The sequence below is a fragment of the Ramlibacter sp. genome, assembly GCF_035548915.1.
In the GTDB taxonomy this organism is placed as follows: Bacteria; Pseudomonadota; Gammaproteobacteria; order Burkholderiales; family Burkholderiaceae_C; genus Ramlibacter.
On the sequence record NZ_DASZSE010000029.1, the window covers coordinates 1 to 57671 of the forward strand.

At 64.8% G+C, this 57671-nt stretch carries 52 protein-coding genes, 2 tRNA genes and 1 pseudogene (1 of these 55 running past the window's edge); 37 read left to right on the plus strand and 18 right to left on the minus strand.

The window, feature by feature from the left end:
- The 17 genes and pseudogenes from tuf to dgt all read left to right on the plus strand — a co-directional run.
- A pseudogene (gene tuf, locus VHA82_RS10115) lies at nt 1–141 on the plus strand (elongation factor Tu); the annotation flags it as partial.
- 12 nt (nt 142–153) lie between these two features.
- Nucleotides 154–229 (plus strand) — tRNA-Trp (locus VHA82_RS10120).
- A gap of 93 nt (nt 230–322) precedes the next feature.
- Nucleotides 323–706, plus strand: a complete 384-nt coding sequence (gene secE / locus VHA82_RS10125) for a preprotein translocase subunit SecE (protein WP_325543117.1) — start codon at nt 323–325, stop codon at nt 704–706.
- Nucleotides 707–782: 76 nt separating this feature from the next.
- Complete coding sequence (gene nusG / locus VHA82_RS10130) at nt 783–1310, plus strand: transcription termination/antitermination protein NusG (protein WP_414708643.1); 528 nt, start codon at nt 783–785, stop codon at nt 1308–1310.
- A 144-nt stretch (nt 1311–1454) separates the two neighbouring features.
- Nucleotides 1455–1886, plus strand: a complete 432-nt coding sequence (gene rplK, locus VHA82_RS10135) for a 50S ribosomal protein L11 (protein WP_325543122.1) — start codon at nt 1455–1457, stop codon at nt 1884–1886.
- Nucleotides 1887–2597: a 50S ribosomal protein L1 gene (gene rplA / locus VHA82_RS10140; protein WP_325543125.1), complete on the plus strand. Its 711-nt coding sequence runs from the start codon at nt 1887–1889 to the stop codon at nt 2595–2597. It begins immediately after the preceding gene.
- Nucleotides 2598–2808: 211 nt separating this feature from the next.
- Complete coding sequence (gene rplJ / locus VHA82_RS10145) at nt 2809–3318, plus strand: 50S ribosomal protein L10 (protein ID WP_325543127.1); 510 nt, start codon at nt 2809–2811, stop codon at nt 3316–3318.
- Between the two features lie 64 nt (nt 3319–3382).
- Nucleotides 3383–3763: a 50S ribosomal protein L7/L12 gene (gene rplL, locus VHA82_RS10150; RefSeq protein ID WP_325543129.1), complete on the plus strand. Its 381-nt coding sequence runs from the start codon at nt 3383–3385 to the stop codon at nt 3761–3763.
- A 280-nt stretch (nt 3764–4043) separates the two neighbouring features.
- Nucleotides 4044–8156: a DNA-directed RNA polymerase subunit beta gene (gene rpoB, locus VHA82_RS10155; protein WP_325543131.1), complete on the plus strand. Its 4113-nt coding sequence runs from the start codon at nt 4044–4046 to the stop codon at nt 8154–8156.
- Between the two features lie 78 nt (nt 8157–8234).
- The gene (gene rpoC, locus VHA82_RS10160; RefSeq protein ID WP_325543133.1) at nt 8235–12473 is read left to right on the plus strand and encodes a DNA-directed RNA polymerase subunit beta'; all 4239 of its coding nucleotides are present in this window, start codon (nt 8235–8237) and stop codon (nt 12471–12473) included.
- Between the two features lie 69 nt (nt 12474–12542).
- On the plus strand, nt 12543–13115 hold the full coding sequence (locus VHA82_RS10165; protein ID WP_325543135.1) for a LemA family protein: 573 nt from the start codon (nt 12543–12545) through the stop codon (nt 13113–13115).
- Nucleotides 13112–14428, plus strand: a complete 1317-nt coding sequence (rsmB, locus tag VHA82_RS10170) for a 16S rRNA (cytosine(967)-C(5))-methyltransferase RsmB (protein WP_325543137.1) — start codon at nt 13112–13114, stop codon at nt 14426–14428. Before VHA82_RS10165 ends, rsmB begins: the two co-directional genes overlap by 4 nt.
- A gap of 34 nt (nt 14429–14462) precedes the next feature.
- Complete coding sequence (locus VHA82_RS10175) at nt 14463–15011, plus strand: DUF4390 domain-containing protein (RefSeq protein ID WP_325543139.1); 549 nt, start codon at nt 14463–14465, stop codon at nt 15009–15011.
- Entirely contained in the window at nt 15008–17281 is a 2274-nt protein-coding gene (locus VHA82_RS10180) for a sensor histidine kinase (protein ID WP_414708640.1), read from the plus strand. Before VHA82_RS10175 ends, VHA82_RS10180 begins: the two co-directional genes overlap by 4 nt.
- A 65-nt stretch (nt 17282–17346) precedes the next feature.
- Nucleotides 17347–18060: a response regulator gene (locus tag VHA82_RS10185; RefSeq protein ID WP_325543428.1), complete on the plus strand. Its 714-nt coding sequence runs from the start codon at nt 17347–17349 to the stop codon at nt 18058–18060.
- 92 nt (nt 18061–18152) lie between these two features.
- Nucleotides 18153–18228, plus strand: a tRNA-Phe gene (locus VHA82_RS10190).
- Between the two features lie 359 nt (nt 18229–18587).
- Complete coding sequence (dgt, locus tag VHA82_RS10195) at nt 18588–19955, plus strand: dGTP triphosphohydrolase (protein WP_325543144.1); 1368 nt, start codon at nt 18588–18590, stop codon at nt 19953–19955.
- 347 nt (nt 19956–20302) lie between these two features.
- On the opposite strand, the gene VHA82_RS10200 is transcribed toward dgt, so the two are convergent.
- From VHA82_RS10200 to VHA82_RS10215, 4 genes are all read right to left on the minus strand, one after another.
- Nucleotides 20303–21154: a PGN_0703 family putative restriction endonuclease gene (locus tag VHA82_RS10200; protein WP_325543146.1), complete on the minus strand. Its 852-nt coding sequence runs from the start codon at nt 21152–21154 to the stop codon at nt 20303–20305.
- 170 nt (nt 21155–21324) lie between these two features.
- Nucleotides 21325–21714: a hypothetical protein gene (locus tag VHA82_RS10205; RefSeq protein WP_325543148.1), complete on the minus strand. Its 390-nt coding sequence runs from the start codon at nt 21712–21714 to the stop codon at nt 21325–21327.
- Nucleotides 21715–21844: 130 nt separating this feature from the next.
- Nucleotides 21845–22405: a hypothetical protein gene (locus tag VHA82_RS10210; protein ID WP_325543150.1), complete on the minus strand. Its 561-nt coding sequence runs from the start codon at nt 22403–22405 to the stop codon at nt 21845–21847.
- Between the two features lie 136 nt (nt 22406–22541).
- A complete protein-coding gene (locus VHA82_RS10215) occupies nt 22542–22916 on the minus strand; it encodes a helix-turn-helix transcriptional regulator (protein WP_325543152.1) in 375 nt (124 codons plus the stop codon).
- A gap of 63 nt (nt 22917–22979) precedes the next feature.
- Here VHA82_RS10215 and istA point away from each other — a divergent pair, with 63 nt between their 5' ends.
- A complete protein-coding gene (gene istA / locus VHA82_RS10220; RefSeq protein WP_325543154.1) occupies nt 22980–24899 on the plus strand; it encodes an IS21 family transposase in 1920 nt (639 codons plus the stop codon).
- Between the two features lie 50 nt (nt 24900–24949).
- Nucleotides 24950–25750 carry an IS21-like element helper ATPase IstB gene (gene istB / locus VHA82_RS10225; RefSeq protein WP_325543429.1) on the plus strand — a complete coding sequence of 267 codons (801 nt, stop codon included), beginning with the start codon at nt 24950–24952 and terminating at the stop codon, nt 25748–25750.
- Nucleotides 25751–25995: 245 nt separating this feature from the next.
- Here istB and VHA82_RS10230 read toward each other — a convergent pair whose 3' ends face one another.
- From VHA82_RS10230 to VHA82_RS10255, 6 genes are all read right to left on the minus strand, one after another.
- Complete coding sequence (locus VHA82_RS10230) at nt 25996–27123, minus strand: porin (protein WP_325543156.1); 1128 nt, start codon at nt 27121–27123, stop codon at nt 25996–25998.
- A gap of 73 nt (nt 27124–27196) precedes the next feature.
- Nucleotides 27197–28807 (minus strand): hypothetical protein, encoded by a 1611-nt coding sequence (locus VHA82_RS10235; RefSeq protein WP_325543158.1) that lies wholly within the window; start codon nt 28805–28807, stop codon nt 27197–27199.
- A gap of 227 nt (nt 28808–29034) precedes the next feature.
- A complete protein-coding gene (locus VHA82_RS10240) occupies nt 29035–29346 on the minus strand; it encodes a UxaA family hydrolase (protein ID WP_325543160.1) in 312 nt (103 codons plus the stop codon).
- Nucleotides 29343–30506 carry a UxaA family hydrolase gene (locus tag VHA82_RS10245; protein WP_325543162.1) on the minus strand — a complete coding sequence of 388 codons (1164 nt, stop codon included), beginning with the start codon at nt 30504–30506 and terminating at the stop codon, nt 29343–29345. The genes VHA82_RS10240 and VHA82_RS10245 overlap by 4 nt, the downstream gene beginning before the upstream one ends.
- An 11-nt stretch (nt 30507–30517) precedes the next feature.
- Nucleotides 30518–31492 carry a tripartite tricarboxylate transporter substrate binding protein gene (locus tag VHA82_RS10250; RefSeq protein WP_325543165.1) on the minus strand — a complete coding sequence of 325 codons (975 nt, stop codon included), beginning with the start codon at nt 31490–31492 and terminating at the stop codon, nt 30518–30520.
- Between the two features lie 11 nt (nt 31493–31503).
- A complete protein-coding gene (locus VHA82_RS10255) occupies nt 31504–32160 on the minus strand; it encodes an RraA family protein (protein WP_325543167.1) in 657 nt (218 codons plus the stop codon).
- 48 nt (nt 32161–32208) lie between these two features.
- On the opposite strand from VHA82_RS10255, the gene VHA82_RS10260 reads away from it, so the two are divergent.
- Nucleotides 32209–33306 carry a LysR family transcriptional regulator gene (locus tag VHA82_RS10260; protein ID WP_325543169.1) on the plus strand — a complete coding sequence of 366 codons (1098 nt, stop codon included), beginning with the start codon at nt 32209–32211 and terminating at the stop codon, nt 33304–33306.
- 903 nt (nt 33307–34209) lie between these two features.
- Here the strand turns inward: VHA82_RS10260 and VHA82_RS10265 are convergent.
- The 4 genes from VHA82_RS10265 to VHA82_RS10280 all read right to left on the minus strand — a co-directional run bounded on the left by VHA82_RS10265 (nt 34210) and on the right by VHA82_RS10280 (nt 38084).
- Complete coding sequence (locus VHA82_RS10265) at nt 34210–34692, minus strand: rod shape-determining protein (RefSeq protein WP_325543171.1); 483 nt, start codon at nt 34690–34692, stop codon at nt 34210–34212.
- Nucleotides 34693–35349: 657 nt separating this feature from the next.
- Nucleotides 35350–36600 (minus strand): peptide antibiotic transporter SbmA, encoded by a 1251-nt coding sequence (sbmA, locus tag VHA82_RS10270; protein WP_325543173.1) that lies wholly within the window; start codon nt 36598–36600, stop codon nt 35350–35352.
- A 285-nt stretch (nt 36601–36885) separates the two neighbouring features.
- The gene (locus VHA82_RS10275; RefSeq protein ID WP_325543175.1) at nt 36886–37683 is read right to left on the minus strand and encodes a hypothetical protein; all 798 of its coding nucleotides are present in this window, start codon (nt 37681–37683) and stop codon (nt 36886–36888) included.
- Nucleotides 37680–38084 carry a transcriptional repressor gene (locus VHA82_RS10280; protein ID WP_325543178.1) on the minus strand — a complete coding sequence of 135 codons (405 nt, stop codon included), beginning with the start codon at nt 38082–38084 and terminating at the stop codon, nt 37680–37682. Before VHA82_RS10280 ends, VHA82_RS10275 begins: the two co-directional genes overlap by 4 nt.
- Nucleotides 38085–38227: 143 nt before the next feature.
- Between VHA82_RS10280 and VHA82_RS10285 the strand changes: the two genes are divergently transcribed.
- A complete protein-coding gene (locus VHA82_RS10285; RefSeq protein ID WP_325543180.1) occupies nt 38228–38434 on the plus strand; it encodes a hypothetical protein in 207 nt (68 codons plus the stop codon).
- 47 nt (nt 38435–38481) lie between these two features.
- Here the strand turns inward: VHA82_RS10285 and VHA82_RS10290 are convergent, their stop codons facing one another.
- From VHA82_RS10290 to VHA82_RS10300, 3 genes are read right to left on the minus strand one after another with little or no spacing between them, the layout of a single operon-like run.
- Nucleotides 38482–39507 (minus strand): TRAP transporter substrate-binding protein, encoded by a 1026-nt coding sequence (locus VHA82_RS10290; RefSeq protein ID WP_325543182.1) that lies wholly within the window; start codon nt 39505–39507, stop codon nt 38482–38484.
- A complete protein-coding gene (locus VHA82_RS10295) occupies nt 39504–40202 on the minus strand; it encodes a TetR/AcrR family transcriptional regulator (RefSeq protein ID WP_325543184.1) in 699 nt (232 codons plus the stop codon). Before VHA82_RS10295 ends, VHA82_RS10290 begins: the two co-directional genes overlap by 4 nt.
- Nucleotides 40203–40213: 11 nt before the next feature.
- Nucleotides 40214–41782, minus strand: coding sequence for a class I adenylate-forming enzyme family protein (locus VHA82_RS10300; RefSeq protein ID WP_325543186.1), 1569 nt, complete (start codon nt 41780–41782; stop codon nt 40214–40216).
- 70 nt (nt 41783–41852) lie between these two features.
- On the opposite strand from VHA82_RS10300, the gene VHA82_RS10305 reads away from it, so the two are divergent.
- The 5 genes from VHA82_RS10305 to VHA82_RS10325 all read left to right on the plus strand — a co-directional run bounded on the left by VHA82_RS10305 (nt 41853) and on the right by VHA82_RS10325 (nt 46273).
- Nucleotides 41853–42299 carry a nuclear transport factor 2 family protein gene (locus VHA82_RS10305; RefSeq protein ID WP_325543188.1) on the plus strand — a complete coding sequence of 149 codons (447 nt, stop codon included), beginning with the start codon at nt 41853–41855 and terminating at the stop codon, nt 42297–42299.
- Nucleotides 42284–43450 (plus strand): hypothetical protein, encoded by a 1167-nt coding sequence (locus tag VHA82_RS10310; RefSeq protein ID WP_325543190.1) that lies wholly within the window; start codon nt 42284–42286, stop codon nt 43448–43450. Before VHA82_RS10305 ends, VHA82_RS10310 begins: the two co-directional genes overlap by 16 nt.
- 13 nt (nt 43451–43463) lie before the next feature.
- A complete protein-coding gene (locus VHA82_RS10315) occupies nt 43464–44516 on the plus strand; it encodes an MBL fold metallo-hydrolase (protein ID WP_325543192.1) in 1053 nt (350 codons plus the stop codon).
- A gap of 127 nt (nt 44517–44643) precedes the next feature.
- Nucleotides 44644–45384: an NAD(P)H-dependent oxidoreductase gene (locus VHA82_RS10320; protein ID WP_325543194.1), complete on the plus strand. Its 741-nt coding sequence runs from the start codon at nt 44644–44646 to the stop codon at nt 45382–45384.
- 10 nt (nt 45385–45394) lie between these two features.
- The gene (locus VHA82_RS10325; protein WP_325543196.1) at nt 45395–46273 is read left to right on the plus strand and encodes an acyl-CoA thioesterase; all 879 of its coding nucleotides are present in this window, start codon (nt 45395–45397) and stop codon (nt 46271–46273) included.
- Nucleotides 46274–46285: 12 nt separating this feature from the next.
- Here VHA82_RS10325 and VHA82_RS10330 read toward each other — a convergent pair whose 3' ends face one another.
- Nucleotides 46286–46606 carry a 2Fe-2S iron-sulfur cluster-binding protein gene (locus VHA82_RS10330; protein WP_325543198.1) on the minus strand — a complete coding sequence of 107 codons (321 nt, stop codon included), beginning with the start codon at nt 46604–46606 and terminating at the stop codon, nt 46286–46288.
- A gap of 114 nt (nt 46607–46720) precedes the next feature.
- Between VHA82_RS10330 and VHA82_RS10335 the strand changes: the two genes are divergently transcribed.
- The 11 genes from VHA82_RS10335 to VHA82_RS10385 form a co-directional block, all read left to right on the plus strand.
- Nucleotides 46721–48013 (plus strand): aromatic ring-hydroxylating dioxygenase subunit alpha, encoded by a 1293-nt coding sequence (locus tag VHA82_RS10335; protein WP_325543201.1) that lies wholly within the window; start codon nt 46721–46723, stop codon nt 48011–48013.
- Nucleotides 48013–48504 (plus strand): aromatic-ring-hydroxylating dioxygenase subunit beta, encoded by a 492-nt coding sequence (locus VHA82_RS10340; protein WP_325543203.1) that lies wholly within the window; start codon nt 48013–48015, stop codon nt 48502–48504. The genes VHA82_RS10335 and VHA82_RS10340 overlap by 1 nt, the downstream gene beginning before the upstream one ends.
- A gap of 8 nt (nt 48505–48512) precedes the next feature.
- Nucleotides 48513–49334: an enoyl-CoA hydratase/isomerase family protein gene (locus tag VHA82_RS10345; protein WP_325543205.1), complete on the plus strand. Its 822-nt coding sequence runs from the start codon at nt 48513–48515 to the stop codon at nt 49332–49334.
- Nucleotides 49334–50062 carry an SDR family NAD(P)-dependent oxidoreductase gene (locus VHA82_RS10350; RefSeq protein WP_325543207.1) on the plus strand — a complete coding sequence of 243 codons (729 nt, stop codon included), beginning with the start codon at nt 49334–49336 and terminating at the stop codon, nt 50060–50062. Before VHA82_RS10345 ends, VHA82_RS10350 begins: the two co-directional genes overlap by 1 nt.
- Nucleotides 50059–50991, plus strand: coding sequence for an alpha/beta hydrolase (locus VHA82_RS10355; RefSeq protein WP_325543209.1), 933 nt, complete (start codon nt 50059–50061; stop codon nt 50989–50991). Before VHA82_RS10350 ends, VHA82_RS10355 begins: the two co-directional genes overlap by 4 nt.
- Complete coding sequence (locus tag VHA82_RS10360) at nt 50988–52448, plus strand: hydroxymethylglutaryl-CoA synthase family protein (RefSeq protein ID WP_325543211.1); 1461 nt, start codon at nt 50988–50990, stop codon at nt 52446–52448. The genes VHA82_RS10355 and VHA82_RS10360 overlap by 4 nt, the downstream gene beginning before the upstream one ends.
- A gap of 12 nt (nt 52449–52460) precedes the next feature.
- A complete protein-coding gene (locus VHA82_RS10365; protein ID WP_325543213.1) occupies nt 52461–53663 on the plus strand; it encodes an acetyl-CoA acetyltransferase in 1203 nt (400 codons plus the stop codon).
- A 1-nt stretch (nt 53664) separates the two neighbouring features.
- Entirely contained in the window at nt 53665–54459 is a 795-nt protein-coding gene (locus VHA82_RS10370) for an enoyl-CoA hydratase/isomerase family protein (protein ID WP_325543215.1), read from the plus strand.
- A 108-nt stretch (nt 54460–54567) separates the two neighbouring features.
- Entirely contained in the window at nt 54568–56079 is a 1512-nt protein-coding gene (locus VHA82_RS10375; RefSeq protein WP_325543217.1) for a 3-hydroxyacyl-CoA dehydrogenase, read from the plus strand.
- 102 nt (nt 56080–56181) lie between these two features.
- Nucleotides 56182–57501: a phytoene desaturase family protein gene (locus VHA82_RS10380; RefSeq protein ID WP_325543219.1), complete on the plus strand. Its 1320-nt coding sequence runs from the start codon at nt 56182–56184 to the stop codon at nt 57499–57501.
- Nucleotides 57498–57671, plus strand: the start of a protein-coding gene (locus VHA82_RS10385) for an acyl-CoA dehydrogenase family protein (RefSeq protein WP_325543222.1). It continues 1503 nt past the right edge of the window; 174 of the gene's 1677 nt are visible here — the first part of the coding sequence; the start codon lies at nt 57498–57500; the stop codon falls past the right edge of the window. The genes VHA82_RS10380 and VHA82_RS10385 overlap by 4 nt, the downstream gene beginning before the upstream one ends.

Consider the following 57671-nt stretch of genomic DNA (forward strand, 5'->3'; position numbering starts at 1 on the left):
GAAATGGTGATGCCGGGCGACAACGTGACGATCACGGTGAAGCTGATCGCCCCGATCGCCATGGAAGAGGGCCTGCGGTTTGCCATCCGCGAGGGCGGCAAGACGGTGGGCGCGGGCGTCGTCGCCAAGATCATGGAGTAAGGAGTTCGGCGAAGGGGTATAGCTCAATTGGCAGAGCGTCGGTCTCCAAAACCGAAGGTTGTAGGTTCGATTCCTACTGCCCCTGCCACGTGAGTGGCGCCCACCGAAAACGAGCCCGGCCGCGTGTCGGGCTTCAGCGTCTCAGGAGACGCATAGATATTTGCAGGAATTGACGCCAAAGATGGCCGCTTCTCAAGTTGAAACCGTCAGTACCGGCGCCGACAAGGCGAAGCTGGGCGGCTCGATCGCCCTGGTGATCGCCGCCGTCGCGGGCTTCTACCTGCTCGGCAAGCAGGGCCCCATCGCCCAGTGGGGCGCGCTGGTGGCGGGCCTGGTGGCTGCCGTGGTGGTGTTCTTCACGTCCGAGCCGGGCAAGGAGTTCGTCGCCTTCGCGCGCGATGCGTGGAAAGAAGTGAAGAAGGTCGTCTGGCCGAGCCGCAAGGAGGCGATCCAGATGACCGCGTACGTGTTCGGCTTCGTCGCGGTCATGGCCCTGTTCCTCTGGACGACCGACAAGACCCTGGAATGGGTGTTCTACGACCTGATCCTCGGGTGGAAGAAATAAAGCGATGAGCGAAACCGAGAACCAGAATAGCGAAGCGCCGGAAGGCGGCGTGCCGGCCAAGCCGAAGCACCCCGACATGCGCTGGTATGTCGTGCACGCCTATTCCGGCATGGAAAAGGCGGTGGAGCGCAACATCCGCGAGCGCATCGTCCGCTCGGGCATGCAGGACATGTTCGGCGAGATCCTGGTGCCGACGGAAGAAGTGGTCGAGATCAAGAACGGCCAGAAGCGCACGTCCGAACGCCGGTTCTACCCGGGCTACGTGCTCGTGCAGATGATCATGAACGACGACACCTGGCACCTGGTGAAGCACACCAACAAGGTGACGGGCTTCGTGGGCGGTGCCAAGAACCGTCCGGCGCCGATCAGCGACGAAGAGGTCGCGAAGATCATGGGCCAGATCGAAGAGGGCGTGGAGAAGCCGCGCCACAAGGTCGAATTCACGGTGGGCGAGTACGTTCGCGTGAAGGACGGCCCGTTCACGGACTTCAACGGCACAGTCGAGGAAGTCAACTACGAGAAGAGCAAGGTGCGCGTGTCCGTCACGATCTTCGGCCGCGCGACGCCGGTGGAACTGGAATTTGCCCAGGTCGAAAAGACCTGAGCGCCCCAGATGCGCGCCTTCGCGGCTCGGCGCGCATCGCAGGGTGGGGTGACCGAAGGGTGCCCCGCCGAATGAGTGAGCTGATAACCCCCGGGGAGCCCGGTGCGAGACACCTGGCGCTACGACCCGCAAGGAAAGTGAACCATGGCGAAGAAAATCGTCGGCTTCATCAAGCTGCAAGTGCCGGCCGGCAAGGCCAACCCGTCGCCGCCGATCGGGCCCGCGCTCGGTCAGCGCGGCCTGAACATCATGGAGTTCTGCAAGGCGTTCAACGCCCAGACCCAGGGCGTCGAGCCCGGGTTGCCGCTGCCGGTGGTGATCACCGCGTTCGCGGACAAGAGCTTCACCTTCATCATCAAGACGCCGCCTGCGACGACGCTGATCAAGAAGGCGATCAAGCTGGACAAGGGCTCGCAGCGGCCGCACACCGACAAGGTCGGCAAGATCACCCGCGCGCAGCTCGAGGAGATCGCCAAGACCAAGATGAAGGACATGACGGCCGCCGATCTCGACGCGGCCGTGAGGACCATCGCGGGCTCGGCCCGCTCGATGGGCGTGACCGTGGAGGGCGTGTAAATGGCCAAGCTCACGAAAAAGCAGAAGTCCCTGCAGGGCAAGGTGGACAGCACGAAGCTCTATCCGCTGCCCGACGCGCTCGGGATGGTGAAGGACGCCGCGACGGCCAAGTTCGATGAATCCATCGACGTGGCGGTGCAGCTCGGCATCGACCCGAAGAAGTCGGACCAGGTGGTGCGCGGCGCGGTCGTCATGCCCAACGGCACCGGCAAGACCAAGCGCGTGGCGGTGTTCGCACAGGGTCCGAAGGCGGATGAAGCCAAGGCGGCCGGCGCGGACGTGGTCGGCATGGACGACCTCGCGGCGCAGGTGAAGTCGGGCACCATCAACTTCGACGTGGTGATTGCCGCGCCGGATGCGATGCGCGTCGTCGGCCAGCTCGGCCAGATCCTGGGTCCGCGCGGCCTGATGCCGAACCCGAAGGTGGGCACGGTCACGCCGGACGTCGCCACCGCGGTGAAGAACGCGAAGGCGGGCCAGGTTCAGTTTCGGGCTGACAAGGCGGGGATCATCCACGCCACGATCGGCCGGCGCTCGTTCGAATCCGACAAGCTGCAAGGCAACCTCACGGCGCTCATCGATGCGCTGAACAAGGCCAAGCCGGCAACGAGCAAGGGTGTGTACCTGAGGAAAGTCGCGGTTTCGTCGACGATGGGTGTGGGCGTTCGCGTGGATACGCAGACGATCGCCACGACGCCTGTCGCGGCGTAACCGCAGCTGTGGTGGGCCGCCGTCGCGAGACGGCGGGCCATCCAAGACCGTTGGCGGGGGGTGACCCTCTTAATCGGCGAAGAAAGCCGGCCAACGCAGATGGCGATCCCGCCGCGAAAGAGATTGAGAGATTTCTGGAAACGGTTGGTCGCTGGATCAAAGGGCGCGTGGAGGGGGAAAGACCCCGAAACGCATTTTGAAGGAGTAGACCTTGAGTCTGAATCGCAGTGAGAAGCAAGCCGTCATCGACGAGGTGACGGCTCTCGCCGCAAAAGCTCAAACGCTGGTGATGGCGGAATACCGCGGCATCGCGGTCGCCGACATGACGAAGCTGCGCGCCAGTGCCCGCAGCCAGGGCGTGGACCTGAGTGTTCTGAAGAACACGCTGGCCCGCCGGGCTGTGACCGGTTCGAGCTTCGAAGTGGCGAGCGGCCAGATGACCGGCCCGCTGATCTATGGCTTTTCCGTGGACGCCGTGGCCGCCGCGAAGGTGGTGGCCGATTTCGCGAAGACGAACGACAAGCTCGTCATCCGCGGCGGTGTGTACGGGGGCAAGGCCCTGGACGTCAACGGCGTGAAGACGCTTGCGAACATCCCGACGAAGGAAGTTCTGCTGGCGCAGCTTTGCGGCCTGCTGCAGTCGCCCATCTCCCGCACCGCGGGCGTGCTGGCGGCTCTGGCGAAGAAGAAGGAAGAAGGCGCTGCTGCCGCCGCCGCCTGACCTCGAGTCGGCCGCGGCGCGAAAGCAGCCCTACCGGTAACCAACTTATTTCGGAAAGTTCAAAATGGCATTCGACAAAGACGCATTCCTGACGGCGCTGGACAGCATGACCGTCATGGAACTCAATGACCTCGTGAAGGCGATCGAAGAGAAGTTCGGCGTGTCCGCCGCGTCGATGGCCGCTCCGGCTGCCGGTGGCGCCGGCGCCGCCGCCGCCGCTCCGGTCGAAGAGAAGACCGAATTCACCGTGCAGCTGCTGGAAGCCGGCGCGAACAAGGTGTCGGTCATCAAGGCGGTTCGCGAAATCACGGGCCTGGGGCTGAAGGAAGCCAAGGATCTGGTGGACGGCGCGCCGAAGCCCGTCAAGGAAGGCATCGCCAAGGCCGACGCCGAGGCCGCGAAGAAGAAGCTGGAAGACGCCGGCGCCAAGGTCGAACTCAAGTAATTCGATCCAGGCCCGGGGCTGGAGCGTCCTTCGGAAAGGGCCTCCAGCCTTTGGCGCTTCAGGAGAGGTGCGAAGAAAGCACCCGTAAACATCGCCCAGGCGTGGCCCGGCGCGGTTTTTACGAGTGACTTCTGACCCGACTGCAGAAGACTGCTTGGTTCGGGCCCCGTGCAACGCAGGGCCGTCCGCCAAGGTTGGTAGTGGCCAACCCGCCAAGAGCGTCCCGAAAACCGCCCGTTTCGGGAACCGACAGTTGCGAGCTGACTAGCCCGGAGATCTCATGGCCTATTCCTACACCGAACGCAAGCGCATCCGCAAGAGTTTCGGCAAGCGCGACAGCGTGCTCGACGTGCCGTACCTGCTGCAGATGCAGAAGGACGCGTACACCGCGTTCCTGCAAGCCGACCTTCCGCCGCAAAAACGAACCATCGAAGGCTTGCAGGCCGCTTTCGACTCCGCATTCCCGATCGTCTCCCACAACGGCTTCGTGGAGATGAAGTTCATCGAGTACAACCTCGCGAAGCCGGCGTTCGACGTGCGCGAGTGCCAGACGCGCGGCCTCACCTTCGCGTCGGCCGTGCGCGCGCGCGTGCAGCTCATCATCTACGACCGCGAGTCGTCCACGCCGCAGTCGAAGGTGGTGAAGGAGGTGAAGGAGCAGGAGGTCTACATGGGCGAAGTGCCGCTCATGACGGACAAAGGCTCGTTCATCATCAACGGCACCGAGCGCGTGATCGTGTCGCAGCTGCACCGCTCCCCGGGTGTCTTCTTCGAGCACGACAAGGGCAAGACGCACAGCTCGGGCAAGCTGCTTTTCTCCGCGCGGATCATCCCGTATCGCGGCTCGTGGCTCGACTTCGAATTCGACCCGAAGGACGTGCTCTATTTCCGCGTCGACCGCCGCCGCAAGATGCCGGTCACGATTCTTCTGAAGGCGATCGGACTCACGCCGGAGACGATCCTCGCGAACTTCTTCGTGAACGACAACTTCCGCCTCATGGATACGGGCGCGCAGCTCGAATTCGTGCCGGAGCGCCTGCGCGGCGAAGTGGCGCGCTTCGACATCACGGACAAGTCCGGCAAGGTCGTCATCGCGAAGGACAAGCGCGTCACCGCGCGGCACACGCGCGAGCTCGAGCAGACGGGCACGACGCACATCTCCGTGCCCGAGGACTTCCTCGTCGGCCGGGTGGTCGCTCGCAACATCATCGATCCGGAGACGGGCGAAATCATCGCGAAGGCGAACGACGAGCTCACCGAGTCGCTGCTGAAGAAGCTGCGCGCCGCGCACATCCAGGAGCTGCAGGCGATCTACACGAACGAGCTGGACCAGGGCCCGTACATCAGCCAGACGCTGCGCATCGACGAGACGGTCGACGAGTTCGCCGCGCGCGTCGCGATCTACCGCATGATGCGCCCCGGCGAGCCGCCGACCGAAGACGCCGTGCAGGCGCTCTTCCAGCGCCTCTTCTACAACCCGGACACGTACGACCTGTCGCGCGTGGGCCGCATGAAGTTCAACGCCAAGGTCGGGCGCGACAACTCCGACGGCCCGATGGTCCTCACCAACGACGACATCCTCGCGGTCGTGAAGATCCTCGTGGACCTGCGCAACGGCCGCGGCGAAGTGGACGACATCGACCACCTGGGCAACCGCCGCGTGCGCTGCGTGGGCGAGCTGGCGGAAAACCAGTACCGCACGGGTCTCGCGCGGATCGAAAAGGCCGTGAAGGAACGCCTCGGCCAGGCCGAACAAGAGCCGCTGATGCCGCACGACCTGATCAACTCCAAGCCGATCTCCGCGGCGCTGAAGGAGTTCTTCGGCGCCTCGCAGCTGTCGCAGTTCATGGACCAGACGAACCCGCTGTCGGAGATCACGCACAAGCGCCGCGTCTCCGCGCTCGGCCCGGGCGGCCTGACGCGCGAACGTGCCGGCTTCGAAGTGCGCGACGTGCACGTCACGCATTACGGCCGCGTGTGCCCGATCGAGACGCCGGAAGGCCCGAACATCGGCCTCATCAACTCGCTCGCGCTCTATGCGCGCCTGAACGAATACGGCTTCATCGAGACGCCGTACCGCCGGGTGCACGACAGCAAGGTCACGAACGAGATCGACTACCTCTCGGCGATCGAAGAAGGCAAGTACGTGATCGCGCAGGCCAACGCCACGCTCGACAAGGAAGGCCGGCTGACCGGTGACCTCGTCTCCGCGCGCGAAAAGGGCGAATCGATCCTGGTGGGCGCCGACCGCATCCAGTACATGGACGTGTCGCCCGCGCAGATCGTCTCGGTGGCCGCTTCGCTCGTGCCCTTCCTCGAGCACGACGACGCGAACCGCGCGCTGATGGGCGCCAACATGCAGCGCCAGGCGGTGCCGGTGCTGCGTCCGGAGAAGGCTTTCGTCGGCACGGGCATCGAACGCGTGTCGGCGGTCGACTCGGGCACGGTGGTCACGGCCAATCGCGGCGGCGTGGTGGACTATGTCGACGCGACGCGCATCGTGGTGCGCGTGAACGACGACGAAGCCGCCGCCGGTGAAGTGGGCGTGGACATCTACAACCTCATCAAGTATCAGCGCTCCAACCAGAACACGAACATCCACCAGCGTCCGATCGTGAAGCGCGGCGACAAGATCTGCCGCGGCGACGTGATCGCCGACGGCGCGTCGACGGATCTCGGTGAGCTCGCGCTCGGCCAGAACATGCTCGTCGCTTTCATGCCCTGGAACGGCTACAACTTCGAGGACTCGATCCTCATCAGCGAACGCGTCGTGGCGGATGACCGCTACACCTCGATCCACATCGAGGAGCTCGTGGTGATGGCGCGCGACACGAAACTCGGCCCCGAGGAAATCACGCGCGACATCCCGAACCTGTCGGAGCAGCAGCTCAACCGCCTGGACGAGTCGGGCATCATCTACGTCGGCGCGGAAGTGCAGCCGGGCGACGTGCTGGTGGGCAAGGTCACGCCCAAGGGCGAGACCACGCTCACGCCGGAAGAAAAGCTCCTGCGCGCGATCTTCGGCGAGAAGGCTTCGGACGTGAAGGACACCTCGCTGCGCGTCGACCAGGGCTCGCAAGGCACCGTGATCGACGTGCAGGTGTTCACGCGCGAAGGCATCCAGCGCGACAAGCGCGCGCAGCAGATCATCGACGATGAACTGAAACGCTTCCGCCTCGACCTGAACGACCAGCTTCGCATCGTGGAAGCCGACGCGTTCGACCGGATCGCGAAGCTCCTGAACGGGCGAGTGGCCAACGGCGGACCGCAAAAGCTGATGAAGGGCGCGAAGATCGACCGTGCCTACCTCGACTCGGTCGAGAAGTACCACTGGTTCGATATCCGCCCGGCGGAAGACGACATCGCCTCGCAGCTCGAGTCGATCAAGAACTCGCTCGAGCAGACGCGCCACAGCTTCGACCTCGCGTTCGAAGAGAAGAGAAAGAAGCTCACGCAAGGCGACGAGCTGCCCGCGGGCGTGCTGAAGATGGTGAAGGTGTACCTCGCCGTCAAGCGCCGCCTGCAGCCCGGCGACAAGATGGCCGGCCGCCACGGCAACAAGGGGGTGGTGTCGAAGATCGTTCCGGTCGAGGACATGCCCTACATGGCCGACGGCACACCGTGCGACATCGTGCTGAACCCGCTGGGCGTGCCCTCGCGCATGAACGTGGGGCAGGTGCTCGAAGTGCATCTGGGGTGGGCGGCCAAAGGCATCGGGCAGCGCATCGGCAACATGCTGCAGGAAGAGGCCAAGGCCGCGGAGCTGCGCAAGTTCATGGACGAGCTGTACAACAAGTCGGGCAAGCGCGAAGCGCTGGGTGACCTCGCCGAAGGCGAAGTGATCGAGATGGCCGGTGAACTCGCGAAGGGCATCCCCTTCGCGACACCGGTCTTCGACGGCGCGTCGGAAGAGGAAATCCGCGGCATGCTGCAGATGGCCTATCCGGAGGAAGTCGCCAAACGCAAGGGCCTCACGGCCACGCGCACGCAGGCCTACCTGTACGACGGGCGCACCGGAGACCAGTTCGAGCGCGCGGTGACCGTGGGCTACATGCACGTGCTGAAGCTGCACCACCTCGTGGACGACAAGATGCACGCGCGCTCGACCGGCCCGTACTCGCTGGTCACGCAGCAGCCGCTCGGCGGCAAGGCCCAGTTCGGCGGCCAGCGTTTCGGCGAAATGGAAGTGTGGGCGCTCGAAGCCTACGGAGCTTCCTACACGCTGCAGGAAATGCTGACCGTGAAGTCCGACGACGTGCAGGGCCGCACCAAGGTGTACGAGTCCATCGTCAAGGGCGAGCACGCGATCGACGCCGGCATGCCGGAGTCGTTCAACGTGCTGGTGAAGGAAATCAGGTCGCTCGGCATCGACATCGAACTCGAGCGTTCGTAATGCTTTGTGGGTCGGATCACGAATTTGCGAAGCAAATTGTGCTCTGACCCCAACTGATCAAGAAAGGAACAGAGTTTCATGAAATCGCTACTCGACCTGTTCAAGCAGTTCACGCCGGACGAGCATTTCGATGCCATCCGCATCGGCATCGCCTCGCCCGAGAAGATCCGTTCCTGGTCCTTCGGCGAAGTGAAGAAGCCGGAGACGATCAACTACCGCACGTTCAAGCCCGAACGCGACGGCCTCTTCTGCGCCAAGATCTTCGGCCCGATCAAGGACTACGAGTGCCTGTGCGGCAAGTACAAGCGCCTGAAGCACCGCGGCGTGATCTGCGAGAAGTGCGGCGTGGAAGTGACGCAGACCAAGGTGCGCCGCGAACGCATGGGCCACATCGACCTGGCCGCGCCGTGCGCGCACATCTGGTTCCTGAAGTCCCTGCCTTCGCGCCTGGGCCTCGTGCTCGACATGACGCTGCGCGACATCGAGCGCGTGCTGTACTTCGAAGCGTACGTCGTGACCGACCCCGGCATGACACCGCTCAAGAAGTTCGGCATCATGTCCGAGGACGACTACGAGGCCAAGCGAAAGGAGTACGGTGACGAATACGTCGCCAAGATGGGCGCCGAAGGCATCAAGGACCTGCTGCAGGGCATCGACCTCGACGTCGAGATCGAGAAGCTGCGCGGCGACCTCACCGGCTCGGAAGTGAAGGTGAAGAAGAACGCGAAGCGCCTGAAGGTGCTCGAGGCGTTCAAGAAGTCGGGCATGAAGCCCGAGTGGATGGTGATGGACGTGCTGCCCGTGCTGCCGCCCGACCTGCGTCCGCTCGTGCCGCTCGACGGCGGCCGCTTCGCGACCTCCGACCTGAACGACCTCTATCGCCGCGTCATCAACCGCAACTCGCGCCTGAAGCGCCTGCTGGAGCTGAAGGCGCCCGAAATCATCGCGCGCAACGAACAGCGCATGCTGCAGGAAGCCGTCGACTCGCTGCTCGACAACGGCCGCCGCGGCAAGGCCATGACCGGCGCGAACAAGCGGGCTCTCAAGTCGCTCGCCGACATGATCAAGGGCAAGAGCGGCCGCTTCCGCCAGAACCTGCTCGGCAAGCGCGTCGACTACTCGGGCCGTTCGGTCATCACCGTGGGCCCGACGCTCAAGCTGCACCAGTGCGGCCTGCCGAAGCTGATGGCGCTCGAACTCTTCAAGCCCTTCATCTTCTCGCGCCTGGAAGCCATGGGCATCGCGACCACGATCAAGGCCGCGAAGAAGGAAGTCGAAGCCGGCACGCCGGTGGTGTGGGACATCCTGGAAGAAGTGATCAAGGAGCATCCGGTGCTCCTGAACCGCGCGCCCACGCTGCACCGCCTGGGCATCCAGGCGTTCGAGCCGATCCTGATCGAAGGCAAGGCGATCCAGCTGCACCCGCTCGTGTGCGCGGCGTTCAACGCCGACTTCGACGGCGACCAGATGGCTGTGCACGTGCCGCTGTCGGTGGAAGCGCAGATGGAAGCGCGCACGCTGATGCTCGCCTCCAACAACGTGCTGTTCCCGGCCTCGGGCGAACCGTCCATCGTGCCTTCGCAGGACGTGGTGCTCGGCCTCTACTACACGACGCGCGAGCGCATCAACGCGAGGGGTGAAGGCCTCATCTTCTCCGACGTGCCCGAAGTGCAGCGCGCGCTCGACGCCGGCGTGGTGGAACTCACGGCGAAGATCGCCGTGCGCCTCACCGAGTGGAACCGCGACAAGACGAGCGGCGAGTTCGTTCCGTCGACGTCGCTCGTCGACACGACGGTCGGCCGCGCGCTGCTCTCCGAAATCCTGCCCAAGGGCCTGCCTTTCAGCAACCTGAACAAGGCCCTCAAGAAGAAGGAGATCTCGCGCCTCATCAACGCGTCCTTCCGCAAGTGCGGCCTGAAGGAAACGGTGGTGTTCGCGGACAAGCTGCTGCAAAACGGCTTCCGCCTCGCGACGAAGGCCGGCATCTCGATCGCCATCGACGACATGCTGGTGCCCAAGGAAAAGCACAACATCATCGAGCGCTCCGAAAAGGAAGTGAAGGAGATCGAGCAGCAGTATGTCTCGGGCCTCGTCACCGCCGGCGAGCGCTACAACAAGGTGGTGGACATCTGGGGCAAGGCGGGCGACGAAGTGTCGCGCGTGATGATGGCCCAGCTCGCGAAGGAGAAGGTGACCGACCGCAACGGCCGCGAAGTGGAGCAGGAGTCGTTCAACTCCATCTACATGATGGCCGACTCGGGCGCGCGCGGCTCCGCCGCGCAGATTCGCCAGCTCGCGGGCATGCGCGGCCTCATGGCCAAGCCGGACGGCTCGATCATCGAGACGCCCATCACGGCCAACTTCCGCGAGGGGCTGAACGTGCTGCAGTACTTCATCTCCACGCACGGCGCCCGAAAGGGTCTCGCCGACACGGCGCTGAAGACCGCGAACTCGGGCTACCTCACGCGCCGCCTCGTGGACGTGACGCAGGACCTCGTCGTGACCGAGGAGGACTGCACGACGACCGACGGCTCGCTCATGCGCGCCATCGTCGAAGGCGGCGAAGTGATCGAGTCGCTGCGCGACCGCATCCTCGGCCGCGTCGCCGCGGAGGACGTGCTGCACCCCGAGACGCGCGAGGTGATCGTGCAAGCCGGCAGCATGCTGGACGAAGACGCGATGGACGACATCGAGAACGCCGGCGTGGACGAAGTGCGCGTGCGCACGGCGCTCACCTGCGCGACGCGCTTCGGCCTGTGCTCCAAGTGCTACGGCCGCGACCTGGGCCGCGGCGGCCTCGTGAACGTCGGCGAAGCGGTGGGCGTGATCGCCGCGCAGTCGATCGGCGAGCCGGGCACGCAGCTCACGATGCGCACGTTCCACATCGGCGGCGCGGCGTCGCGTGCGGCCGTGGCCTCGAGCGTCGAAGCGAAGTCCTCGGGCCTTGTCGGCTTCAACCCGACGATGCGCTACGTGACGAACCAGAAGGGCGAACTCGTCGTCATCTCGCGTTCGGGCGAAATCGTGATCCACGACGAGCACGGCCGTGAGCGCGAGCGCCACAAGGTTCCGTACGGCGCGACGCTCACGGTGAAGGCCGATCAGCAGATCAAGGCCGGCACCGTGCTTGCCAACTGGGACCCGCTCACGCGACCCATCATCACGGAATTCGCGGGACGCGTGAAGTTCGAGAACGTCGAGGAAGGCCTCACCGTCGCCAAGCAGGTCGACGAAGTGACGGGACTTTCCACGCTCGTCGTGATCGACCCGAAGCGCCGCGGCTCCGCGAAGGTCGTGCGTCCGCAGGTGAAGCTGGTCGACCCGGCCGGCAACGAGGTGAAGATCCCCGGCACCGACCACTCGGTGACGATCCAGTTCCAGGTGGGCGCGCTGATCCAGGTGCGCGACGGCCAGGACGTGGGCCCCGGCGAAGTGCTGGCCCGCATCCCGGTGGAAGGCCAGAAGACCCGCGACATCACGGGCGGCCTGCCGCGCGTGGCGGAACTCTTCGAAGCGCGTTCGCCGAAGGACAAGGGCATCCTCGCCGAGATGACGGGCACGGTCTCGTTCGGCAAGGAAACCAAGGGCAAGGTGCGCCTGCAGATCACCGACCCGGACGGCAAGGTGTGGGAAGAACTCGTGCCGAAGGAAAAGAACATCCTCGTGCACGAAGGCCAGGTGGTGAACAAGGGCGAGTCGATCGTGGACGGCCCGGCGGACCCGCAGGACATCCTGCGCCTGCTCGGCATGGAGGAACTCGCGCGCTACATCGTCGACGAGGTGCAGGACGTCTATCGTCTGCAGGGTGTGAAGATCAACGACAAGCACATCGAGGTGATCGTTCGCCAGATGCTGCGCCGCGTGATCATCGAGAACCCGGGCGAGAGCGACTACATCGCGGGCGAACAGGTGGAGCGTTCGGAGATCCTCGACACGAACGACCGGCTGCGCGGCGAAAACAAGATCCCCGCGACCTACAGCAACCTGCTGCTGGGGATCACGAAGGCGTCGCTCTCGACCGACTCGTTCATTTCGGCCGCCTCGTTCCAGGAAACGACGCGCGTGCTCACCGAAGCGGCGATCATGGGCAAGCGCGACGAACTGCGCGGCCTGAAGGAAAACGTGATCGTCGGCCGCCTGATTCCCGCGGGCACCGGCATGGCGTACCACGTCGCGCGCAAGGCGAAGGACCAGATGGACGAGGCCGAGCGCCGCGCCATCGCCGATGCCGAAGCGGCCGAGCTCGCGAGCGTGGGTGAAGCCGCGCCGGGCGAGGCGGGCGACGCCGGCGAGAGCACGAGCACACCGATCCACTGAGGACGCCTCTTCGCTAAACTGCATGGCGCCATCGCTCCTCACGGGGCGGTGGCGCTTTGTTTTGTACGGATGGAACCGGCATCTTCATCGTCCTGGATCGGGTGGGCCGCGGGCGCACTGCTGCTCTTCTGGGGCATCGGCGCGTACAACCGGCTCGTGCGCATGCGGGCGGACTGCAACGCCGCGTTCGCGGCGCTGGAGTCGCTGCTCACGCGGGAAGTGGAACTGGTGAACGCCTGCATGCCGGCCGACGAAGAATCGCACCCGCCTTCGCAGTTCGACGGTGTCAGCGCCTTCTGGAGCGGTTTGCACGGCGCGGCGATGCAGTTCGCGGCGTCGCTCGCGGCGGCGCGGCAAAAGCCGCTGGAGGCCGATCGCATCGCGGCGCTCGGCGCCGCTCAGGAGGTGCTGGAGATGGCGTGGGAACGCGCCGAGCGCGACGACGCGCACGACCTGGCGGGGCCACGCCTGCCGCGCGACATCACGGCCGAACGCGTCCAGGTTGCGGCGCAGGTCCAGGCAGCCATCGCGAAGTTCAACGAAGCGATCGCGCGCTACAACGAAGCGATCGCGCAGTTTCCCGCTTCGCTGCTCGCATGGCTCTTCGGCTTCCAGGCCGGACGCGGGCTGCGAGCGAAATGACGGCGGTGCCTCTCTGGCGGCAGCTGCAGGCGGCCGCATCGGTGATCGCGGCCGTGCGCAGCGGCGAGTCGGCGACGCCCGCGCTCGCGCGCGTGCCGAGCGAGCTGCGCGGTGCGGCGCAGTCGCTCTCGTTTCATGCATTGCGTGAGCTCGGCCGCGCGCAGGCGCTGCGAAGCAAGCTCGCGAGGCGCGCGCCCGCAGCGCCGGCGGATGCGCTGCTGCTCACGGCGCTGGCACTGTGCTGGCGTGCGGAAGACGCTCCCTACGAGTCATTCACGCTCGTGGACCAGGCGGTGGAAGCCGCGAAGCACGACCCGGCGATGCGCGGCCAGCATGCCTTCGTCAACGCCTGCCTGCGTCGCTTCCTGCGCGAGCGCGACGCGCTCGTCGCCGCGACCGACAAGGACCCGGTCGCGCGCTGGAACCATCCGAAGTGGTGGATCGAGCGAGTGAAGGCCGACTGGCCGGACACCTGGCAGCAGATCCTCGAAGCGAACAACGAGCCCGCCCCGCTGACGCTGCGCGTGAATACGCGGCGGTGGACGCGCGATGAGGCGGCTGCCGCGCTCGATCAGGCGGGCATTGCGTCCGACCCGGTGGGCGAAGCAGGCCTCGTGCTGCAAAGGGCCCGCGCGGTGAACGACATCCCTGGCTTCGCCGAAGGCAAGCTATCCGTGCAGGATGCCGGCGCGCAAGTCGCAGCGGCCTTGCTGCTCGGGCACCGGGAGGCGCAGGAGAAGCCGCTGCGCATCCTCGACGCCTGCGCCGCCCCCGGCGGCAAGACGGCGCACATCGCGGAGCTGAGCCACGCAGACCTTCTCGCGCTCGACATCGACCCAGCGCGTTGCGAGCGCATCGAAGACAACCTGCGCCGCCTGGGTCTGCACGCCAAAGTGCAAGCCGCGGACGCAGGAGACCCCGCGAGCTGGTGGGACGGCCGCTTCTTCGACGCCATCCTGCTCGATGCGCCCTGCACCGCCTCGGGCATCGTGCGACGCCACCCCGACGTGCGGTGGCTGCGCCGCGAAGCCGACATCGCATCACTCTCCGTACGACAGGCGCGGCTGCTCGATGCGCTCTGGCCGCTCGTGAAGAATGGCGGCCGCTTCGTGTACTGCACGTGCTCGGTGTTCCGTGCCGAGGGCGAGGCGCGCATCGCGGCGTTTGTTGCACACAACAAAGCGGCCGTTTTGCAGCCCGGCCCCGGCCATTTGATGCCCCAAACGAGAGCCAAGGCGCACGCGCTTAGGGACAATCTCCAGGGTGACCACGACGGTTTCTACTACGCATTGCTTCAAAAGCGCGGCAGCTAGGCTCGCGGGCCTTGTCCTCGTGCTGCTCGCCTGCATGGTCTGCGCATTGCCGGTGCGGGCCCAGCCGGGCCATGCCGAAATCACGCAGCTCGAAGTCGAGCGCGGGGAAGAAGGCATCCTGCTTACCGCGCACACGAAGTTCGACTTGCCGACGCCCGTGGAAGACGCGCTGGCCAAGGGCATCCCGATCTTTTTCGTGGCCGAGGCGACGGTGCTGCGGGACCGCTGGTACTGGTACGACAAGAAGATCGCCACGGCCACGCGGCACATGCGCCTGTCCTACCAGCCCCTCACGCGCCGCTGGCGGCTGCAGGTGTCGTCCGGCCCGATCGGCAGCTCCGGGCTTGCGCTCGGCCAGAGCTTCGACACGAAGGAAGAGGCGCTCGCGGCCGTGCAGCACATCGCGCACTGGAAGATCGCGGATGCGGAGCTCGACCCCGAGGCGCGCCATTCGGTGGAATTCAGCTTCCGGCTCGATGTGTCGCAGCTGCCGCGCCCGTTCCAGATCGGCGCTTTGGGCCAGGCCGACTGGAACATCGGCGCGAGCCGCACCCAGCGCATCGTCCTCGACGCGCAGAGGTGACGGCCGTGACGTTCGAAGAACCACGTTCGCGATCGCTCCTGGAAGCGTCGCCGCGTGCGTTGCGCTGGGCGATCGGCGTGGGCGCGACGGTGATGGTCGCGATCGGCATCGTGCTGCTGTTCCTGCTCACGCAGGCGACGGGCAACCGCGAGCTGTACGAGCAGAACTACGGCAAGCTGCTCGCGCTGAACGTGATCGTGGCGGGGCTGCTCTTCGCGGTGATCGTGTGGGTGGTGGTGCGCCTGGCTTCGCGCCTGAGACGCGGCAAGTTCGGCAGCCGGCTGCTCGTGAAGCTCGCCGCGATCTTCGCGCTGGTGGGCTTCATCCCCGGGCTTTTCATCTACGTCGTCTCCTACCAGTTCGTCTCTCGTTCGATCGAAAGCTGGTTCGATGTGAAGGTGGAAGGCGCGCTCGACGCGGGGCTGAGCCTCGGGCGGTCGTCGCTCGACACGCTCGCCAACGACTTCGCGAACAAGACGCGGGCCGCGGCGGTGCAACTGGCCGAAACCTCCGACAGCGGCGCGCCGCTCGCGCTCGAGCGCATGCGCGACCAGCTTGGCGCGACCGATGTGATCCTCTGGAGCGCGGCCGGTCAGGTCGTCGCGAGCGTCGGCCAGTCGCGCTTCCAGCTCAATCCCGAACGGCCTACGCCGCAGCAACTGCGTACCGCGCGCAGCCAGCGCACGCTTGCGATCATCGAGGGCCTGGACGAGCCCGGGCAGATCAGCAATGCGCGCATCAAGGCGATCGCGGTCGTGCCTGCGCCCAGTTTCGGGCTGCTGGCGGAGCCGCGCTTCCTGCAGGCGGTGCAGCCCTTGCCGACGACGCTCGTGCAAAACGCGATCGCGGTGCAGGAGGCGAACCGCGAATACCAGGAACGCGCACTCGCGCGCGAGGGCCTGCGCCGCATGTACATCGGCACGCTCACGCTGAGCCTTTTTCTGTCGGTGATGGGCGCGGTGCTGCTTGCGGTGGTGCTGGGCCACCAGCTCGCGCGGCCGCTGCTGCTGCTCGCGGCCGGCGTGCGCGAGGTGGCCGCGGGCGACCTATCGCCCAAGCCGGCACTGCAGGGCAAGGATGAGCTGGGCGGCCTCACGCGGTCGTTCGCGGAGATGACGCAGCAGCTCGCCGACGCGCGCGGCGCGGTGGAAAAGAGCATGGAGGAAGTGACGGCCGCGCGCACCAACCTGCAGACCATCCTGGACAACCTCACGGCCGGCGTGATCGTGCTCGACGCCGAAGGGCGCATCCTGAGCTCCAACCCGGGCGCGACGCGCATCCTGCGCGTGCCGCTCGCGGCGCAGGAGGGCCGGCGGCTCGCGGAAGTCGAGGGCCTGGAGAACTTCGGCAACGCGGTGCAGCAGCAGTTCGACGAATACATGGACGAACGGCGCCAGCACGGGCTGGACCACTGGCAGCAGTCGTTCGAGCTGAACGTGGCGCAGCAGCCGGGCATGGCGCAGGCGCACATGCTCACGCTCGTGGCGCGCGGCGCGGAGATGCCGGAGCACGCGCGCCTGCTGGTGTTCGACGACATCTCCGAGATCGTCTCGGCGCAGCGTGCGCAGGCCTGGGGTGAAGTGGCGCGGCGGCTTGCGCACGAGATCAAGAATCCGCTCACGCCGATCCAGTTGTCGGCCGAGCGGCTGGAGATGAAGTTGGCCGGGAAGCTCGGCGAGACCGAACGGGCGATCGTTCAGAAGTCCGTGCACACGATCGTCGACCAGGTGGACGCGATGAAGCGCCTGGTGAACGAATTTCGCGACTATGCGCGGCTGCCGACGGCGGCGCTGCGGCCGCTCGACATCAATGCCCTGGTTGCCGATGTGGTGCACCTTTACGAGCGCGAGGGCGATGCGCCCGCGGCGCTGTCGCATGCGACGGTGCGCATGCAGCTCGATGCGCGGTGCCCGCCCATCCTTGCGGATGCGCAGCAGCTGAGGCAGGTGATCCACAACCTGGTGCAGAACGCGCAGGACGCGACCGAGGGGCGCGAGCGGCGGGACGTGTTGATCCGCACGCAGTGGAACGAGGCGAGCCACCGGGTGCGGCTTGTGGTGCAGGATTCGGGGGTGGGCTTTCCCGATCACATCCTGAAGCGAGCGTTCGAGCCGTACGTGACGACGAAGCCGAAGGGGACGGGGCTGGGTCTTGCGGTCGTGAAAAAAATCGCGGATGAGCATGGCGCGCGGGTGGACCTGAAAAATCGCACAGAGCAGGGTGTGGTGCAGGGCGCCCAAGTGTCGTTATCATTCGCAGTTGCGAACTGACAACACTTGCCCGCAAGACGAAGAAGCGAATGGGGCGAGCGGTTTGCGGCAACCGATCATCCTCAATGGCAAACATATTGGTGGTCGACGACGAACTGGGCATCCGGGATCTGTTGTCGGAAATCTTGAACGACGAGGGCCACAGCGTCGAACTCGCGGAAAACGCGGCGCAGGCCCGGGGTGCGCGCCAGCGCATGCGCCCGGACCTGGTGCTGTTGGACATCTGGATGCCCGACACCGATGGCGTGACGCTGTTGAAGGAGTGGTCCACCACGGGCCAGCTGAGCATGCCGGTGGTGATGATGAGTGGCCATGCGACGATCGAGACCGCGGTGGAAGCGACGAAGATCGGTGCGCACTCGTTCCTGGAGAAGCCGATCACGATGCAGAAGCTGCTGAAGGCGGTGGAGGCGGGCTTGTCGCGCAATGGGGCAGCTGCCGGTGGTGCGGCTGCGATGCCGCGCAGGCCGGGGTTTGGTGTGAATGCGCCGATCCAGATGGCGGAGCTGACGGTGGAGGCCGCGATGACGGGCGGCCAGAGCCTGCCGCCGCCGATGGAGATGGGCCCGCAGGCGCGGCAGACGTTCGAGCTGGACAAGCCGCTGCGCGATGCGCGGGACGAGTTCGAGAAGTGCTACTTCGAGTTCCATCTGGCGAAGGAGGGTGGCTCGATGACGCGCGTGGCGGAGAAGACGGGGCTGGAGCGGACGCACCTGTATCGCAAGCTGAAGCAGCTTGGGGTGGATCTTTCGCGGGGGAAGAGGACGGGGGCGGGGTGAAGTTTCTCCCTCTCGCTTTGGGGAGGGTTGGGGTGAGGGGCGCGGCAAGCCGCGATTCGGGCTTCGCCCTCTTGCTATAATGGTCGGTTCTCGGCCTGGTAGCTCAGTTGGTAGAGCAGCGGATTGAAAATCCGCGTGTCGGTGGTTCGATTCCGCCCCAGGCCACCAGAATCGCAGCGCCTCGGTAGTTCGTAGCTCCGAGGCGCTTCTACTTTGCCTGAGGACCTGTCGAGAATCTCCTACTCGCCAACCTCGAAGCGGCGGCCTAGAATCGAACGGCCCAGGAGGTGCGGTGATGAAGACTCAAGAGAATCGGGTTGCCGAGACGGCCAGGAAGGCCGCTCAGAGCAGGTTCAGCCACTATCATCAGGTGATGTCGAGCTTGCAACCGCGCGAGAACGCGCAAAAGCCGGCGCGGCAAGAGACCAAGAAGCCGAGCAAGTCGAAGTAGCGGTTCGGTTTTGGAGGCAAGCCACCTTGGGGTGAGAGCCACCCTCGGGTGGCTTTTCTGTTTTCGGGAGGAGACGATGATCTACAAGGACAGCGACTGCGGGCGGATACGCCCTGAGCAAGAGGAACTGGACGTCGGTAGAAGTCCATTTCGGCGTGACTACGGGCGGCTTCTGCATTCCCCCAGCTTTCGCCGCCTGCAGGGCAAGACCCAACTTTTCCCGGGGCATGAATCCGATTTCTTTCGGAATCGGTTGACCCATTCGCTGGAAGTCGCGCAGATCGCGAAGGGCATCGCGCAGATGATCAACACGACGGACGAGCGCTTTCAGACGAATCGGATCGATGTCGACCTTGTCGAATTCGCGGGCCTGGCACACGACCTTGGGCATCCGCCATTCGGGCATAACGGCGAACACGCTCTCGACGACTGCATGAAGAAGAGCGGCGGTTTCGAAGGAAACGCGCAGACGCTTCGAATCCTCTGTCGTCTGGAAAAGAAAGTTCAGGTCGATGACGGTGTACTCGACATGATAGGAGTCTCCCCCGAAGGGGCGGACCGTCGACTCGGCTTGAACTTGACGTTTCGAAGCCTGGCGGCAGTGCTGAAGTACGACCGAGCCATTCCGTTGAAAAGACCGAAGGCCGCGCAATTGGTGAAGGGCTACTACGCCTCGGAGCAGCCTCTGGTGGATGCGATCAAGGCGGCAGTGGGCACACCGCCTCCGGGAGCGAAATTCAAGACGATCGAGTGTCAGATCATGGATATCGCAGACGACATCGCGTACTCCACCTACGATCTGGAGGACGCCATGAAAGGCGGCTTCACTCACCCGCTGCAGCTGCTTGGGAAGGTGCGCGGCAGCAAGGAATTGGTCGACAGGCTCCGCGACAAGATTGCCAAGGAGGTGGAGGATATCGAAGAGGCGGAAATTTATGAAGCGATCGCAAAGCTGCTTCAGTTCGAAGATCTAGGCGACGAGCCACTTGAGGCGTACACGACTTCCAAACTCATCGCGTCAGATGGCATGATGCGCTGCGACTTCTCTTCCGGCTTGGTGGGGAGCTTCATGCGGGGCATCACCGTCGGTTGGTTCGGAGAGGGCCAACATCGTTTCGCCGAGCTAATCGTTGATCGTGGAACCAGGATCAAGGTGGAGGCGCTCAAGCACTTGAATTACCTGCTTACCATCATGTCACCTCGCATGAAGGTGGTCGAGTATCGTGGCTACGACGTAGTTCGGGCCATCTTCGAAACACTCGATTCCGAAGAGGGCCATTTTCTGCTGCCGGATGATCTACAGACCATGTACGGACGCCTCAGGGACTCGGACTCCAAGCGCCGGATGGTATGCGACTTCGTGGCGGGTATGACGGACAGATACGCGGTGGAGTTCTACTCGCGTCTGAATGAATCCGGTGCGACAATCTTCAAGCCGCTTTAATGGCCTACAGGAGGTGCACCGACGGCAGTCAAACGCCCCGTGGCGAAGCCGGGCACGGTGACTTGCCCCCTGATTCCATGTGTCCCGCACGGGCGATCAGGATGCGCACCACGCTGCTAGTGGACTGTAACGATTAATTCGCTAGCATCATCATGTCGATCAAGGGCATGATGAATCTGAGCAAGAGTGAACGGATGGAACTGCAACGGCAAGCGAGCAAGAATGTCGAAATGCGGAACATTGCACGCGAATGGTGCCGCAATGAATCCTCGCCGGGAGAGTTCGGCAGCGACGAGGTACTCTCCCAAAGCCCCCGTGAGTTTGGTGCTCCGACCTGTCGCCATACGCTACCTCCTCACTTCGGGGAAGTATCTCGCTCTCAGGTAGGAAACGTACTCGGTCTCCTGCGCAGTCGCTTGACTGGCGATGTTCGCAAACACCTGCTGGTAAGTTCGAACGTGAAGCGGAAAATCCTCGGCGACGGTGACCGCGAAAGCAGCCGCCTCGTTAGCATGCTGTTCTCCCTCTGACGAGGGCGCGTCGTAATAGAGGTAGACGAGTTCGAAGTCGCACTTCGTCGACGCCAGACCAAGGGCATGCTTGAGCAACTGGGGTGCGTTCAGGAAATGGAATCGGAGCTGCCCGGACTGAATGCGCTCCGCAGCTTCTTGGCACAAAGGAAGACCCAGCTCCGCCCAAAGATATCTGTCCGATGGGAAGTACTTCTCCTTGAATGGCGACGCACGGCCTCGCGCCGGAACTAGCCACTCTGTGAACTTGGATTCGACGCCGACCAGCGACCCGTCAGCACGGGTGATCAACAAGTCGAGGTTCGGAGGCACCCCGGGCAAGCCGGTAGCGAGCTTTCCTTCGAATGAAGCGCCTTTGCCCTGGCCGGCAACATCGAGCCATCGCAGGATCAAGTCAGGCCGGTCAAGCCAGTGATCAAAAACGTTGGCCGCCAACGCGGACGAAGAGTGGAGTGCGCGCATCTTCGCCGGTCGCGCCGCCGTATCGGTCAGCTCGTTCCCGCTGCCCGCTTCAAAGCTTAGAACAGCGGTAGCATTCAAGGCTTTCGCGAGATTGCGCCCATAGTGCTCCACGTACCCTCTCTCATCGAACGCCAGACCAGTGCTCTCTGCCCATTTCCGCTGCGCAGCGTGGATCTGCTTCAAAGGTGATGTGGTCGGCATGGCCATAGGATTCTCAGGGAGGTAGGAGCAGAGTAGCGCGGCGTGTCTGGACTCGCAAGCCCCGGAAAGCTTCGATCGGTGTACATGGCGGTCCAGGAGCCTCACCGTGGTCGCGCGCTGATCGCCAGCTTTTCGTTCCGCCTCTCGCGGAGCAGGACTCGTTGTAGTGCCCGGCGTCACGCCGTATCAAGGCCGCCATGACCAATGCGAGCCCAGGCCTCCCGGAAATCGGCGCAATCGTATTCCGTTGGCTGTAGCCAGTACGACACCTTCCCGTCCTTCTCGCCGCGATGGGCGCGGTCGATGACCTCTTGCGGACGCATCACAAATGCGGTTGGCTGTGTCGCGATCTTGTTGATGATCACCCAGAAGTCGCCCATTACCTTGTCCAGCGTGTTACCGAGCGGCACGGGGTTTCGTTTGCTGAGAGCTTTGACCTGGATGCCGACGTACCGACTCGCGTCGCCGCTGTAGGCAACAATGTCGACACCGCGAGCATTGCGCGCTGTAGGCATGACGTTCCAGCCGAGGAGCGAGAGCCTGTAGCAGCAGTAGTACAAGCCCACGTTCCCAGTCAGCTGGGGATTCAGCGAGGTAATGCTACCCGGCATGGGCCCTCCGATGCAAAAGGGAATGCGGGTCGGAGCTTCTCGATCAAACTCTGGAGGCGCCTTTCGAACGGTACGCCCGGCGGCCTCATTGTTGTTCGCTCGCGCGCGTGAGGCGTTTGAATTCGACAACCTCACGCACGAATCTAAGGGCAGACTGAGCGGCAGCCTTGCCAGCCACGGGCATGACGACGATACCTTCCCGTGCACGGCCATCGTTACCGAACGCTGTCGTCACCGGCTGCTTCGCGTGCGCAAGGAAACGCGCGCGTGAGATGCCTTTACCTCCGCCCCCGACCCGCCCAGAATGGATCAGGTAGATGGTGCCGTCTTCCGTGTTGCGTGCGAAGAAACCGGCGACGCGTTCATCTCGACCTTCATAGGGGGTGTTCACTTCCACCGCGATCGAAACCACGGGAGTTGTGCCGAGCACGCCAAACCAGTTCAGGCGGCGATGAATCGGTGAATCTCGGAAGTCATTCGAGCAATACCAGAACATGCCATCCGTTCGCACCTCTGACCGAGGCCGACGACCTCCTTGCCAACCGATGTCTCGAATCTCGATGCGAGGGAATTCCTCGGCCATTGTCTGTTCGAGAGAGCGCTGCGCATGCTTGATCTCATCGGCGCTCACGACAATCTTCAACATTGGGCCTCCTCTCGCGGCCGGACAAGGCTACCACCCCGTCCCTGGACCGCGTCATTCGTAACATGATCCAATCTCAACGCAATCGGACTTCGTGCCATCGGCGACTCGGCGCCCTCTCGCCGAGACAACCGACCGGTCAACTGCGACTGCGTCTTGATCGCCTTTCCGGCGGATACGACCGCGCGTTCCGCGGCGCACGAGTCAGCGACTCGTCCAATCCATGCCGCAAGGGAAAATCCGGATCGAGCAGTTCATGCGCCGGAACTCCCACCGCATCGCAGAGACGCTCGACGTTGTCGATCGAGATGTTCCTCTCGCTGCGTTCAACAGTCCCCACGAACGCACGATCAAGAGCCGCCGCATCGGCGAGCTTCTCCTGCGACATGCCGTCATGGACCCGCTGCAGACGAATGTTCCTGGCAAACGTCTCGCGCAGGGTCAGCGGCTTTCGTGACTTGGTGGCTCCAGGCATGGCACACCGATACTGAGATACAGGCGTGTTTGAATCCACGGTGTTTAAGTATCTTTAGTGCAGGCGAGTCGCCCCTGTCGGCGCGACGCCGATCGGAATCACATGGGAACACCAGTCGAGCATCATCCCCCGCCGACGCTCGCGGATGAAGAGGCTGCGATCACGCGCGCGCTTCTGATCCTGCAAGGCAGGCTGAGACAGCGCAATGTGCTCGGCACGACGAATGCCGTCAACACCTACCTCCGCCTCCAATCCCAAGGCCTCCCCCACGAGGTCTTCGCCGTGATGTACCTCGACACCCATCACCGCCTCATCGCCTACGAGCGCCTCTTCCGCGGCACGCTCGCGGCGACCACGGTCCACCCGCGCGAGATCGCCAAGCAGGCCCTCCTGCTCGACGCCGCATCGGTCATCCTCCATCACAACCACCCCAGCGGCATCTGCCTGCCCAGCCCCGGCGATCACGAAGTCACGCAGGCCCTGAAAGCCGCGCTGGCCCTGCTCGAAGTCCGCGTTCTGGATCACGTCATCACGAGCGACACCGAAGCCTTCTCGATGGCCGAGTGTGTCAGTGGTCTTCCAACAATCCCCAGTTGTGGTCGTCGAATTTTCCCCACCCATCAACGCCAAGGAGCGAACGATGGAGAGGAATTTCGAGAGATCGCAGCGCCGATCGAGGTTTGCGCAGTCCAGGGCCCGAGGGCCCTGGACTGCGCGGCGGCTACCGTGCCCGTGTTCGAACGGGACACGGAGGAGCCAGTGCTTGGTCAACTGCAATGGGAGGCGGTGCACGAGCGGCATTCGCGCGGGCTGAGCATCTCGGCCATCTCGCGCGAATTGGAGATCGATCGCAAGACGGTGCGCACTTGCCTGCGGCAGGCGTCGTGGCAGCCATACAGCCGCGAGGCGGCGGCCAGCCTGCTCGATCCGCATCGCGAGTGGCTGATCGAACGCGCGCCCGAGGTCGGCTACTCGGCGCGCATCCTGTGGCAGGAGTTGCGCGCGCAGCGTGGCTTCACCGGCAGCTACGTGATCGTGCGCCGTGCTGTGGCGCCGTTGCGGCTGGAAGCATCGGTCGCCTCGCTCACGCAGCGTCGATTCGAGACGGGTCCGGGCGAGCAGGCGCAATGCGACTGGGGCCAGGTCACGGTGCGCCTGTCGGGAGTGCGCACCGAGATCCACGTGTTCGTCATGACACTGGGCTACAGCCGACGCGGCTTTGCGATGGGGTTCCTGCGCGAGCGCATGCCCGACCTGCTGGCCGCGCACGAAGCGGCGTTCGCGCACTTCGGCGGGCGCTGCGAGTTCCTGCTGTACGACCGAATGCGCACCGTGGTGCTGGGCCAGAGTGCAGGCGGCCCGCGGCTGAACACGACGTTCGCCAACTTCGCCAGCCACTGGGGCTTCACGCCGCGGCTGTGCCAGCCGTATCGGGCGCAGACCAAGGGCAAGGTCGAATCGGGCGTGAAGTACGTCAAGCGGAACTTCGTGCCGGGCCGGCAGTTCCGCGACCTGGAGGACTTCAACGCGCAACTGGCCGCCTGGCAGCTGGAGGTGGCGGACCTGCGCATCCACGGCACGACGCACCAGCAGCCGATCGTGCGCTTTGCCGAGGAAGCCCGCGCGCTGGCTCCCACCGCGGGCCATCCGAGCTTCCTGGCCGCGATGGTGCGAGACCGCATCGTGGCCGACGACTGGCTCGTGTCGATTGACGCCAATCGCTACTCAGTGCCGTTCGCGCTGATTGGCAAGACCGTGCAAGTGGTGCGCCAGGGTGGCAGCTGGGTCATTCGCCATCGAGGCGAGGTGGTGGCCGAACATCCCGTGCTCGCGGGCCGGGCGCAGTTGAGCGTGCAGCCCGCGCACGGTCCCGGTGCGGCGCCGCGCAACGTCCGCCAGCGTCATGGCAGCCGCCCGCCGCAAGGTCGGGTTCAAGCGGACCTGTCACGCGACGTCGAGGTACGTGATCTCGCGATCTACGAGCACCTGTTCGACGCCCCGGCGCTGGAGGTGGCCGCATGAGCAGGACTGCAAACAAGACCGTGACGGCCGCAGCCAGCGCGGCTGCAGCGATGACCACACCGGCGCAGCTCGAACGCCTGGGCGAGCACCTGCGCAAGCTTCGGCTTCTGAAGAGTAGCGAGCGGCTCGAAGCGATGCTGCAGCACGCCGCCTCCCTGGAACTGCCCTACGCCGAGTTCCTCGAGCAGGTGCTGGGCGAGGAGGTTGCGGCCAAGGCGAGCAAAAACATCGCCATGCGCACGGCCATGGCGCGCTTCCCGTTCGTCAAACCGCTGGAGACCTTCGACTTCGGCTACCAGCCGTCGATCGACTCCAAGCAGGTGCAGCAGCTGGCAAGCTGCCACTTCATCGAGCACGGAGACAACGTGGTCGTGCTGGGGCCGCCGGGAGTGGGCAAGACGCACCTGGCGGTGAGCCTGGGGATGAAGGCGATCGAGGCCGGCTACCGGGTGCTGTTCACGACCGCTGCGAGCCTGATCGAGAAACTGACCAAGGCGCACGCCGAAGGAAAGCTCGAGGAGAAGTTGAAGCTGTACACGGCCCCGCGCCTGCTGATCATCGACGAGATCGGCTACTTGCCGATCGATCGGGTAGGCGCCAATCTCTTCTTCCAGTTGATCAGCCGCCGCTACGAGCGCGGCCCCATGATCCTGACCAGCAACCAGAGCTTCGGCGCCTGGGGCGAGGTGTTCGGCGACCGCGTCATTGCCACAGCCATCCTTGACCGCCTGCTACACCACGCCGTCACCATGAACATTCGCGGCAATTCCTATCGCCTGAAGGACAAGCTCAAGGCCGGCCTGGTCAGGCCTCAAGACGACAGTTCAACCAACCCGGGTGGGGAAATTTGAACGACCACGACTGGGGGAAATTCGGCGACCCTTGACACGAGTGCGGCTCGATCTGACGACCGCGACTGTCGCCGGGTCGTTCCCGAGGTGAGGTCTGTCTTCGTCGAGGCCGACCGCCGGATCAGATGGCGGCGCAGCGAGGATGGTCGACGAGCTGCTGCCGCATCGCCGGAGGCGCACGCTCCTAGGTCGCGGCCACCCTGGCGGGTCGCCGCGAGCCCCCGAGGAGCCGGAGTGGTTCACACTCAGAATGTGTGGCGGACTCCAAAGTCCAAACCGTTCGAGCGCCCTCCGGGCACAGGAGGAATTGTCGCCAGGCCCGCTCCGCCGCTTCCACTCGCCGCGGGGCCATTGACAAAATAGGTCGCAACGCCTCTGTTTTGAATTACCGCACCGGTAGCGTAAATGGCGGTTCGCCGGGACAAGTTGTACACATACCCGATCGCGAGCTGCGTTGCATCGTTGGCGCTGTTGCGAAGGTCATACCTCGCGACGCTGATCTTGAATAGGCCTCTGCCGAGCGGAGCGGTAGCAGCAATCGCCAATGTGTCCAGTCGATCGTTGGCCACGCCGTTGGCGATGGATCCCCCTTTGGTCTGGGACGTGGAGAAATACACCATCGGGCGCAGGAAGCCGAAATCGAAAGACGCACCGGCGCTTCTGATCGTGAGGTCAGGACGTGTCACCGTTCCCGCCGTCGATGCCGCATTCCCGATCGATTGCTGCGTGAGAATCGTCTCGGCCAATGCCACGTGAAACTTGTCCGACCTGTAACCCACCCTGACCCCGTAGCCTCCGTTGGTGCGGCTATTCAAACTGTCCGACGACTGCTCCCCGAAAGCATACTGGGCTTGCCCGTAGACACCACCCAACGAGGAAGGCAGCAAATAGCTCACGGTGTTGTTGAGGCGAATGGGATTGGCCCGGCCGGCGGCGGTTGCCAGGCTCGGACTGGACACATTGAGCACCTTCCCGACTCCGCGCAGCGCAAAGGGATTGAAGGCGCCAACGAGCCAGTAAGTAGGCGTACGGTCACGCCCGAGCGTGACTTCGCCGAAGGTGCCCGCCAAGCCGACGATTGATTGCCTCTGGAAGCTGTAGCCCGATGCCGTCCCATTGTCGAGATCGAGGCCACCGTCGAGAACGAAAAATGCGCTCGTGCCGCCACCGAGGTCCTCCCGGCCTCTGAACACCAACCTGCTCGCACTAAGGCCGCCCTCATTCAGCCCGGCGCGGTACCCCCTTCCGCTACCGGAAACGCGGCTGAGCGTCGCGTCTACGACACCGGAAATGGTCAGGGAACTCTGCGCAAAGGCGCTGGAGACCATTCCCAGCGCGGAGAGCAAGACTAGCCTTTTCATAGTTTCCTTCATGCAAAACTCATGCTGCCTTGCCGTTTTCGTGCAAGGTTCGAACAACTCCCGTTGGGAGTGCAAAGAAATCGCGCTAAGACGGGCGTTGCAGTTCGACAGTCTTGAACGGCTCGAGTCTGTCGAGCGCCTCCGGGGAGTCACTGTTGACGTTCCACTTGAAGAAGCGCAATACGACTCTGTCGGGCGTGTAATCCGCCAAGGTGAAACCATGCTCTTCGATGGGAGCGATCCCTTCGCTCATACTCAGATGAAGCGACGGCTTGGCGCCGGTCTTGCGCCGGCGGGAGGGCCAACCCATGGGACTTGTGCCCACCGTCCCGGGTAGAACCGCCTGCACGGGATTTCGCGACAAGTCGAGCTTGCCGGTACGGGTGATGGAGCCCATCGCGGTGGCATGAAGATCTCCGCTGATGACAAGCGGGATTCTTTCTCGCATGTCGCTCATCGCTGCCAGCAGGCGATCGTGCTGTTTCAACCAGCCGGACTGCCAATTGCGTTTCGGCACGTCGAGAGTGAGTTGCCCGTCCGCGCCAAGGACGTCCGGATACCACTCTCCCCATTTTCCCGCCGTCCACCCCGGCGGGTTGGAGGGAGCGTTGACGACATGCGCGACATCGCGGGCAGCCATGCGGTTCGTCAGCCAAGACTCCACGATCTCGTCAAGATAGACGGCATCGGGGCCGGCCAGAGTCATCGTGCGGCGGATCGTATAGAGAAGAACTTCGAGCAGGCGCCCATAGCGCAGGGTTCCGAAGCTTTCGGAATAGGGAAGCGGCCGGCCGTTCGCGACCGCGCCCGCCATTCCGCTGGGGCGCGTCGAGTCGGGAAGGAATTCGGGGTAATACATCGCCTGCGTTGCACGCGCGGCCTGCGACATGAACTGGTCCGGCGGAAACGTGACCAGGCCATCGAGCCAGTCGTCGTTGTCGAAATAGTCGTGGTCGTCCTGTACGAAGAAGACAGGCGTGGATCGGAAGTCGGTCGAATAGACCGGGACGATCTGCGGTCCTGCTGCTCGCTTGAGAACAAGTTCGTTGGAGGTTCCCAGCATCGCTGCCGAGCGATCGAACCGCCCTGCAATCTCTATCCTCCTGGGCAGCGTCGGCAACTGTCCCGGCGTGCGCTGGTCCCAATAGACGTGATCGCCGTTCGAGACTACAGCGTGCGGCCTGAACGAGAGGCCCCTGCGGAGCAGGCGGCTGCGGAGTGCAGCAGGCAGGAATCGCATCTGGTCGTGCCCGCCGGCGCACGTGAAGAACATGACCCGGACATTCTCAGGTCGTGCATCCGGGGCGGGGAACGTTGCCAGTTCCCAAGGTTCGCACAATCGCCTGCCCGAGGACGAAGCGGCCTGCGACAAGCCAAGCTTGTAAGTCGTTGCCGGCTTCAGTCCCTTCGCGTGGAACTGCCAGGTCTCACCTTGCGTGTCCGTCATCACACCTTCGACCTTCGACCCGCCCACGTGAAGGACCGGGGCGGACAGCAGCGCTCGGTCGAAGGATGCCTTGACGAGAAGCTCCGTGGCACTGACGGTTGGAAGTATGTGGAGAACGCGACCTCTGTCCCAACTGTTCGTGGGATCCTGCGAGCCATGGTCGCGCTCGGACTTGGCCAGCAACTCGGGGGCCATCGATACCATCAATGAGCCTGGCGCATAGCGCCCCAGGAAGTCTCGTCTCTTCATGTTGTCTCCGGCTTCGGGCTCTTATGTGGCGGATTGATAATTGCCGCCGATCGCTCGCCTTGCGCGCATCACCAGATCGAGTTTGAGATAGAAAGCGGGCTGCGTAAATTGCGGTTTATTTAGCAACTCATAACGCTCCCGAATGACTTCGGCGGAGATTTGCGGCAACAGGTCGTGGGCCCCCGCAGTGGCGGGGCGCGCGGAGCTGTGGGCGGAGGCGCACAGCATTAACGCGCGCGCAGACTGGACAAGTTGTGAACGTGCACGTGCTCGCCGGGTGCGATGTCTCGAAGTGCCACTCCGATCGCTTCGCCTTGCTTCAAAACGACCTGCCCGGCAGGAATGCGATGCACCGCGAACTTGTGGAAAGTTGGTAGCGGGCCCAGGAGGCGAATTTCGAGAGGTTTGTCATCGACGACCACCCGAAGCAAATCGCCGGCCTCGACCGGCTTCAATGCGATGGCGACGCTGTCCGAGGGTTTGCAAATCATTGCCGACCGGCTGCCGGTTGCGGCGCTGCGCACATCCACGGTTTTCACAACGCCTCTCCATAGCGGCTCACGACTTCATCGCCTTCCCCCAGGACCTCACCCCAGGTCAGGCTGCCGGAAGCTGTCTCCACGAGAAGGTCCAACAGGTTCTTGGATGCCTGTTCAATCGGTAGATTTCCCTCGAGCACGCCGCTGGCGTCAAAATCGAGTTGATGGATGAGGCGAGACGCAGCTTCTGGATTGGCGGACAACTTGATCGTCGGCGCCAATGCGCTCACATAGCTGTTTCCGACGCCGGTGGAGAAAAGCAGAATCTGAGAACCGGCTGCGACGAACCCGGATAGCGATTCCGGACTGAAAGACGGCGCATCCATCGCGAACAGGCCGGCCTCCACTGGGCGCTGGCCGGGTTCCAGCACGCCGATGATCGGCGTCGTGCCGCTCTTGGTCACCGCGCCAAGCGACTTCTCTTCGATGGTGGATAGGCCAGCCGCGACATTGGTGGGGTTGGGATTGTTTCCGGTGAGGCTGATCCCATGTGAAACGGCAAGCCTCTCCCGTCGATGGACCGCTTCGCAAATTCTGTTTCCGATTTCAGCACTCGCCGCTCTTCTTTTCAGCAGATGCTCCGCTCCCAGCCATTCGAGCGTTTCACCAAAGACGGCGCGTCCCCCCAGGTCCACAATGGTGTCGACAACGCGGCCGATGATGGGGTTCGCTATCAGCCCGGAGCTCGGATCGGAACGCCCGCACTCGGTGCCGACGAAGAGCTTCGCGAGTGGGATCTTCCTGCGTCGCTGTCTGGAAATTTCCCGATGCAGCGAAGCTCCTTCGGTGATCGCCCGGCTCGAGAGCTGCAGGCTATCGTGGCTGCAGTCATCAAGACATATCGACGTGACCGGTTTACCGGCACTCCGAATTCCATCGGCCAGCGCCGCCATGCGGGGTGCATCGCTCCCGAGGAGGACCACGGCCCCCACGTTGGGGTTCTTGCCGAATCCGGCCAATGACCGCAGATGAACTTTACGGTCATTTCCCAAGAGCCCGCCGCCGAACGGCATGGACACCAAACGACTTCCCGGCAACGCAGTCGCAACTCGCCGCGCAGCAGGCGCGGTCAGGCCGGAGGTGGAAAGTATGAGCAGGTAGTTCCGTACGCCCGCTTCACCGTTCGACCGGGGATACCCGTAAAAGTGCGGCACTTTCATTCCAGAGACGGTCAATCCGGCTTGATTCCCGTTTTCTGGATCACCTCGAGCCATTGGCGGGCTGCCATATCCAAGGATTGCCGGAAGCCTTCTGGAGTCGAATAGGTGTAGCTCGCCCCCAGTGCCGACCAACGTGCCTGCACATCCGGCATCGACAGGATCTCCGCGATCGACCTGTTCAAGAGGGCAACGACGGAGGGGGACGTTCGCGCCGGAGCGAATATCCCTTGGCCGGCCACGACTTCGAATCCTTTGACACCGGACTCGTCGACGGTCGGAACATTGGGGAGCGTTGGTACTCGCTCTTTGGTCGTCACTGCCAAGGCTCGCAGCTTGCCGGCCTTCAACAGTGCGTCCGCCGACGGTATGCCGACGAACATCAGGTCCACGTTGCCGCTCACCACGTCATTGAGCCCGCTGCCGCCACCGCGGTAGGGCACATGGTTGAGCTTCATTCCTGACATCGAGTTCAGCATTTCTGCCGATAGATGTGCCCCCGTGCCGATTCCAGAGGACGCATAGCTCAGTTTCCCAGGTTCGCGTTTCTCCGTGGCGATGACGTCGCTCAAGTTGCGGAGCCTCGATCGTGCCGATGTGACGATCACCTGAGGAAAATTGGCGACGCCAATGACCGGCGCCAAGTTCACTTTTCCGTAAGGCAGCCCCTTGTAGAGAGCAGGAGCCACCGTGTAGGTGGCAACGTCCGCCAGCATGATCGTGTAGCCATCGGGGGCGGACTTCGCCAACAAGGCCGCCCCGATGGTTCCCCCCGCCCCGGGGCGGTTGTCGACGATGACGGGTTGCCCGAGTTTGTCGTGCAATTTCTGGCCGAGGACACGCGCGAGGATGTCGGACGTCCCCCCCGGTGGATAGGGCACGACGAGGCGAATCGGCTTTGCGGGATAAGGCTCGGCATGGGCAGCGATGCTGAAGACAACACCCAGCGCCAGGAGGGAGAACGGTTTCGTAAGTCCGGCGTGATTCATGCCCGACCGCTTCAGACGGCGTCCCAGGACGACACGGCGTCGTCCCGCACTTGTTGTTCCAGCAATTGTTCTTGCCCCTGGATCCGCCCAAGCAGCTCAAGGGCGTTTTCAACCTGCTCCCGAGGCACGCGGACCACTCCACTCTCATCGGCGACGATGAAGTCCCCGGGCCGTATGCGCACCGTGCCGATGATGATTTCCTCATTGATCGACCCGAAGGTGAATTCGTTGCGGCTGCGGCGCGGGCACACCCCAACAGACCAAACGGGGTAACCGACGGCGCGTATTTCTTCAAGGTCGCGGCATGTTCCCCACAAGACGGTTCCGCGCACTCCGCGGCGCTGGGCCAGCCGGGATGCGAGCCCGCCCCACGCAGATGCGGTCTTCGTCCCTCCCAGGTCCATGACGACCACGTCACCTGCCTTCATCGTCTTGAGCACCATTTCCAGGGGCTTCCCGACGCCGCCACCAAAACGATAAGCGTCCGAATCACGGGACTTCGGCTCGAATCGCGCCGTCATCGCTCTGCCGCAAATGCGGCCGAGGCCTTGTCTCTGGGCCGCGAGCTCCGAAAGAGCTCCTGGCACGCCCAGTTCGTCAAGCGCATCCGAGATTGCCGACGTAGGAAATGCCGCGAGCCTCGTTTCAGCCCCAATTGCGCTGTCCATGCTATTTCTCTCTCAGAAAGCGCAGAATGCGCTACGGTTAAGGATGCGTTGCCGGCGCGGGAGCGCGCCGATGAGATCCCGATTGTTCCCACCGGGGTCTTCGAGTGGAATTACTTTGTTGTTATCGCCTCATCCCCTGCGCTTATGACCGGCAGTGAATCCCAGGGCCCGCGAACGTGGGGTCAGGCGCTTTCGCCTGCGAAGATCTACAGGATCGACAGGCTGCGGTTGCGCCATTTGAGAATGCTGGAAGTTATCCATCGCTGTGGTTCGCTCGGCGCGGCAGCGCGTGAATTGGGGGTCACACAACCGGCCGTTACCAACCTGCTCAAGGAGATCGAAGAGGTTTTCGAAGCGACGCTGGTCGAACGCGACGTGCGCGGCGGGCGCCTGACCGACGCCGGAGTTGCCGCCTTGGAACGCTTGACCATAGCGATGGCCTCAATCGACATCGCCATGAACGTCGCCAAGGCGAAGTCGCAGACCAGATTGCTCCGCCTGGGCTGTATTCAGGTGGCGGGAATAGGCGTGCTGCCAGCCGCAATCGCCCATATGGAAGCGCGTGGCTCGCTGGGTCAAATCAAGCTGGTGGAAGGAACCGCTCGCTCCTTGCTATCCGCCCTTCTCGAAGGTGAGATCGACGCCTTTATCGGTTGGGTCGAAGACTCCCTGTTGGCAGCGGTCGACGTAAGGCGTCTGATGGTCGAACCTCTCAGCTATGGGGTGATGCAGGTGGTGGGCTCGTTCGAGCATCCGTTGGTCAACCGGATGGATGTCACCGTGGACGATCTGAAAGCGTGTTCCTGGATACTTCCTCGCTTGCACTCGCATACCAGGGCGGCTTTCCAGCATTTGTTTCTTGATAACGGATCCCAGCCGCCGGAGCCAACGATCGAATCCTGGTCATTGCACAACACCTTGTTGATTGTCGCGGCGTCCCGGCTGCTCGCCGTTGCGCCAAATGACGCCGTTGAGTTCTATTCGCAACTGGGGCTCGTGAAACAGATCGATGTGGCTCCGCTCTTGCTGGACAGGACGCGAGTTTCCTTGGTCGCTCTGAATGAAAGTAGAAAATTGCCGGCGATCGAGGCCCTGATCGAAGCCATTCGGCACGTTCGACATAACCGTCTGCCCATTCCACTTTGAATTGCCGGCTGGTCGACCAACCTGTCAGGCAGAATTCGTGTCACCTGAAGGGAGTCGAATGCACCCCCGGCAAGAACTGGGCAACGAAGATGCTCAAACCCGCAATCAAGACCAATGCGACCCCGGCCCATGGCATCCAGTCGGCATGAGCTTTCTGCAATCGAACGAGCAGCACCGATGCCAGCGTGAACGCGCCAACTCCGAATGTGCATACCCATGCGGCTAGGCCAGATAGGTACGTGTCAGCATACTTGTCCGGGATCCACAGGTGGCCAATTGCGGCGCCATAGACGGAGTGCGCAAATACGCATAGCACCACCGCTACGGATATGGCGTCAACAATGGCGCTTCGACGTGCCATGCGGTCTAACGTCGGAGTTGGCCGGCGACCGAGGAACAGGAGCGCCCGTGGCGCAGACGCCCTTGGGCGTCCGTGTCGAACAACCGGTTAGGCATGGCTTCTCCTCCTTTCACGCTGAATTGGGAACCCGCGTCCCGACACGCTGCAGCGAACGATGAACCAGAAGCTGGCGACCAAGACAACGCAGGACAGTAGAAATAACCATGGACTGGACCCGATGCTTCCGTTCCAAAAGCAAGTCCATACGTTACTGCGGCGCCACACGTAGGCGGCGGGGCAGCCCGGGGGAAGCGCCGCGACGTCTTGCGGCCGTAGTTCATGAATCGGAACGACGACCAGCCACGTCAGCACCAGGTTCGAAAAGTACGCCACGATGACAAGTGCGATCACTTGCGCCACATGCCAACGGTACTTGAGAACGATGTTCATCAACAATCGCCCATGTGATGCCTAACGTCGGATTTGACCGGCCCACACGAGGTGAGCGCCGAGGCGCGGACAGACGTGTGTGTCCGTGTCGAAGGATTTGTTGGGTGGCACTATCATTCTCCAGGCCGTCGCCCCGAATCGAAGATGTCGGCGATCTCCTGAGGATCGACCTCCGCCCCTTTCAGCAGGTAGGCTTTCGAAGCTCCCGCGGAGCGGGCAAGTTCCCGAAACGCGCGGCTTTCAACCTGTGTGAAACCACCTTCCGGATCTCCGAGCGGGTGAATGACGATCGCCGGGCTTGGCACGAACCAGGACTTGCCGATCACCTGGCGGACAAAGGTCTTGAGCAACTGCTCTGCGACGCTGAAGTCCGAGATCAGCGAGCGGGGATGCGCGAACGGGTTGACCACGGTTCCACCGGACTGCGCTGCAGCCCGTCGAGCAGCGGAACCACAAGCCAGTACGCGCTTTGGCTCACTCCCACTGATCGCCACATCGGGCACGTCGGACACCGAAGTTCCATTCTTCACGTTGGTGACTACGAGTCGCTCGGGCGAAATGCGCACGTACAGGACTGGCGTGAACGAACGCAGCATGTCGAGTGCGACCTAACGTAGAGGTAACCGGCGACCATGGATAGGTGCGCAGGGAGCGCAGCGACCGAGCGGTCGCCCTTGGGCGCCCGAGTCGACCGCCTTGTTATGCCGGCTGCGGGACAACACGACTACGGCGATGCCATGCAAATCGTTGTCGTCCATGGATTCTTCGTGTGGCGGCGGCCTTGCCGAGGAAGATAATTTGACGCCGAAACCCGAACGCGCACAAGCAGCAGGCGGATTGTCCGAGGGGTCTTACCCGTTCGCCACGTTCAACAGTCCCCACGAACGCGCGATCAAGAGCCGCCGCATCGGCGAGCCTTTAACCACTCGAAAGCGAAAGCGAAAGCGGTCAACGTGGCCATCGAAGTGGACGGGGATGGCAAGGGCGAACCGCCGACTAGAGATCGAGCACCAGCAACGCCGTCTTCGCCCGTGAGCAGCAAGGGGTGAATCGGTCATTCGCTGCACGCTCGTCGTCGGTCATGTAGAGGTCGCAACTACGCCGAACTATGGGATCGCAACCTGGGCAGCCAGTCCCCCACGAAGTCGGCGCGAGAAGTCAACAAGCCCGTTGGCGAGGGAGGCCTGCTGACTTCGCCCTTGTGGCGGTAAGTCCGAACGCGCGCGGTCGACGACGCGGCGCGCGCAGGCGCATCATGCGGCCTCGCCGTGCACGAGGTATTCGCGATCAATCGCGGGCAAAGGCTCTTCGTCGAGCGTTGCCTCGAAGGTCCTCAGGCGCTTGTAGATCGATATCAGCTCCACGATCGTCGTCCACGAATTGACGAGGTACTGGAACGAGGTGCGCACCTGATCGAAGACGTTGGTGATCTGGGTGAGCAGGCCGAGGGTCAGCTTGCCCGCGACGATCGAGGGAATCAGCACGAAGAGGCTGAACAGGCTGTCCGCCTGCAGGTAGAAGATGCGCGCGACGTTGAAGTACATGTAGTGGAAGTAGAGCCGGAAATAGCTTCTTCGCACGTTTGCGAAGAGCGCCGCCGCGGTCTGCGGCTGGGCGCGGTCCGCGTCATCTTCGCCGTAGACGAGTTCCTTTCGGTACGCCGCCTCGACACGCTGGTTGCGAAACTCGAGCCCCGGGAGCTTGATCCCCACTGCCGCCAGGAAGACCGTGCCGAACAGCGACCAGAACACGGCCGCCCAGACGAGCGCGTGCGGAACCTGGCCAATGAGCGGAAGGTCCGTGATCTCCGCTCCAATCTTGAAAAGCACCGGCAAGAACGCGACCAGCGTCATCACGGAGCTCACCAGATTCACGCCGAGCTGCTCCATCGTCGATGAGAACCGCATCGTGTCCTCCTGCACGCGCTGCGAGGCGCCTTCGATCCGACGAAGGCGCGGCCAGTGCGCCATGTAGTACTCGTTCATGGCCGTGCGCCAGCGAAAGATCCAGTGACTGACGAAAAACAGGTTGAGCACGCCCACCGTCACGGCCACGAAGGCGATGCCCGCGAAGCTGAGCATGCCGCCATAAAGCTGCGCGACCGTGACCGAAGCGCTCCTGTCCAAGGCGTGCTGGATCAGGTCGTAGAAGGGGCCGTACCAGGCGTTGATCGCCACGCTGACCTGCACCGAGAAATAGGTGTTGAAGACGATCAGCGCCGTTCCCAGCACCGACCACGCCTGCCAGCGGTGCGGGCTGTACCAGAACCAGAACGCGGCGAAGGCGGCCACCGCCAGCGCGTAGTACAGATAGAACCAGAGGAACGGCGCGGACCAGAATACAGAGACGCCGATGATGGGCGCGGCCCCTTCACGAGCCGGCGGCAGGCCCACGTACGCGCCCAGCGAATCTCCGCCCGCATACCAGAGCAAGATCGCGATCAGCGACCACACGCAAACGGAGATGAAAAAGAGGCGGGGCTTCGGAAAGAATGACACGAACATTGGTAAGACCCTCTCGATGACTGAAGAAAAGCCCGCGACGCAAGTGACACCCCCGCGGATCGGGCGGTCCATCGCGGAATCAGTCGGTTCGACAAGGCCATTTTGCTTGCTTGCTGCTCATCAGCACCTTGCGGCTCGCGAGGGCCGACGGCGCGGGGTCCTGCGTCGCGGCAGCGATGACGACGGGCCGCATGCGGCCATGAATTCGGGTCGCCGCCCTCTTTCAGCGCAGCCTTGGATGCACGCCACGGCACAGCGCATTCGCCCGCGCGCGTCGCATGTCGATCATGGATTGGCCTTCACCCGCGCAGCGGCGCGCCAGGCCCATGCGAGTGGTGGCGTGACAAGGGCCACCGCGGCCAGCCATCCGACCCATTGCAGGCCCGACGGGTCCCAGTCCAGCTTTTCTGCCAGTGCGGCAAGCGCCGCGCCGAACGACAGCAGCACGATCACCCAGCCGACGCCGCGGCGCAGCCGCCGCGTGACGCGAGGGTCGCGTTCGCTTCGCAACATGCGGCATACCAGCTGTGAATCGGTTGTGCATGTGATGAGAAATCCGGCCGAAAACAGCAAGCCGGCCAACAGGCCGGCCGACCAGCCTCCGCTCTGGGCAGCGAACACAGACCAGGCCGACACATGCGCGACCGTATCCACCACGGTGGCAAACAGCATGCCCACCAGCAGCGTGGCGAAGACGTCCGTGCGTTCTTGCAGCGCGGCGGGCATGAGTTTCATGCGAAACGATGCAGGCAGATAGTCGCCGCGCGCGACCAACGCGCGCAAGTTCCCCGCGCCCAGGAGCATGAGCAGCACGATCGGCAACCAGTCGAGCACGGCCACGACGACCGACGGCAATCGGAATGACGCCGCGCCAACGGCGATGACGGCCGCCAGCAGCACCACGACGAGGCCATGACCCACGGCGAACAATGCGCCAACCCACGGCGCGTGGCGTTCGCCGCCATCGAGCGCGCGCAGGGTCATGCCATCGATCGCGGCGACGTGATCGGGTTCCATGCCATGGCGCAGGCCCGACAAAAGGAACAGCGCCAGACTGCCGACGGGCAGTTGCGCGCCGGTCACGCTCGGGCTCCGCTCTTGCAGGACGGGCAGCGGCCGTGCAGGGTCAGGTCGTGCGAGTCGACCCGGAATCCGTTCGGCACCAGCTTCTTCATCGAACCCGGGCACGCATGCAGCGCGAAGACCCGGTCGCATGTCGTGCAATGGAAATGGTGATGATGATGGGCGGGATCGCCGTGGGCGTGTTCGCACGCGGCCTCGTAGCGGGCAGGCTGCCCGGGAAGCGAGACGATCGCGACCTGCTCCTGTTCGAGCAGCGCGCCGAGGCGGCGGTAGACGGTGGAGAGATTGAGCGTTGGCACCGAAGCTCGGGCGCGCTGCAGGATCTCGGCCGGCGTCAACGCCTCGCGGCCGCGTCGCAGCGCCTCCAGCACAGCTTCCTGCTGACGAGTATTGCGTTCCACGGGCAAATTATATTGCAAATCAATTTGCAATAAGCCGCCTAGCAAACGAACGTAAAGTTCGCCGATGCTCTGGCTGAACCGGGCCCCCCGTCGCACAATCAGCCGATCTGCGGCGAAGCCGACGCCGCGATGCCGGAGAAACCATGAAGCCGATACTGATTGCTTCCTGTGCGCTGCTGCTGAGCGCGTGTTCAGGAACGCCTGTCTTTCAGAGCTCGTTCAATGGCTACGGCTACTCGATGGGGCCGACGAGCGCGAGCGATCCTCGCTTGAGTCAGCCTCGGTTCTACATGGATGAAGGCGACTCGCTGCCGCCCTCGCTGAAGGCTGCGCCGCTGAACAACCGCTGATCGGCGCAGCCGCCAGGGTGTGCTCGATCCCGCCGAAATCGAATCGTCTATTTCGCAGCAGCAAGTTCGCTTCGCATGGTTTCCAGGAGCTTTTCAGGGTTCGCAACGCCTTTGCGCTTGGCCTTCTCGATCCAGGTCACCTCCACCGGTTTCAACGCCGTACGGATCTCCTGGACCATCGCCGGGCTTGCGGTCTCGATCGTGCGACCCATCTTGCGGTACGTTGCCCAGGTCGCCTCGTCGCCCTCCATGTAGGCCCGCCCAACCTTGCGCGCGAACGCTTCGCCCGAGATCTTCGAAATCGCTTCGCGATCATCGGCGCGGATGCCTTGCCACTTCGCGTCGTTGATGCCGAGCGTGAGGATCGTGTTGTAGAGCGCGCCCGGAACGATGGTCGCGTAAGGCAGTGAGTCGACCAGCTTGAACGAGGCGACCGATTCGGGCACGAGCAGGGTGCCGTCCAGCGAGCCGCCGCTCAGCAGTTCATAAAGCTCCGAGATCGGCTTGCTCACGGGTACCGCCCCCAGCAGCAGCAGGCTTTGCGTCACGCCGGCTTGCGGCGTGCGCAGCTTCATGCCCCTCAAGTCGCCGATCGACCTGACCGGGCGCTTGTTGTTGAAAATATGGCCCGTGCCCACGACGAAGAGGCTGAGCGGGTGCACGCCCTTGTACTCGCCGTACTGCGCGAGGTGCTGCGTGTAGAAGCGGTAGGCGAATGCCGAGTACACCTCGGCGTTGTCGCTGGTGAAGGGCAGTTCGAGCACCTCGGAGATCTCGAACCGGCCCGGCGTGTAGCCGTTGACGAACACCACCAGGTCCGCCTGGCCGTCGGCTGCCACGTCGAACTGGCTGGGCACCGTGCCGATGACTTTCGGCAGCGTGTCGATCTTCACGCGGCCCTGCGTGACCTTCTCGACTTCGGCGATCCATGGCTCGATCACCTTCACGCGCATCGCGTGGCCCGGAGGCAGCCAGTTCGAATATCTGAGCACCGTTGTTTGTGCCGCCGCGATCGTGGGCAGCAGGGCAGACACGGCCAGGATGGCCAGTGCACGTCGGATCGAGGGGATCATCGAGAACTCCGTGGTTTGGAAGTGGTGAGGGGAAGAAGGCTTGCGCGGGCGACAGCGAGTGCCGTCGCGACGAGGTCGTCGATCGAGGTCTCCTGCGGCGACCACCACTCGACCGACCAATTCAGGCCGCCGATGATCAGCATGCGCAAGGCTTTGCGCTGCGCCGCGGTTCGATGCTGCGTGCCTTGCGCCGCGTCATCGACGAGGCGTCGCCAGAGTCTGCCGTACACCGCCTGCTCGGCGCGCGTGGCCCGGCGGATGTGTTCCGGAACCTGGCTCGTGTTGCGCACGGCGGCTTCGGTGTAATGCGAGATCTCCAGGATGAACCGCAGGTGCGCCTCGACGGCCGTGCACAAGCGCTCGAGCGGCGTGGCCGTGCGTGGGAGGGCGGCAACGGCTTCTTCCGTGTGTTCGCGTACATGTCGCGTGCCGGTCACGAGGACGGCCTCGACAAGCTCTTCGCGCGAGGCGTAGTAGTAATAGAGCGTCGCGATCTTCACGTCCGCTTCGCGGGCGATCTCGGACAGCTTGGTCCCCGCGAATCCCTCGCGGCTCATCACGAGCGCCGCGGCGTCGAGGATGCGCTGGCGAGTCGCGTCCGATTTCCTGAGGTCGCGCACGTCGCCGTCCGCCCGAACGCGTTGGCGCTCCGGCCTCGCGGCGCGCGGTGTTTTCCTGGCTGCAGGTGCGGTCACTGCGTGGCCTTTCAACTACCGGCGATGCGGGTTTCCCGGCCGGCCCAGTAAGGTGCTTTGAGCGCGTTGCGCTGGACCTTGCCCGTGGCGGTGCGCGGCAGTGAATTCAGAAACACCACACGGGTGATCTTCTTGACGCCTCCCACGATGTTGCGCGTGTGGGCGATGAGTTCGTCTTCCGTCACCTGCCGGCCCGGAGCCGGCACGACGGCCGCGAGCGGCGTTTCGCCCCAGCGGTCGTCCGGCACGCCGAACACGCATGCATCGGACACCGCAGGGTGCCCGCGGAGCGCATCCTCCAGCTCCGACGGCCAGATGTTGAAGCCGCCGGAGACGATCATGTCGTCCTTGCGGTCGACGAGATAGACAAACCCGTCCTCGTCCATGTAGCCCATGTCGCGCGTGAGCACGCTGCCGTCGGGAAGGGTTCGGTCGGCGGTGGCTCGTGGATCGCCCCAGATGCCCGACATCGTCGAGGGTCCGCGCGCGGCAATCTCGCCCACCTCGCCCACGGGGAGCGCGCGGCCGTCCTCGCCTCGAATGCTCACGACGACGTTCGGCGTCGGCCTGCCCGCGGAGCGTGCGCGCTTTCTTTCTGCCTCGGTGCCGCGCGGTGCATGCTGGTGCGGCAGCAGCATCGTGATGGGCATGGCTTCGCTCTGCGCATACAGCTGAAACAGCGTCGGGCCGAAGACTTCGATGGCGGCGTCCAGCGTTTCCGGCGCGATGGGCGACCCCGCGTACATGAGGCATTGCAGGTTCGAGAAGTCGCGCTGCCTCGCGGTGGCGTCGCGCACCATGTCGCGGATCATCACCGGGGCCGCCACCGTGTGCGTGGCGCGATGCGACTCCAGCAAGTCGAGGACACGGCGCGCGTCGAAAGCGGGGACGGGAATGATGCAGGCACCCACCGCGAGGGTTCCCCAAAGGAAGGCCACCCCGAGGTGGCAGAGCGACGCGGGCACGAGGTAGCGGCTGCGTTCGGTGAGCATGGGCGTCACCCAGCGCCACTCGTTGTTGTACTGTGTCCATCGCGCGACGGAGTGATAGATGCCCTTGGGCTTGCCCGTGGTGCCGCTGCTGAAGCGGACGATGTGCACGTCGTCGGGTTCGACCGGCACGAGAACGTCGTCCGGCGCGTGCGCCGCAAGGGCGGTTTCGTAGTCCGTCGTCCCGGCGGGGCGCGGGCCTTCGCCGAACACGATGACCTCTCTCAGCTCCTTCAGGCCTTCCAGCAGCGGGACGAGCTCAGCCGCGTACCGGGCCTGGACGACGAGGACGCGGGCGCCGACGAGCTCGAGGAGGTAGCGATTCGTCGCCGCGGACTGATACGTGTAGAGCGTCGCGCGCGGATTGTTGGCCAGCGCACACGCGGCCGCCTGTTCAACGGTCTCGAAAGCGTTGTCGCCGAGCACGGCGACGCGGTCGCCACGCGCGGCGCCGCATGCCCGGAACACGTTGGCCAGTCTGCACGCGCGCTCGAAAAGCGCTGCGTAGGTCTGCTCCCGACCCTCGAAAGAAACCGCGAGGTTGTCGCGGTACATCGTCGCGCCGCGCCGAATGATTGCTGCAGGGTCCACAGGAAATCCTTGCGTTGTTTCCAGCGCGATTATAGAATCGAAATTAGATTTGAAAAGGAGCAGAAACCCGATGAGCGAAGTGATGACTCCCCCGCCCGTGCTGCGTTACGGCCAGCCCGGCTTCTTCGAGGCCTACGCCGCCGCCTGGGGCTTCAAGGAAACCCTGGTGGCCTTCTACGCGCCCGACGGCCAGTACACCGACAAGGCGTCGAACGTGACGGTGAAGGGTCACGACATGCTGCGCCGGTTCATGAAGGTGTACCTGCAGTTCTCGCCGAAATGCACCGTCACGTTCACCAACTGGATCGCCGGCGAAAAGGGCTTCGCGGCGGAATGGATCTGGGAAGGCGCGAACGACGGCCCGTTGCGGCTGCATGGGCAGAGCAGCCCGCAGGACGGCACGCCGTGGCGAATCGACGGCATTTCCGTGTGCAGGGTGAACGACCGGGGCCAGATCCTGGATCACACGGACTACTGGGATTCCGAGCACCTGATCAAGACGTGGAAGCGCGTCTGATGTTCCCCGCGAAAGAGGCGGGCCCGATCCTCGACGCCGACGACCCGCTGGGCCACCAGACCGCGCAGCGCGCGGCGCGCCCGGCCTTCGCGGACGTGGAGGGCGGCGGCATCTTCACCGAGCGATTCTGGTACATGGGCACCAATGCACCCGCGGGGGACATCGTCTTCGGCGCAGGCCTCGGCTACTACCCGAATCGCGGCGTGATGGACGGCTACGCCGGCGTCACGATAGAGGGCGTGCAATACGCCTTCCGCGGATCGCGCCGCCTGGGCGCAGCGCCCTTCGAGACGCGCATCGGGCCGATGACGATCGATGTCGTGCGCAGCATGCGGTGGCACCGCATCGAACTCGCGGCCAACGATTCCGCCCTTGCGATGCACCTCGAATACACGGCGGCCTTCGAGCCGAACGACGAGGGCCTCGACACGCTGGAAAAGGAAGGCCGGCTCGTTTCGCAGGTGAGCCGTTTCGTCCAGATGGGTCACTTCACCGGCTGGATCGAAGTGAATGGCCGGCGGCACGAATTCGGTTCCGGCAATCCGCTATGGGGTGCGCGTGACCGCTCCTGGGGGCTCAGGCTCGAATCGCGCACGGACGAATCGCACCCGCCAGTCACGCGCTTTCGTCCGCTGCTCTTCATGTGGGCTTGTGCGCAGTTCGAGCAGAGCGCGATTCACTTCTTCCTGAAGGAAAGCGCGCCTGGGGTCGTGCGTTTCGTCGTCGGCGACGAAACCTTTGCGGTCGGCAGCGGAACCGCTTCGCGCAAGGTCTCGCGCGTCGAGCATGACATCGAATGGTCCGCCGACCCGTACAGCCAGTTCATCGCGGGCGGACGCTTCGTGCTGCACTTCGAAGACGGAACGCAAAAGACCATGCGCATGCGCGCGCTGCCGGGCAAGTTCTTCCTGAAGGCGGGGCTCTACGGCGGCTATCGCGGTTGGTTCCAGGGCGACGACAAGGGGCCCTTACATATGTCGCAGGTGCGCTGGGATCTCGCCGACCCCGAAACGCGGCGTGAACTGCGCACCCTGGCCGAGCAGCCGATGGAGTTCGACGTCGACGGCCGCCTGGGCTTCGGCACGATCCAGGGCGGTGTGGCTGCCGGCTATTCGAAATATCATGAGGTCCAGCACCTGCCCGTGATGTGACGCGAAGGCCACGATGACCCGCAAGAAGCCCGACTCCGCAAACCTGGACTATCCGTTTTCCGAACCGCCCGCGCCCGGCGCCGCGCTCGAAGTCGCCCCAGGCGTCTTGTGGATCCGCATGCCGCTGCCGTTCGAACTGGACCACATCAACCTGTGGCTCCTGCGCGATGGCGACGGCTGGACGGTGGTGGACACGGGCCTGAAGACCGAAGACACCGCCGCGCACTGGCGCAGCTTCCTCGACGGCGTGCTTGCGCCCGGCCGGATCAAGCGCATCATCGCGACGCACATGCACCCGGACCATGTCGGAATGGCCGGGTGGCTCGCTCGCACGCAGGGCGCCGTGTTCGCGATGACGCGAGAGGAATACCTCATGTGTCGCGTGCTCACCGCGGACACCGGCCGCGAGCCGCCGCAGGCCGCCGTCGATTTCTACCGCCGGGCAGGCTGGAGCGATGCCTCGATCGAGATCTACCGAGCGCGCTTCGGCCGCTTCGGCAGCCAGATCCACACGCTTCCCGAAACCCACCTGCGGCTGGTCGATGGAATGTCGATCGAGATCGGCGGCAGGACTTGGCGCGTCGTCACAGCCAACGGGCACTCGCCCGAACACGCCTGCCTCTACTGCGCCGAGGACAAGCTCCTGATCTCGGGCGACCAGGTGCTGCCGCGCATTTCTTCGAACGTTTCCGTCTACCCCATCGAGCCGGAGGCGAATCCGATGGCGGACTGGCTCGCATCGATCAAGAAGGTTCGCCGCGAAGTGGCGGCGGACGTGCTGGTGCTGCCGTCTCACCAGAATTGCTTCAGAGGCCTTCACGCCCGCCTCGACGAACTGGAGACTTCGCAGCATGAAGCGCTCGATGCGCTCGTGGAGTGCCTGAAAGAGCCGCGGCGCGCGGTCGACGTGTTCGAAGCGCTGTTCGGCCGGCCGATCCAGGAGCGCCATGCCTCGCTCTACGGCATGGCAACGGGCGAGAGCATCGCGTCGCTGAACTGCCTGCTGGCCGAAGGCCGGGCGCGCCGTGAGATTCGCGACGGCGTCGCCTGGTACACGGCGGCCTGATCAGGCCACGCGCGTCACGTTCTCGCCGATCGGTGCGCGACTCGTCGCGACGCCCATCGCCGTGCCGCCAGTCGAATTGCCGCACCGGCTATTTAAAAGTCCGTCGCGTCGGTTTATTATATAGCACATGAACGTGCTCACCGTCTTCGCCCACCCCGAACCTCGCTCATTCGGCCGTGCCCTGCTCGACGCCGGATCGTCCGCGCTTCGCAGCGCGGGGCACGAGGTGACGGTCTCCGACCTGTATGCGATGAACTTCAATCCCGTCGCGGGCCCCGGCGACTTTTCGGCGCGACGATTCCCGCAAGCGCTGCAGTACGACCGCGAACAGAAATTCGCGCACCAGCACAACGCCTTCGCCCCCGACATCCAGGCCGAGATCGACAAGCTGCTCGGATGCGACCTGCTGATCCTGCAGTTCCCGCTGTGGTGGTTCTCGGTGCCGGCGATCATGAAAGGCTGGATCGACCGCGTGCTCGTCAACGGCGTGGCGTATGGAACAGGCAGGCGCTTCGACACCGGCGGCATGCGCGGCAAGCGGGCGATGATCGCCACGACGACGGGTTGCTATCCGGAAATGATGGCGCCCGACGGCTTGCTCGCCGCGTTCGACATCAACCTCTGGCACCTGCAACACGGCACGCTGGCGTATTCCGGCTTCGACGTGCTGCCCGCGTTCAAGGCATGGTCGATCCAGTACACGGACGAAGCCTCGCGCGCGGGCTACATCGAGGCGTACGTGGAGCGCATGCGCGGCGTCGAAAACGACGAACCGATCCCCTCGCACACCCTGCAGGACTTCGGCGCCGACTGGCGGCTGAAGGACGGCATCGCGCCGCGCACCGCCGGCCACAGGCGCATCGCCTGAGGTGCACGCGATGCAGGAGCGATGGAACGGGCTCGACCTGGGCGTCATTCTCGCGCTGGACTCTATCGGGCCGGCGCACTGGCGGACGCGGCACGGCGACCCGAACATGAACGGCCGCTCGTACGGCGGGCAGCTGCTGGGCCAGGCGATGATGGCGGCGCTCATGGACATGCCCGACGACCGGCGGCCGACGATGATGCAGTTTGTCTTCCTGCAAGGCGCGATGCCCGAGGAGCGCATCGACCTTCGCGTCCATGACTTGCAAGCCGGCAAGCGCTTCACCTCGCGCCGCGTCGACGGCTCGCAGGCGAACGGGCGCAGGGTGCTGGACGCGCAAGTGACGTTCGCAAAGCGCCTCGATGCGCCAGAGCACGGCGCAGCGCGTGCGCACCTTCGCGAAGAGCAACCCGAGTCATTCGCGACGCTCGACGACGTCCCCGAGCACGTGCTCGAGGAAATCACTCGGCTGGGGGGCTACTCGCGGGACCGCAAGCCGAGCATCGAATTTCGCATTCCGCAAGCGAAACGGCAACTCGACCCAGCGCGCATGACGGATACGTTTCGCTTCTGGATGCGCACGGCAAGACCCGTCGGCCCCGATCCTCGCGTTCAAGCCGCCGCATTCGCCTATCTGTCGGACTGGTGGCTCAATTTCAGCTCGCTGGGCATGCACCTTCGCGACGTGGGCTCGCGAGGCCTCTACATCGCGAGCCTCAACCATGCGTTGTGGCTGCATCGGCCCGTTCGCGCCGACGAATGGATGCACGTCGAGTCGGTGAGCCCTGTCGCGGCGCACGGGCGCGGCTTCGCGATCGCATCCGTCCACGATTTGGCCGGCCGCCGCATCGCCACGGCGACGCAGGAGTGCCTGATGGGCTTCGTCGACTGAAGCGGGGGCGCCTCAGACCTGCTCTTGCGGCAGGTGAACGACGATGCCTTCGAGCTGCGGCTTCATCCGGATCTGGCAGCAAAGGCGGCTGTTGGGGCGCAGGTCCGGCACGCCTTCCAGCATGAACACTTCGGTTTCGGATTTTTCCGGCAACTCGGCCGCCCAGCGCTCGTCCACGTAGCCGTGGCAGGTGGCGCAGCTGCACGAGCCCCCGCAATCGCCCAGGATGCCCGGCACGCCGTTGTCGAGCGCGACTTGCATCAGGCTCTTGCCGATCGGCGCATCGACTTCGAAACGGTCTCCGGAATGCTCGATGAAAACGACGGTGGGCATGGTGGGCCTTTCCTCGGGAAACGACGGTTTCGGATGTGTTGACATAGTCCGTCGCGTCGGTCTATTATTGCATCCGTCACGCCCGCAAACAACCCCTTCGCGGAGATTCATTCCTTGAGCAGCTGCGCCACCATCCCGATCGCCGCCGCCGGCCGGTCGCCCGCGAACATCCCGCTGGACCCGCTGGTCAAGGAAGACCGCGTCCACGGGTCTCTCTACACCGACCCCGCCATCTACGAAGCCGAACTGCGCGCCATCTGGTTCAAGACCTGGGTGTATGTCGGCCACGAAAGCGAGATCCCCAACGCCAACGATTTCGTCATGAAGTCCATCGGGCCCGAGCCGGTCATCATGACCCGAGGGCGCGACGGCAAGATCAACCTGCTGCACAACCGCTGCCCGCACCGCGGCAATCGCGTGTGCATGACCGAGCGGGGCAGCGCGCGGTCCTTCACCTGCCCTTACCACGGCTGGACCTTCTCGAACGACGGCGCGCTCAAGGGCTATCCCTTCCCCTCCGGCTACGAAGGCGCGAATCGCGACGAACTCGGCCTGGGGCGCGTGCCCCGTGTGGGCAACTACCGCGGATTCATCTTCGCTTCGATGGCAGCCGAAGGCCCGACGCTCGACGAACATCTCGGCGCGGCCATGAAAGCGATCGATGCCCTGTGCGAGACCTCGCCCGAGGGTGAGGTGCAGCTGACAGCCGGGTTCCTGAAGCACAAGGTCAAGGCCAACTGGAAGTTCCTGGTCGAGAACGAAACCGACGGCTATCACCCGTCGTTCGTGCATGCGTCGATCTTCGAAGTGGCCCAAAGCGGGATCGGCACGCTCTACAGCAGCGAATCGTCGGCCGTCTCGCGCGACTTCGGCAACGGGCACACGGAAAACGACCTGCGTCCCGAGTTCCGCAAGCGCGGCGTGCCCATGGGCTGGTTCGGCACCACGGCCGACAAGCTTGCCGATTACACCGCGCGGATGAACGCGGCCTACGGCGAAGAGAAAGCGCGCAAGATCATGATCGATGGCACGCCGCACATCATGATCTTCCCGAATCTCTTCATCGCGGAGATCCAGATCTTCGTGATCCAGCCCGTTTCGGTGAACGAGACTATCCAGCACGTCACCGCGCTGCAGTTCAAGGGCGCGCCCGATCTCAACCGCCGCATGCGCCAGCAGACGATGGGGTCGGTCGGCCCCGCGGGTTTTCTCCTGGCGGACGACGCCGAGATGTACGAGCGCACGCAGATGGGGGTGCAGATGCTGAGCCCGCAGTGGCTCTACCTCGGGCGAGGCAAGCACCGCGAGCGCCGCGACGAGGACGGCTTCCTGATCGGCGACGCGACGGACGAAGTGCCGAGCCGAGGCATCTGGCGGCACTGGCGCAAGCTGATGGAGGCCGCGTGATGCGCCTGACGCCCGAACAGCGCGCCGTCCTCGAGGACGTGACGCAGTTCATCTACCGCGAAGCCCGCCTGCAGGACGAGCATCGCTACGACGAGTGGGAAAAGCTCTGGACGCACGACGGCCTCTACTGGGTGCCGGCAAACGGCGAGGGCGGAGATCCGGAGCATGAAATGTCCATCATCTACGACAACCGCTCGCGCATCGGGTTGCGCGTGCGGCAGTTCTACACCGGCAAGCGCTTCAGCCAGACGCCGCAGTCGCGCCTGCGCCGCCTGGTCTCGAACGTCGAGGTGGTGGAAGACGACGGCCGCGAAATCCGTGCGGCGTCCAACGCCATGGTGTTCGAATCCCAGACGCGCGGCGACACCGTGTGGGCTTCGCGAAACGAATACACGCTGCGCCGTGAAGGCGAGGACTTGCGCATGGTGCGCAAGAAGGTCGTGCTGGTGAACAACCAGACGGCCCTGTGGTCGATGGCATTCCTGATCTAGGAGAGCGCATGGCAGGCTCGCACCGCGAACAACTGATCGCCGAAGGTCCCGTCCTCCTCTCGCTGAACGAGGAGGGCGTGGCGCACATCCGCCTGAACCGGCCCGAGTCGGCCAATGGCTTGAACGTGGAATTGCTCGAGGCACTGCACGATGCGGTGCTGACGGTGCACGGCGACGGCCGCGTGCGCGCGGTCCTCATCACTGGCGAGGGCAAGAACTTCTGCGCGGGCGGCGACGTGCACACATTCCTGTCGAAGGGCGCCGGCTTGCCCGACTACATCCGCGTGGCGACGCGTTACCTGCAGCAAGTCGCATCGGGCCTCCTCAGGCTCAACCCGCCGGTCGTGAGCGCCGTGCAGGGGTTCGCCGCCGGCGGCGGGGGGATGGGCCTGGTGTGCTCCTCCGATTTCGTCCTGGCCGGCGAGTCCGCGAAGTTCCTCGCCGGTGCCACGCGCGTGGCGATGGTGCCCGATGCCGGCGTGTCGGTGACGCTCGTGCAGCTCGTCGGCATGCGCCGTGCTATGGAAATCCTGATGCTCAACCCGGTGATCCCGGCGCGGGAAGCCCAGGAGATCGGCCTGATCACCCGCGTCGTCGCGGACGACCAGCTCGCGCAGGAAGCGATGGCGCTGGCCAGCCAGCTCGCCGCGGGCGCGCCAGCCGCGCTTGCCCATACGAAGCGCCTGCTCTGGAGCGGGGTCGGGCAGGGTGTCGAGGCGGTCATGCACGAAGAGAACAACACGCAGGCGATCCTCAGCGGCATGGCGGATGCGCGCGAGGGCCTGGCCGCGGTGATCGACAAACGCTCGCCGCGTTTCACGGGACGTTGATGGCACCCGCACGCAGAGCGCTCGTCACGGGCGGAGCCAGCGGCATCGGCGAAGCGGTCGCGCGCCGGCTCGCCGCGTGCGGCTTCGCCGTCGTGATCGCCGACATCCGGGAAGACCGCGCGAAGTCGCTCGCCGCCGAGATCGGTGCCGCGGCGATGCGGATGGACGTGACCGACTTCGACGCGGTGCGCGCCGGCCTCGCGCCGCAGCCGGCCTTTCACGTCCTCGTGAACTGCGCGGGGATCGATCAGCACGCCTTCTTCACGGAGACGGGCCCGAAAGACTGGCACCGCCTGATCGCCGTGAACCTCGAATCGGTGCTCAACACCACGCACGCCGTGCTGCCCGGCATGCAAGCGGCGGGCTATGGGCGCATCGTGAACGTCGCCTCGGAAGCGGGGCGCCTCGGTTCGCGCGGCGGCTCGGTCTACGCGGCGGCCAAAGGCGGCGTGATCGCGTTCACGCGCTCGATCGCGCGCGAAAACGGCCGCAAGGGCATCACGGCCAACGTCGTCGCCCCCGGCCCCATCGATACGCCCCTGCTGCGCAAGGCGGTGGACGACGGCGGTGAAAGGCTCATGAGCGCCATGACCGGCGCGACACTCGCCGGGCGCCTGGGCACCGCCGGAGAAGTCGCCGCGGCCGTCGCCTTCCTCGCGTCGGAAGACGCGGGCTACATCACCGGCGAAGTCCTTGGCGTCTCGGGCGGAATGGGGTGCGGTGCATGAGCGCAGAGCACGCCGGCGTCGAACGCGTGATCGCGCGCGTGAAGTCCGTGTACGGGCGATGGCGCCGCGACACCACGCCCGCGCAGATGCGTTCGGATTGGGACGATCTCTTTTCCGCGCGAGGCGACGCGGCCGTTTCGGACGTGGTCGCAAATGGCGTGCCTTGCCGTTGGCACACCGCCTCGGGTGCCCGGCCGGATCGCGTCGTCCTCTATTTCCACGGTGGGGGCTTCCAGGTGGGATCGCTCGATTCGCACCGCGAGATCATGTCGCTCGTGTCCGGATACTCGGGCGCGCGCGTGCTGGGCGTGGGCTACCGGCTCGCGCCCGAACACCGCTACCCGGCGGCGCACGAAGATGCGATGGCGGTCTTCGAGTGGCTGCGGGCGCAAGGCATCGACGCGCGGCACATCGCGCTCGCCGGCGACTCCGCCGGTGGCGGCCTGGCGCTGTCGCTCGCGCTGGCCCTGGAAGAGCGCGGCCGAGCGTTGCCCGCCGCGTGCTATGCGATGTCCGCGTGGACCGACCTCACGGCGTCGGGCGAGAGCTACGAAACCCGCGCTTCGATGGACCCGATCCATCAGAAGCCCATGATCGTCGCGATGGCGCGCAACTACCTCGGCCCCGCACGGGAAGCCTCCGACCCGCGTGTGTCGCCGCTCATGGCAGCGCCCGCGCGCCTTTCGAAACTTCCGCCGCTGCTGCTTCAGGTGGGCGAGCGCGAGACGGTGGTGAGCGATTCCGAAGCCTTCGCGCGCAAGGTGCGCGAGGCGGGCGGCAAAGCCGAAGTGCAGGTCTGGCCCGGGATGATCCACGTCTTCCAGCAGTTTCCCTCCGAATTGCGCGAGGCGCACGACGCCTTGGCGCAAGGCGCCACATTCCTGGCCGCGCGGCTGGGCATGCAACCCCCAACAGAGAGTTCTCAATGATCGGAATCACCGCATACGGCGGCTATGTGCCGAGGCTGCGCCTCTCGCGCTCCGCAGCGGCGCAGGCCAACGCCTGGTACGCGCCCCAGTTCGCGAACCGCAAGGGCACGCGTGCGATGGCGAACTGGGATGAAGACGCCATCACGATGGCCGTCGCGGCCGCTCGCGATTGCCTCGGGCCGTCGGAGGACCGCGGCCACGTGCGCGGCGTCCTGCTCGCATCGAACACGCTGCCGTTCGCCGAGCGCCTGAATTCGGCCGTCGTCGCCGGCGCCTTGACGCTCGACGACGACGTCGATGCGGCGGACACCGGCGGCTCGCAGCGCGCGGCGCTCGGTGCGCTGACGCAGGCCGTGGCGCGCGCGAGCGCGGGCGGTGGCGACACCCTGGTGCTCGCGGCCGACGCGCGCAAGACGCGCGCGGGCTCGCAGCAGGAGCTGGAATACGGCGACGGCGCGGCTGCGGTCCTCGTCGGACGCGAGGAGGTTGTCGCGCAATTCCTGGGCGCGGGCACGCTCTCGGTCGACTTCGTGGACCATTTCCGCGGCGCGCACGAGGAGATCGACTACGCCTGGGAAGAGCGATGGGTGCGCGACGAAGGCATCTCCAAGCTCGTGCCGCTTGCGGTGCGCGCGGCGCTCGAGCAGGCGAAGGTGCCCGCTGCGGAAGTGGATCACTTCATCTTCCCCTCGACCTTCGCGAAGATGGATGCCCAGATCGCCAAGTCGTGCGGCATCCGCGCGGAAGCGCTGGCCGATGCCATGCTGGACAAGGTTGGCGACACGGGCGTTGCCCATGCGCTGCTGATGCTCGCTGCGGTGCTCGAGCGCGCGGCACCGGGCCAGGTCATCGTTGTCGCCCAGTTCGGCAGCGGTGCGCAGGCGCTCGTGTTCCGCGCGACCGAGCGCATCCGCTCGTTCAAGCCGCAGCGCGGCGTGAGCGAATGGGTCGCCCGCGGCGTGGAAGAGAAGAACTACACGAAGTTCCTCTCGTTCAAGGGCCAGCTCGCGCTCGAGCGCGGCATGCGCGGCGAACAGGACAAGAAGACCGCTCTGTCCACGGCGTGGCGCCACCGGACCGCACTGCTCGGGCTCGTCGCGGGGCGCTGCGAGGTCACCGGGAGCGTGCACTTTCCGCCGTCACGGCTTTCGTACGACCAGGGCAAGCCGCTGCAGGACACGCAGAAGCCCTACAAGCTGGCCGACCGGCCCGCGAAGATTCTTTCGTGGTCGGCCGAATACCTGTCGTACCACCCCGCTCCCCCGCATCACTACGGCCAGATCGATTTCGAAGGCGGTGGCCGGATCCTCATGGACTTCACCGACCTCGACGTCGGCGAAGTCGACTCCGGCACCCCGATGGAGATGGTCTTTCGCGTGAAGGACGTCGACGAGCGCCGGGGCTACACCCGCTATTTCTGGAAGGCGACGCCGGTGCGTCCTTCCGCCACACACTGAAGGGAGCGCATCATGGCCACGGGAATCAAGGACAAGGTCGCCATCCTCGGGATGGGATGCAGCAGGTTCGGCGAGCGCTGGGACGCGAGCCCCGAAGACCTCATGCTCGAGGCCTACACCGAAGCGATGGCCGACGCCGGCATCGCGCCGGAACAGATCGGTGCGGCCTGGTATTCGACGCACATGGACGACGTCGGCACCGGCCGGGGCGGCACGCCGATGAGCATCGCGCTGCGGCTGCCGAACATCGGCGTGACGCGCGTCGAGAACTTCTGCGCCGGTGGCTCGGAGGCGATCCGTGCCGCCGCGTATGCCGTGGCGGCGGGCGCGTGCGACATCGCGCTGGCCGTCGGCGTCGAGAAGCTCAAGGACACCGGCTACGGCGGCCTGCCCATGGCGCAGGTCGGCACGTACATTCCGCAGTGGTATCCCAACGCGGTCGCGCCCGCCAACTTCGCGCAGCTCGCGAGTGCGTACCGCACCCGGCACGGCATCGATGCGGCGCTTCTGAAGCGCGCGATTTCGCACGTGTCGGTCAAAAGCCATGCCAACGGCGCGAAGAACCCGAAGGCGCACCTGCAAAAGCCGATCACCGAAGAGCAATGCCTGAACGCGCCCACGATCGCGGCGCCGCTCGGCCTCTTCGACTGCTGCGGCGTCTCCGACGGCGCCGCGGCGGTCATCGTGACGACACCGGACATCGCTCGGGCGCTCGGCAAGAATGACCTGGTGACCATCAAGGCCCTGCAGGTGTCGGTCTCCAACGGCTGGGAACTGCAATCGAACCAGTGGGACGGCAGCTACGTGCACACGGCACGGATCGCCGCGAAGAAGGCTTACTCCGAGGCGGGCATCACGAACCCGCGCCGGGAGCTGAGCATGACGGAGGTGCACGACTGCTTTTCCATCACCGAGCTCGTGACGATGGAAGACCTCGGCCTGTCCGAAGAGGGATGCGCGGTGAGGGACGTGCTCGATGGCGTCTACGACGCCGGCGGCGAAGTGCCGTGCCAGATCGACGGCGGGCTCAAGTGCTTCGGACACCCCGTCGGCGCGAGCGGCATCCGGATGCTTTACGAGATCTACCTGCAGTTGCAAGGACGCGCGGGGCCGAGGCAGTTGTCCAACCCGAAGTCCGGCCTCATCCACAATCTGGGCGGCCAGCCTTCGCAGAACATCTGCTCGATCTCCATCGTGGGCCTCGAGGGCGCCTGAGGTGAGCGCCCCCGTCGTTTTGCGCGACGAGCCGGCTTCTCATGTCGCGCGCCTGCTGATCAACCGCCCGGACAGGCGCAACGCCATCGACTTCGATGTTCGCGAGCAACTGGCGCTGCACCTGCGCGACGCTCTCGCGGACAAAGGCGTGCGCGCGATCGTGTTCGGCGGCGTGGGTGGCGTGTTCTCCGCGGGGGGCGATCTTCCGAGCATGGCCGGCCTGTCGCTGGAAGGCGCGCGGGAACGCATGCGACACATTCATGGCCTCTGCCGCCTGGTTGCGAGCGCGCGCATCCCCGTGGTGAGCGCGATGGAAGGCTTTTCGGCCGGAGCCGTCGTGGGCCTGGCGCTGCTCGGCGATCACATCGTCGCGGGGCCGGGCACGAAGATTCTGTTTCCCTTCCTGAAGCTCGGGCTCGTGCCCGACTGGGGCCAGCTCCTCACGTTGCCGCGCCGCGTGGGCATCGGCAATGCGCGCCGCATCCTTGCGAGTGGCGAAGCGCTCGGGGGCGAGGAGGCGTGCCGCATCGGCCTGGCCGACCAGCTGGTGCCCGATGCGGACGTGATGCGCGCTGCCGTCGACAAGGCGGCGGAACTTGCGGCGCTGCCGCTGGAAGCGTTTGCGCGGATGAAGCACCGCCTGAACGACGTGTCGGCATCGCTCGCCGAGGAGCTGGCTCGAGAAGAAACCGATCAGGCCGCGTGCCTCATCGGCGAAGAATTCGCGGAAGGCTTCGCGGCATTCGGTGCGAAGCGCAAGCCGGACTTCGTCGACATGACTGGACATCCGAAGTGATTGAATCGAACGCCGGCTCGCCATGCGTTCTCGTCACCCGGGACGGCGCCGTCGCGCTGGTGACGCGACGACGTCGGCGGCAAGCCTGAATTCAGGGGGAACTGACAAATGTCGAGTGCACGGATGATCGTCGGTGTGGTTGGCGGCGGCACGATGGGCCGCGGCATCGTCCAGCTCTTCGCGCAGTCGGGTTTCGCGGTCCGTTGCCACGACGCGCAGCCCGGCGCGGCCGCCAGGGCGGTGGACCATGCTCTCGGAATGATTGCGCGCTCCGTCGAAAAGGGGCGGATGACGCAGCAGGCTTATGAAGCCGTGCGAAGCAGCGTCTGCGTCGCCGATGATCTGCAGGCCCTTGCCGGCTGCGCCCTGGTGGTCGAGGCCATCGTCGAAGACCTCGCCGTGAAGCGCGACCTCTTTTCCAGACTGGAGGCCATCGTCGCGGCCGACACGATCCTTGCCACGAACACGTCTTCCCTGACCGTTGCCGAGATCGCCAGCGGCTGCTCACGGCCACAGCGCGTGGCGGGTCTGCATTTCTTCAATCCGGTGCCGCTCATGAAGGTGGCCGAGGTGATCGCCGCCGTGCGCACGTCGCCTTCGGTGACAGCGACCTTGAAGGACGCGGTGGAGCGCACCGGCCACCGCGCCGTCGTCGTGGCCGACCAACCGGGCTTTCTCATCAACCACGCGGGCCGGGGCCTCTACACCGAAGGCCTTCGCATCGTCGAAGAACAGGTTGCGTCGGCTGCCGATGTGGACGACGTGCTTCGGGATGCGATGGGTTTTCGCATGGGACCGTTCGAGCTGCTGGACCTGACGGGCCTGGACGTGTCGTCGAAGGTCATGACGTCCATCTATGAACAGTTCCAGCACGAACCGCGCTTTCGGCCGTCGTCGCTCGTCGCGCCGCGGGTTTCGGCAGGCCTCTACGGCCGCAAGAGCGGCGAAGGCTGGTACCGGTATGACGAACAGGGAAAGAAGGTGCCGCCTCCCGCGCGCAACGTGCCGGCACCAGGCGGTGCGCGGAGCGTCTGGCTGGCTGCCGGCACCCCCGGCGGCTTGAAGGATCTCGTTCGCGAGGCCGGCTGGGCCGTCGTGCAGGAAGCCGGCCGCGCGGAAGTCGCGATCCTCGCGCCGTGGGGCAGCGATGCGACGACCGCGGCCGTGGCCGCAGGCGTCGATCCGCGCATTGCCGTCGCGGTCGATCCGATGACGGCGTTCGAGCTGCGCCGCACGCTGATGATCACTTCGGTGACGACCGCGCACGCACGCGATGCGGTCCACGCCTTGCTCGCGAGCGACGGCACGCCCGTCACGCTCATCAACGACAGCTGCGGCTTCATCGCCCAGCGCGTGATGGCGACCATCGTGAACATCGCCGCGAACATCGCGCAGCGCGGCATCGCGGATGTCGCGGACCTCGAAGCTGCCGTGCAGCTGGGCCTCGGCTACCCGCTGGGGCCCCTCGCATGGGGCGACAGGATCGGCGCGCGCAACGTGCTCGCGATCCTGCAAGGCGAGCTCGCCCAGACCGGCGACCCGCGCTACCGCGCCAGCCCGTGGCTGCAGCGGCGCGCGATGCTCGGCCTGCCGCTCACGACGCCGGAGGCAGCGCGTTGACAGCAGGAAATTGCGGCAGGAAACGGCGGCAGGAAACGGCGACAGGAAACGCCGACATCGAACACCTGCGCGCCTGAATTCATCGATCAACCAGGAGACTCTGTGTCCAACGTTCCCACCCTTCATTACGACGCCATCGTCATCGGCGCGGGCGCCGGCGGCCTGACAGCGGCGGCGCGCCTGGTCGCGGCCGGCAAGAAAGTGCTCGTGGCCGAGCGCCTCGACCGCGTCGGCGGGCGCGCTTCCAGCGAGACGATCGACGGCCACATCGTCAACATCGGCGCCATCGCGATCGAGAAAGGCGGCGTCTTCGAGGAGACTTTCGCGCTGCTCGACGTGGAGCTGGACGTGCGCGAGCCCAGCCCCGCCACGGTGTTCTACATCGACGGCAAGGTGATCAACGTCGCCAAGGGCGGCTGGGGTATGCTGTTGGGCACCTTCACCAAGCAGGCGGCCAAGATCGGCTCCAGGTTCGCGCAAGCGCGCGACGGGGAGCTTCCCGAGGACAAGCTCACGACGAAGCAGTGGCTGGACCAGTACACCTCCAACGAAACCGTGCACGCGATCTTCCGCAACCTGTGCGCCGCGATCTTCGCGGCCAATTCCGATGAGGTGCCGGCGCGCGCATTCCTCGTGTACTTCGCGCAGAAGGGCGCCTTCAAGCGTTTCGGTTTCTGCCCGCGCGGCACGGTCGGCCTGTGGAACGACCTCGCGGCGGCGATCCGCGGCCGTGGCAGCGACGTGTGGCTGCAAGCGTCGGTGAAGGCGCTTCACACCGAAGGCAAGCGCGTCACCGCGCTCACCATCGAACACGAAGGCGTCACGAGGCAGGTCGGGGCCGACGTGGTCATCAGCAACATCGGGCCTGCGGCCACCGCGGCGCTGCCGGGGGCGCAAGTGCTGGGCGATGACTATATCCAGAGCATCCGGCGCAACGAAAAGCCGGCGGCCAACATCGTCATCAACTTCGCCACCCGCGAGCGGCTGTTGGACGTGCCCGGCCTCGTGACCTTCGGCAAAACGCGGCGCCTGTGCAATATGGGCGAGCTCACGGCCACGTGCCCGGAGATCGCGCCCGAGGGCTGGTACCAGTACGTCGCCTACGCGGTGCCGCGCCCGGCCATCGGCGATTTCGACGAGGAGCATGAAGTGAAGGAGTCGCTGCAGGACCTGCGCGACATCTTCCCGGGCTTCAAGGACGCCAAGATGCTGTCCGTGCGCGTCATGCGCGGCGACTGGCCCGCGCAGCGCTCGTGCTCCGGCTTCGATCTCTCGCAGGACACTCCGCTCGAAAACCTCTGGCACGTGGGCGACGGCGTGAAGGATTACGGCGACGGCGGCACGCAGGCGTGCGCATATACCGGCCGCGAGGCGGCCAGGAAGGCCATCGAGCACATGAACGGAGCCCGGGTGCCCGCATGAAGCCGTCGCTGCAGGAAGACCGCGCCAAAGCCGTCGAAGTCCTCGCACGACTGCGCACGGCCTTCGACGCCGGCGTCGCGGCATTGGCCCGTTCGTGTGCATCCGGCTCGCGCATCGACAATGCCAAAGCCGATCGCATGCAGCTCGCGAGCTTCGAGCTGGCGTGGGCG

Bases quoted from the DNA above. Each gene is read 5' to 3' on its own strand.
- secE (WP_325543117.1), top strand. From the start codon at position 323: ATGGCCGCTTCTCAAGTTGAAACCGTCAGTACCGGCGCCGACAAGGCG.
- nusG (WP_414708643.1), top strand. From the start codon at position 783: ATGCGCTGGTATGTCGTGCACGCCTATTCCGGCATGGAAAAGGCGGTG.
- rplK (WP_325543122.1), top strand. From the start codon at position 1,455: ATGGCGAAGAAAATCGTCGGCTTCATCAAGCTGCAAGTGCCGGCCGGC.
- rplA (WP_325543125.1), top strand. From the start codon at position 1,887: ATGGCCAAGCTCACGAAAAAGCAGAAGTCCCTGCAGGGCAAGGTGGAC.
- rplL (WP_325543129.1), top strand. From the start codon at position 3,383: ATGGCATTCGACAAAGACGCATTCCTGACGGCGCTGGACAGCATGACC.
- rpoB (WP_325543131.1), top strand. From the start codon at position 4,044: ATGGCCTATTCCTACACCGAACGCAAGCGCATCCGCAAGAGTTTCGGC.
- rpoC (WP_325543133.1), top strand. From the start codon at position 8,235: ATGAAATCGCTACTCGACCTGTTCAAGCAGTTCACGCCGGACGAGCAT.
- VHA82_RS10165 (WP_325543135.1), top strand. From the start codon at position 12,543: ATGGAACCGGCATCTTCATCGTCCTGGATCGGGTGGGCCGCGGGCGCA.
- rsmB (WP_325543137.1), top strand. From the start codon at position 13,112: ATGACGGCGGTGCCTCTCTGGCGGCAGCTGCAGGCGGCCGCATCGGTG.
- VHA82_RS10175 (WP_325543139.1), top strand. From the start codon at position 14,463: ATGGTCTGCGCATTGCCGGTGCGGGCCCAGCCGGGCCATGCCGAAATC.
- VHA82_RS10185 (WP_325543428.1), top strand. From the start codon at position 17,347: ATGGCAAACATATTGGTGGTCGACGACGAACTGGGCATCCGGGATCTG.
- dgt (WP_325543144.1), top strand. From the start codon at position 18,588: ATGATCTACAAGGACAGCGACTGCGGGCGGATACGCCCTGAGCAAGAG.
- VHA82_RS10200 (WP_325543146.1), bottom strand. From the start codon at position 21,154: ATGGCCATGCCGACCACATCACCTTTGAAGCAGATCCACGCTGCGCAG.
- VHA82_RS10210 (WP_325543150.1), bottom strand. From the start codon at position 22,405: ATGTTGAAGATTGTCGTGAGCGCCGATGAGATCAAGCATGCGCAGCGC.
- istA (WP_325543154.1), top strand. From the start codon at position 22,980: ATGGGAACACCAGTCGAGCATCATCCCCCGCCGACGCTCGCGGATGAA.
- istB (WP_325543429.1), top strand. From the start codon at position 24,950: ATGACCACACCGGCGCAGCTCGAACGCCTGGGCGAGCACCTGCGCAAG.
- VHA82_RS10230 (WP_325543156.1), bottom strand. From the start codon at position 27,123: ATGAAGGAAACTATGAAAAGGCTAGTCTTGCTCTCCGCGCTGGGAATG.
- VHA82_RS10235 (WP_325543158.1), bottom strand. From the start codon at position 28,807: ATGAAGAGACGAGACTTCCTGGGGCGCTATGCGCCAGGCTCATTGATG.
- VHA82_RS10245 (WP_325543162.1), bottom strand. From the start codon at position 30,506: ATGAAAGTGCCGCACTTTTACGGGTATCCCCGGTCGAACGGTGAAGCG.
- VHA82_RS10250 (WP_325543165.1), bottom strand. From the start codon at position 31,492: ATGAATCACGCCGGACTTACGAAACCGTTCTCCCTCCTGGCGCTGGGT.
- VHA82_RS10255 (WP_325543167.1), bottom strand. From the start codon at position 32,160: ATGGACAGCGCAATTGGGGCTGAAACGAGGCTCGCGGCATTTCCTACG.
- VHA82_RS10265 (WP_325543171.1), bottom strand. From the start codon at position 34,692: ATGCTGCGTTCGTTCACGCCAGTCCTGTACGTGCGCATTTCGCCCGAG.
- sbmA (WP_325543173.1), bottom strand. From the start codon at position 36,600: ATGTTCGTGTCATTCTTTCCGAAGCCCCGCCTCTTTTTCATCTCCGTT.
- VHA82_RS10285 (WP_325543180.1), top strand. From the start codon at position 38,228: ATGAAGCCGATACTGATTGCTTCCTGTGCGCTGCTGCTGAGCGCGTGT.
- VHA82_RS10290 (WP_325543182.1), bottom strand. From the start codon at position 39,507: ATGATCCCCTCGATCCGACGTGCACTGGCCATCCTGGCCGTGTCTGCC.
- VHA82_RS10305 (WP_325543188.1), top strand. From the start codon at position 41,853: ATGAGCGAAGTGATGACTCCCCCGCCCGTGCTGCGTTACGGCCAGCCC.
- VHA82_RS10315 (WP_325543192.1), top strand. From the start codon at position 43,464: ATGACCCGCAAGAAGCCCGACTCCGCAAACCTGGACTATCCGTTTTCC.
- VHA82_RS10320 (WP_325543194.1), top strand. From the start codon at position 44,644: ATGAACGTGCTCACCGTCTTCGCCCACCCCGAACCTCGCTCATTCGGC.
- VHA82_RS10325 (WP_325543196.1), top strand. From the start codon at position 45,395: ATGCAGGAGCGATGGAACGGGCTCGACCTGGGCGTCATTCTCGCGCTG.
- VHA82_RS10330 (WP_325543198.1), bottom strand. From the start codon at position 46,606: ATGCCCACCGTCGTTTTCATCGAGCATTCCGGAGACCGTTTCGAAGTC.
- VHA82_RS10340 (WP_325543203.1), top strand. From the start codon at position 48,013: ATGCGCCTGACGCCCGAACAGCGCGCCGTCCTCGAGGACGTGACGCAG.
- VHA82_RS10345 (WP_325543205.1), top strand. From the start codon at position 48,513: ATGGCAGGCTCGCACCGCGAACAACTGATCGCCGAAGGTCCCGTCCTC.
- VHA82_RS10350 (WP_325543207.1), top strand. From the start codon at position 49,334: ATGGCACCCGCACGCAGAGCGCTCGTCACGGGCGGAGCCAGCGGCATC.
- VHA82_RS10355 (WP_325543209.1), top strand. From the start codon at position 50,059: ATGAGCGCAGAGCACGCCGGCGTCGAACGCGTGATCGCGCGCGTGAAG.
- VHA82_RS10360 (WP_325543211.1), top strand. From the start codon at position 50,988: ATGATCGGAATCACCGCATACGGCGGCTATGTGCCGAGGCTGCGCCTC.
- VHA82_RS10365 (WP_325543213.1), top strand. From the start codon at position 52,461: ATGGCCACGGGAATCAAGGACAAGGTCGCCATCCTCGGGATGGGATGC.
- VHA82_RS10375 (WP_325543217.1), top strand. From the start codon at position 54,568: ATGTCGAGTGCACGGATGATCGTCGGTGTGGTTGGCGGCGGCACGATG.